Below are 53443 nucleotides of genomic sequence, written 5' to 3' on the forward strand. Positions count from 1 at the left end.
CCGCGCGATGGCCCGCAGCCTGCCATCCGCGATGGCGCCGGCGACGGTGGGCACGGACTCGATCATGAAGGTCACCTCGCCCGAGAGCAGCGCCTGCATGGCCGGCCCGCCGCCGCGATAGGCGACGTGCTCGACCTGCACGCCCGTGCCCTTGGCGAACCATTCCCCGGCGAGGTGCGGCATGGATCCCACCCCGGCCGAGCCGAAATTGTGCTTGCCCGGTTCCGCCTTCAGCCGTGCGACGAGCCCGGCGAGGTCTGTGATGCCCGACGAGGACGGCACCACCAGCACGAAGCCCGTGACGCCGAGCAGTGCGACCGGCGCGAAGTCCCGCTCCGGATCATAGGGCAGGTCGGCGAAGAGCGCCGGGTTGACCGCCTGGGTCGCGGCAACGCCGAGCAGCAGCGTCTGCCCGTCCGGCGGCAGGCGCCGGACGTATTCCGCCGCGGTGGCGCCGCCGGCCCCGGCGCGGTTCTCGACGACCACCGGCTGGCCGAGATGGGCCGCGAGCCGCGCCGCGATCAGCCGCGCCCCGATATCGGTCGACCCGCCCGGCGCGAAGGGGACGACGAGCGTGACCGCGCGCCCCTGCTGGGCCATCAGCGGCAGGGGCGCCAGGCCGAGCGCAGCGGCGGCAAGCATTTCGCGGCGATGGATCATCGGGCGTTCCTCCGGCTTCGTTTGCGCGAGCCTGCCATGACCCGGGCGCCGGGCGGAACGTGCCGTCGCGCGCCCGTGCCGGGTTGCCGCATCGTAACGCCGCGACTAAGCCTCCCCGCGAGCCAAGGGAGTTCCGCATGACCAGCCCCGCCGGCCCGCTTTCGGGTCTTCGCGTCCTCGACCTCACCCGCGTCCTCGCCGGCCCGACCTGCACGCAGATGCTGGGCGACCTCGGCGCCGAGGTGATCAAGATCGAGCGCCCCGAGGCCGGCGACGACACCCGCGGCTTCGCGCCCCCCTTCTGGCCCGAGACCAAGGAATCCGCCTACTTCATCGGCGTGAACCGCAACAAGAAGTCGGTCACGCTCGACATGGCGAAGCCCGAGGCGCAGGCCATCCTGCACCGCCTCCTCGAGACCACCGACATCCTGGTCGAGAACTTCAAGGTCGGCGCGCTGGCGAAGTACGGCCTGGGGTGGGAGCAGCTGAAGGCGAAGTACCCGCGGCTGATCTACTGCTCCATCACCGGTTTCGGGCAGACCGGCCCCTATGCGCCGCGCCCGGGCTATGACGCGCTGATCCAGGCGATGGGCGGCGTGATGTCCCTGACCGGCGAGCCGAACGGCAGTCCGCAGAAGGTCGGCGTCCCGGTCGCCGACCTGTTCGCCGGGCTCTATGGCTGCATCGGCATCCTCGCCGCGCTGAACCACCGCAACGCGACGGGGCAGGGGCAGCAGATCGATATCGGCATGCTCGACACGCATGTCGCCTGGCTCGCCAACCAGGGCATGAACTACCTCTCGACCGGCGAGAACCCGCCGCGGCTCGGCAACCAGCACCCGAACATCAGCCCGTATCAGGAATTCCCGACCAAGGACGGCTACATCATCCTCGCGGTCGGCAACGACCCGACCTTCGAGCGCTTCTGCAAGGCCTTCGGGCAGGAGCACCTGCTCGCCGACGAACGCTTCGCGACCAACCCCAGGCGCGTGGCCAACCGCGACCTGGTGACGCAGACCCTGACGCCGGTGATGAAGACCCGCACCACGACCGAATGGGTCGAGGCGCTCGAGGCCCAGAAGATCGGCTGCGGACCGATCAACACGCTGAAGGACGTCTTCGCCGACCCGCATGTGAATGCGCGCAACATGACCCTTGAGATGGATCATGGCAGCGGCGCCAAGGTGAAGGTGATTGCCAACCCGGTGAAACTCAGCGCGACGCCGCCCACCTATCGCTCGGCGCCCCCGGTGCTCGGCGAGCACACGGAGGAGGTCCTTTCCGGCCTGCTCGGCATGAGCGCGGAGGAGATCGCCGCGCTGCGGGCGAAGTCGATCCTGTAGCCGGCCCGCGCCGGCGGGACGGAGGAGGGATGATGCGCGAAGGCGCGGTGCGTTGGCTGTCGCCGGCCGGGTTCTTCACCATGCGCTGGTGGGAATGGGGGCCGGAGGACGGCGCGCCGGTGGTCTGCGTGCATGGCCTCACGCGCTCCGGGCGCGACTTCGACGCGCTGGCCCAAGGGCTCGCGGCGGCAGGCCGGCGGGTGATCTGCCCGGACCTTCCCGGCCGCGGCGCCTCGGACTGGCTGCCGGATGCGATGCTCTACCAGCCGCCGGTCTATGTCGCCGCGCTGTCGCACCTGCTGGCGCGGATCGACGGTCCGGTGGACTGGGTCGGCACCTCGCTCGGCGGCATTTGCGGCATGGCCATCGCGGCGACGCCGGGGCATCCGATCCGGCGGATGGTGCTGAACGACGTCGGCGCCTTCGTCCCGCAGGAGGCGATGGCCCGCATCCGCGACTACATGGGCAACGAGCCGCTGTTCGAGGACATCCCTGCGCTCGAGGCGCATCTGCGCACGGTGCACGCGCCCTTCGGGAACCTCAGCGATGCCGAATGGCGGCACCTCGCGGAGACCTCGGCGCGGCCCGGCGGCGATGGCGTGCTGTTGCACTACGACCCTGCCATCGCGACGCCGATCCGCGCGACCGAAGCCCAGGCGATCGACATGCGTGCGCTCTGGGCGCTGGTGAAGATCCCGGTGCTGCTGATCCGCGGCGCGGAGAGCGACCTGCTGCTGCCCGAGACGGCGGCCGAGATGGCCGCGCAGCCGCATGTGCGCCTTGCGGAGATCGCCGGGGCGGGTCACGCCCCGGCGCTGATGGATCCCGCCCAGGTCGCGCTGGTGCGGGACTTCCTGGGTCAGTAGCCGGGCCGGGGCACGAGCCCCATCATCACCTGGTCGAGCCCGCCATCGACCAGCAGTTCCGCACCGTTGACGTAGGCGGCGCGGGGGCTGGCGAGGAAGGTCACGGCATCCGCGATGTCCTTGGGCGTGCCGACGCGCCCGGCGGGCACCATCTCCGACCGCCGCTCGAGCACGCCGGGCGCTTGGTAGAAGGCTTCCGACAGCGGCGTGCGGATCAGCCCCGGGCTGACCACGTTGCTGCGGATCCGGTCCGGTCCCCATTCATAGGCGATCTGGCGCGAGAGCATCGCGACGCCGGCCTTGGAGGGGCTGTAGGCACCGGACCTCGGCTGCGGGTTGGTCGCGGCGATGGAGGCGATGTGCACCAGCGCGCCGCCGCCCCTGGCCAGCATCTGCGGCCGCACCGCCTGCGCGCAGGCGAGGTAGCCCGTCAGGTTCACAGCCATCAGCGCGTTCCACTGCGCGATCGGGATCTCCGACAGCGGGCCGGGGCGCAGGATGCCGGCATTGTTGACCAGGATGTCGGCATCGCCGAGGGCGGCGCGCGTCGCGGCCAGGGCGGCGGCGATGCTGGCCTCGTTCGTGGTGTCGCAGGCGGCCGCGGCGGCCTTGGCACCCTGGGCGCGCAGCCCGGCCGCGACGGCCTCCGCCGCCGCGCCGTCGAGGTCGAGGACGCCGACCGCGGCGCCGGCGCCGGCCAGTTCCGCCGCGATGGCGCTGCCGATGCCGCCCGCGGCCCCGGTGACGATCGCGACGCGCCCCGCAAGTCCAAGCCAGTCATTCGCCATGGATGGTTCCTCCCGCGCGGAGCCTCGCGCGGCACGGCCGCCGCGTCCACCGGGGCCGCATGCGGATGCATGCTGAATGTTTCCCTGCCGGACGGTATGCGGGCGTAGCGTGCACCGCCGCGGACCGCGCGCAGACCTCGGCCGCGGCACATGCCGGGTTCCCGACGAGCCTGGAGGCACGACCATGTTGTTCTGCGTTACCGCGAACTACACCCCGGCTGCCATCAACGCGCTGATGGCGAAGCCGGAGACGAACCGGTCCGAGGCGGTCCGGCGCGTCATCGAGGCCGCCGGCGGAAAGCTGGTGTCGTTCTACAGCACGGCTGCGGAAGGGCCCGGCGTCCTCGTCATCTTCGACGTTCCCGACGCGATGGCCGCGCCCGCGATCGGCGGCGTCGTCATGTCGACCGGGGCGCTGCAGAACTACCGCCTGACCCGGCTGATGACGCCCGAGGAGGTGGTTGGCGTCCGCCGCAAGGCGGCACAGCTCAAGGCGTCCTACGCGGCGCCGTCGTAACGGCGGGGCTTCCGGGGGGCGGCGCAGGCCGCCTCCCGTGCTCTCAGCCGCGCCCCAGACCGAGGCGCCGGCGCAGCTTCTGCCATGCCGACAGTGCGCCCGCCGTGGCCGGGGCGGTTGGCAGCGGCGGCAGGCGCGTGGCGGACGCGGGCGGCATCAGCGCCACGCGCCGTTCGCGCAGCGCCGCGACGCGGCGCCAGGCGCGGGCCTGCTCCTCGGTGCCCGGGGCGATGCGGCGGTAGGCGATCACCGCCTCGACCTCGGCGCGATGCAGGCGGATGAGGACGACCGCCGGATCCTCGGCACGGTCCGAGGCCCCGTGCCAGGGACGGCGCAGCGCCTCCTCCGGGACCCGGGCCTCAGCCACGGCGCAGGACCTCGGCCGCCTCCACCGCGAAGTAGGTCAGCACCCCGTTGGCGCCGGCGCGCTTGAAGCCCATGAGGCTCTCCATCATCGCCCGTTCGTGCTCGATCCAGCCGTTTTGCACGGCGGCCATGATCATCGCGTACTCGCCCGACACCTGATAGGCGAAGGTCGGCACCGCGAAGCGGTCCTTCACGCGCCGGACGATGTCGAGGTAGGGCATGCCCGGCTTGACCATGACCATGTCCGCACCCTCGGCGAGGTCGAGCGCCACTTCGCGCAGCGCCTCGTCCGAATTGGCCGGGTCCATCTGGTAGGTCTTCTTGTCGCCGCGCAGCGCCTTGCCCGACCCCAGCGCGTCGCGGAACGGCCCGTAGAAGGCCGAGGCGTACTTCGCCGCGTAGGACATGATGCGCGTGTCGATGAAGCCCTGTGCGTCGAGCGCCTGGCGGATCGCGCCGATGCGCCCGTCCATCATGTCCGACGGCGCGATGACGTCGATGCCGGCCTCGGCCTGGTTCAGCGCCTGGCGCACCAGGATCGCGACGCTGTCGTCGTTGTGGACGTAGTCGCCGGTCCGCGTCTCGCGGATCACGCCGTCATGGCCGTGGTCGGTATAGGGGTCGAGGGCGACGTCGCCCACCAGCCCGACCTCGGGGAAGTGCTTCTTCAGCTCCCGCGCCGCGCGGCAGATCAGGTTGTTGGGGTTCAGCGCCTCGGTGCCCTCGGCGTCCTTCGCCTCGGGCGGGGTCGCGGGGAAGATCGCGAGCGCGGGCACGCCGAGGCGTGCCGCCTTCTCGACATGCGGCGCGAGGCGGTCGACCGTCACGCGGGTCTGGCCCGGCATGGAGCCGACCGCGCGTTCCTCGTTGGTGCCCTCGATGACGAAGATCGGCCAGATCAGGTCGTCGACCGAGAGGGAATTCTCGGCGACCAGCCGCCGGGTCCATGCGTCGCGCCGGTTGCGGCGCATGCGCACCGTCGGGAATGCGCCGAGGGCGTCGGGGGCCTCGGCGGCGAAGGGCAGGCCCTGGCGGCGGTCGGCGTTCATTCCGCGGCGGCCTTCATCGCGGGGCCGGTCGCGGCCTTCAGCGCCTGGTCGAGGTCGGCGATGATGTCGTCGATGTGCTCGATGCCGATCGATAGGCGGATGTAGCCGGGCGTCACGCCGGAGGCCGCCTGTTCCTGCTCGTCGAGCTGGCTGTGCGTCGTGGTCGCCGGATGGATCGCGAGGCTGCGGGCGTCGCCGATGTTCGCCACGTGATAGAACATCTGCAGCGCCTCGATGAACTTCTGGCCGGCGTCCTTGCCGCCCTTCAGCTCGATGCCCATCAGGCTGCCATAGCCGCCCTTGAGCATGGCGTCGGCGCGACGCTTCCACTCGCCTTCCATCAGCGAGGGATGGATCACCTTCGCCACCGCCGGGTGCTGCGCGAGGAAGGCCGCGGCCTTCAGCGCGTTGGCGCAATGGCGTTCCATGCGCAGCGGCAGCGTCTCGAGACCCTGGATGGTCAGGAAGGCGTTCATCGGCGCCATCGGCGCGCCGAGGTCGCGCAGCAGGCAGGTCCGCATGCGGATGATGTAGGCGATCGGCCCGAGCGGCTTCACCGCCTGCGTCCACACCGCGCCGTGGTAGGACGGGTCAGGCTTGTTCAGCGTCGGGAAGCGCTCGCCATGGGCTTCCCAGTCGAAATTGCCGCCATCGACGACCATGCCGCCGATCGAGGTGCCGTGCCCGCCGATCCACTTCGTCGTGGAGTGCATGACGATCGCCGCACCATGCTGCAGCGGCTTGCAGATCACGGGCGCGGCCGTGTTGTCCATGATCAGCGGCACGCCGATCTTGCGCCCCAGCGCCGCGACTTCCGCGATCGGGAAGACGTGCAGCTTCGGGTTGGGCAGCGTCTCGGCGTACCAGCAGCGGGTGCGCGTATCGGTCGCCTTGACGAAGTTCTCGGGGTCGGCGGGATCGACGAAGCGCACCTCGACGCCGAACTGCTTCAGCGTGTTGGCAAAGAGGTTCCAGGTGCCGCCGTAGAGGTCGGTGGAGGACACGATGTTGTCCCCGGCCTCGCAGAGGTTCAGCACGCAGAAGGTCGTGGCCGCCTGGCCCGAGCCGAGCGCGAGGCCGGCCACGCCGCCCTCGAGCGCCGCGACGCGCTTTTCCAACACGTCCACGGTCGGGTTCATGATGCGGGTGTAGATGTTGCCCAGTTCGGCCAGCGCGAACAGGCGCGCGGCATGGCCGGTGTCCTGGAACTGGAAGGAGGTCGTCTGGTGGATCGGCACCGCGACCGATCCGGTGCTCGGATCCGCCCGCCAGCCGGCGTGCAGAGCGATGGTTTCGGGGTTGGTGAAGTTCGGTGCGGACATGGCACCCTCCCGTTCGGCGGCGTGTTCCCTGGCACCTCAAGTGCCACGGGAATGGGCAGGGCGAAAGTGAAATGCGGCGCTTGCGAAAAGCCGGGTGCCGAAAAAATGCGCTTGTCCGGGGGCGGGGCGCGGGAGCAATTCCTTCTCCATGCCTGCCGCCGCGCGATCCGCCCTGGACGGCGCGGCCCCGGGCTGCCAAGGACGGGCCCGAACTGAGACCCGGCTTGCCCCTCATGGACCTCACCATCGCTTCCGACCACGCCGGCCTGCCGCTCAAGGACGCGCTCAAGGCGGCGCTCCAGGCGGAAGGCCATGCCGTCCAGGATTTCGGGACGCACGGTCCCGAGTCGGTGGATTATCCCGACTACGCCCATGCCGCCTGTGCCCCGGTCGCGGCCGGCCAGGTACCCTTCGGCATCCTGGTCTGCGGCAGCGGCATCGGCATGGCCATCGCGGCCAACCGCAACCCCGGCATCCGCGCCGCCGTGCTGCACGACACGACCGAGGCGCGGCTGACCCGCGCCCACAACAATGCCAATGTCGCCTGCTTCGGCGCCCGCACCACCGGGATCGAGACCGCCCTCGATGCCCTGCGCGCCTTCCTCGCGACCCCCTATGAGGGCGGCCGGCACGACCGCCGCCTCGCCAAGCTGAACGCGGCCTGAGAAGAAGGACCGGCACGATGCGCCAGACCCCCGCCCCCCTTCGCGCCCCCGATGGACCCGCCGCCGGCGTCGCCCCGACCGAGGGCTTCTTCCGCGCCTCCCTCGCCGCGGCGGACCCCGACCTCGCCGCCGCGGTGGCCGAGGAACTGACCCGCCAGCAGGACGGCATCGAGCTGATCGCCTCCGAGAACATCGTCTCGAAGGCGGTGCTCGAGGCGCAGGGCTCGGTCCTGACCAACAAGTACGCCGAGGGATATCCGGGCCGCCGCTACTACGGCGGCTGCGAGGCGGTCGACATCGCCGAGCGCCTGGCGATCGAGCGCGCCTGCAAGCTGTTCGGCTGCGGCTTCGCCAACGTCCAGCCCCATTCCGGCGCGCAGGCGAACCAGGCGGTGTTCCTTGCGCTGCTGCAGCCGGGTGATGCCTTCATGGGCCTCGACCTAGCGGCCGGCGGGCACCTGACGCATGGCTCGCCGGCCAACCTGTCGGGCAAGTGGTTCAAGCCGGTGCCCTACACGGTGCGCCGCGAGGACCAGACCATCGACATGGAGGAGGTCGCCCGCATCGCGCGGGAGAACAAGCCGAAGCTGATCATCGCCGGCGGCTCGGCCTATGCCCGCCACTGGGATTTCGCCCGCTTCCGCGCCATCGCGGACGAGGTCGGTGCCTACTTCATGGTGGACATGGCGCATTTCGCGGGCCTCGTGGCCGGCGGCGCGCACCCGTCGCCGGTTCCCCACGCGCATGTCACGACGACGACCACGCACAAGACGCTGCGCGGCCCGCGCGGGGGCATGATCCTCACGAATGACGAGGCGATCGCGAAGAAGGTCAACTCCGCGGTCTTCCCCGGCCTGCAGGGCGGGCCGCTGATGCACGTCATCGCCGCCAAGGCGGTCGCCTTCGGGGAGGCGCTGTGCCCCGAGTTCAAGGCCTATGCCGCCCAGGTCGTCGCCAACGCCAAGGCGCTGGCCGAGGAACTGAAGGCCCAGGGCCTCGACCTCGTCACAGGGGGCACCGACAACCACCTCCTGCTGGTGGACCTGCGGCCGAAGCGCCTGAACGGCAAGGTGGCCGAGGCGGCGCTGAACCGTGCCCACCTGACCTGCAACAAGAACGCCATCCCCTTCGACCCCGAGAAGCCGATGGTGACCTCGGGAGTCCGCCTCGGCACCCCGGCGGCGACCACCCGCGGCTTCGGCACGGCCGAGTTCCGCGCCGTGGGCAAGCTGATTGGGGAGGTGCTGGACGGCGCGGCCGCGTCGAATGCCGAGGGCGGCGTCAACACGGCGGTCGAGACCGCGGTGAAGGCCAAGGTGCTGGAGCTCTGCCGGCGCTTCCCGGTCTACTGAGCCATCCCGACGGGGGCGTCGCAACCGCGACGCCACCCGTGGCGCATTCGCGGCGGTTCGGCCACAATATGTAGAGTCGACCGAAGGACGTTCCGCATGCGTTGCCCCTTCTGCGGTGTCGAGGACACGCAGGTGAAGGACAGCCGCCCCGCAGAAGATGGCGCGGCGATCCGGCGCCGGCGCGCCTGTGCCTCCTGCGGGGCGCGCTTCACCACCTTCGAACGCGTGCAACTGCGCGAGATCACGGTCCTCAAGACCGATGGCCGGCGCGTGCCCTTCGACCGCGAGAAGCTCGCCCGGTCGGTCCGCGTCGCGCTGCGCAAGCGCCCGGTGGACGAGGACCGGATCGAGCGGCTGGTGAATTCCATCCAGCGTCGGCTCGAGACCGAGGGCGAGACCGAGATCCCCTCGCGCAAGATCGGCGAGCTGCTGATGGAATCCCTGAAGGAGCTGGACCAGGTCGCCTATGTCCGCTTCGCCAGCGTGTATCGCAACTTCAGCGAGGCGAAGGATTTCCAGGCCTTCCTCGGGGAGCTCGGCGGCAAGGAGTAGCCCTGCGTGCCATTGCTGGCCCTGGCCATACTGCTGGGCCTGGTCTTCGGGCCGATGCTGTGGGTGCGCTGGGTGATGGCCCGGCATGCCGACGACCGGCCGGACCTGCCGGGCACCGGCGGCGAGCTGGCGCGGCATCTGCTGGACGAGGCCGGGCTGCACCACGTCGCGGTCGAACCCACCGATGAGGGCGACCACTACGACCCCGCCGCCCCGGCCGTGCGGCTGGGACCCGGCCATCTCGACGGGCGCAGCATCACCGCCGTCGCGGTCGCGGCGCATGAGGTCGCGCATGCCGTGCAGCACCGGGACGGCGCGCGGCTGTTCGGGCTGCGCCTGGCGCTGGCGCGCATCGTCGCACCGCTGCGCATGGGCGCGATCGTGCTGATGACCGTGCTGCCGCTGGGCGGCGTCGCGGCCGGGGCGGGGCATCTGGTGCTGCCGTCGATGGCGCTGGCGCTCGCGGTCTTCGCGCTGTCGATCGCGCTGCAACTGGTGACCCTGCCGCTGGAATTCGATGCCTCCTTCGGCCGCGCCCTGCCGGCATTGCGCGCGGGGGACTACCTGGCGGAACGGGACCTCGGGGCGGCCCGGCGGGTGCTGCAGGCCGCCGCCATGACCTATCTGGCGGGGGCGCTGCTGTCGCTGCTGCGGCTGGCGCGGGTGGTGCGGTAGGCGGCGCGGAGCCGCCATGTCCGATGATACCTTGTCCGGCCCCGCCCGCTGCGGGACAAGGGCGACCCCCATGTCCGACGACGTCGCCCATATGCGCGCCGCCTTGGCGCTGGCCCGCCGGGGCCTCGGCAATGCCTGGCCGAACCCGGCCGTGGGCTGCGTCCTGGTGCGCCATGGCGAGGTGGTGGGGCGCGGCTGGACCCAGCCCGGCGGCCGCCCGCATGCGGAGACCGAGGCGCTGCGCCGAGCCGGATCCAAGGCGCGCGGTGCGACCGCCTACGTCACGCTCGAACCCTGTTCCCATCACGGCCGCACCCCGCCCTGCTGCAATGCGCTCGCCGAGGCCGGCGTCGCCCGCGTGGTGATGGCCATGCGCGACCCCGATCCGCGGGTGAACGGGCGGGGCCTCGCCATGCTGCGCGACGCCGCCATCGTGGTGGAGGAAGGGCTGCTGGAGGCCGAGGCGCGGGCGCTCAACGCCGGCTTCTTCCGCCGCATCGAAGCCGGGCTGCCGGTGGTCACGCTGAAGCTCGCGAGCACGCTCGACGGCCGCATCGCGACCGCCACCGGCGAAAGCCGCTGGATCACCGGCCCCGAGGCACGGCGCGAGGTCCATGCCCTGCGCGCCCGCCACGACGCCATCCTGGTCGGATCCGGCACGGTGCTGGCGGACGACCCGGACCTGACCTGCCGCATCCCGGGGATGGAGCGCGTGCCGATGCTGCGCGTCGTCGCCGATGCCCGATTGCGCACGCCGGCGACGGCCCGGCTGGTCGCCTCGGCGACGGAAGCGCCGTCCTGCATCGTCACCGCGCCGGGCCATCCGCCGGCCGCACTCGCCCCCTTCATCGCCGCGGGCGTCGCCGTCCTGACCGTCCCTGGCGCGGCGGAGGGGGGGCTCGACCTCAAGGCGCTGCTCGCCGCCCTGGCGCGGCGGGGGGTGACGCGGGTGCTGGCCGAAGGGGGTGCCGGCCTCGCCGCCGGTCTGCTGCGGGCGGGGCTGGTCGACCGGCTCGCCTGGTTCCACGCCCCGGGAATCATGGGGTCGGAGGGCTGGCCGGCGGCCGAGGGCTTGCGCCTTGCCGCGCTCGCCGCCATGCCTCGCTTCCGGCGGGTGGCGGTCAGGCCCCTCGGGGCCGATGTCCTGACCGAGTTCGAACGCCTGGAGGTCACCTGATGTTCACCGGGATCGTCACCGCGCTCGGCACGGTGCGGGAAGTGCAGCCGATCGGCGGCGGGCACGATTTGCGGCTCGTGATCGGCACCTCCCCGGATTTCCTCGGCGGGCCGACGCCGGCGGTGCTCGGCGCCTCCATCGCCTGCTCGGGCGTCTGCCTGACGGTGGTCCATCTGGCGGCCGACGCCTTCTCGGTCGACTGCTCGGCCGAGACGGTGTCCAAGACCACGGTCGGGTCCTGGAAGGCGGGGTCGCGCATCAACCTCGAACGCGCGCTGAAGGTCGGCGACGAGCTTGGCGGCCACCTGGTCGCGGGGCATGTCGACGGGGTGGGGGAGGTGCTCTCGGCGACGCCGGAGAACGCCTCGGTCCGCTGGCGCTTCCGCGTGCCGGCCGCGATCGCCCCCTACATCGCGCCCAAGGGCTCGGTCGCGATCGACGGCGTCTCCCTGACGGTCAACGAGGTTGACGGAGAGGTCTTCGGGGTCAACATCATCCCCCACACCGCCTCGGTCACCACCTTCGGCACGCTGCAACCCGGCGACAAGGTGAACATCGAGGCCGACATGATGGCCCGCTACGTGGCGCGGCTGCGGGAGTACGCGCGATGAGCGCCATGACGGCGGCCGACACGGTCCGCACCAGTTTCCACGACTTCATCGCGCCGACCGAGGACCTCCTGGAGGAGGCGCGGCGCGGGCGGATGTTCATCCTCGTCGACGACGAGGACCGCGAGAACGAGGGCGACCTCGTCATCCCCGCGCAATTCGCCACGCCGGATGCGATCAACTTCATGGCGCGCTATGCGCGCGGGCTGATCTGCCTCGCCATGACGCGTCACCGCGTCGACCAGCTCGGCCTGCCGCTGATGGCGCAGTCGAACGGCACCCGCCACCAGACCGCCTTCACGGTCTCGATCGAGGCGCGCGACGGCGTCACCACCGGCATCTCGGCGGCCGACCGCGCGCGCACCGTGGCGGTCGCGATCAACCCGGAACTCGGGCGCGAGCACATCGTCACCCCCGGCCACGTCTTCCCGCTGGTCGCGCGCGACGGCGGCACGCTGGTCCGCGCCGGGCATACGGAAGCCGCGGTCGACTTCGCGCGCATGGCCGGGCTCAACCCCGCGGGCGTGATCTGCGAGATCATGAACGAGGACGGCACGATGGCCCGCATGCCGGACCTCGTCGCCTTCGCGCAGCATCACGGCCTCAAGCTCGGCACCATCGCCGACCTGATCGCGCATCGCCGCCGCACCGAGCGCCTGGTCCGCCGCGTCGAGGATTCGATCCTGCCCCAGGCGATCGGCGGCGAATGGCGTGCGGTCGTCTACGGCAGCACGGTGACCGAGGGCGAGCACCTCGCGCTGATCAAGGGCGACGTGAGCGGCGACGAGCCGGTGCTGGTGCGGATGCACGCCGCCTCGCTGATCAACGACCTCGTCGCCGGGCGCACGCTGGGCGACCTGCACGGCGCGATGCGCGCGATCGCGGAGGAAGGGCGCGGCGTCGTCGTGCTGCTGCGCGATTCCCGTCCCGACGGCCTGTCGGACCAGCTGCGCCGCGGGCGCGGCCGCACCGTCGCGCCGGAGCTGCGCGACTACGGCATCGGCGCGCAGATCCTCACGGATCTCGGCGTGCGTCGCATGATCCGCCTGTCGAACCATCCCCGGCCGATCGTCGGCCTCGAGGGCTACGGAATCGAGGATGTCGAGATCCGGCCCATTCCCACGGACACGACCCCTTGAGCACCATCGACGCCCCCGAGCGCGGCGCCGCGACCCTTACCGGGCCCGCGCCGCGCATCCTCGCCATCGCCGCGCCCTACTACCGCGACGTGGTGGACGGCATGCTGCGCGGCGCGCGGCGCGTCTTCGACGACGTGAAGGCGACCGTCGAGGTGGCCGAGGTCGCCGGCGGCTACGAACTGCCTGCCGCCCTCGCCATGGCGCTGAAGGTGCCGGGCCGCTGGGACGGCTTCCTGCTGCTCGGCTGCGTCGTGAAGGGCGAGACCGACCACTACACCTTCATCTGCGACGCCATCTGCCACGGCGTGATGGATGTCTCGACGCGCAGCGCGGCTTCGATCGGCTTCGGGCTGCTGACGGTGGACACGCTCGCGCAGGCCGAGGCGCGTTCGCGCGACGACAACATGAACAAGGGCGCCGAGGCGGCCCATGCCGTGCTGGGGCAGATCGCGCTGGCGCGCCGATGGGGCCTCGCGGGATGAGCCAGCACCACCGCCCGAAGCCGACCGGCCGCCCGCGTACCGGCGCGCGCGTCGCCGCCGTGCAGGCGCTGTTCCAGTCCGAGCACACCGGCGAGAGCGCCGAGACGGTCGCGCAGCAGTTCATCCGCCACCGCATCGGCGCCGGCGACGCCGTCGCGCAGGAGGCCTTCGAGGAAGGCCGCGTGCCGCTCGCGCATATCCCCCTCTTCGAGGCGATCCTGAAGGCGGCGGCGACGCGGTCCGAGGAGGCGGATGCCGAGATCCGCGCGCATCTGAAGCAGGACTGGACGCTCGAGCGCCTCGACCCCGTGCTGCGCGCCCTGCTGCGCGCCGCGGCGGCGGAGCTGATGAACGGCGCCGAGCCGCCGGCGCGCGTGGTGATCAACGAATACCTCGACGTTGCGCGCGGCTTCCTCGACGACGAGACGGCGCGCTTCGCCAATGGCGTGCTCGACGCCCTGGCCCATGCGCTGCGCCCGGCGGAGTTCGGGCCGGCGCGGTGAGCCTGCCCCCCGAGTTCGCGCTGATCGCGCGCCATTTCCGGCCGCTGGCGGGGGAGGGGGCGCTCGATCTCGCCGACGATGCGGCGGTGCTCGACATCCCCGCCGGCCGGCGCCTGGTGATCGCCGCCGATGCGATGGTCGAGGGCGTGCACTACCTGCCGGACGACCCGCCGGACTCGGTGGGGAAGAAGCTGCTGCGGGTGAACCTCTCGGACCTCGCGGCGATGGGCGCGACGCCGCTCGGCTACCTGATGACCACGACCTTCGCGCGCGGCATCGCCGATGACTGGATCGCGGGCTTCGTGCGCGGCCTCGCGGAGGACCAGCGGGCCTTCGGACTGAGCGTGCTCGGGGGCGACACGGCGGCGACGCCGGGGCCGACCTGCCTGTCGCTGACCATCCTCGGCACCATCGCGCCGGGGGCGGTGCTGACCCGGGCAGGGGTGCAGGTGGGGGACGAGATCTGGGTCTCGGGCACCATCGGGGACGGCGCGCTGGGGCTGCGGGTGCTGCAGGGGGGCCTGCCGGCGGACGAAGCGGGGCACCTCGCGCGCCGCTACCGGCTGCCGGAGCCGCGGCTTGCGCTCGGCCAGGCGATCGCGGGGCTCGCCCATGCCGGCATGGATGTGTCGGACGGGCTGGTGCAGGACCTCGGCCATCTGTGCCGCGCCGGCGGCTGCGGGGCGGAGATCGAGGCGGCGCTGGCGCCGCTCTCCCCGCCCGCACGGGCGCTCGTCGACTCCGATCCGGCCCTGCTGCCGGTCGTGCTGACCGGGGGGGACGACTACGAGCTGCTGTTTTCCGCCGCGCCGGGCGATGCGGCGGCCGTGCTGGCGCGGGCCGCGGCGGCTGGGACCCCGGTCACGCGCATTGGCCGCTTCGTGCCGGGCGCGCCGGAGGTCTCGGTGCGCGGGCCTGACGGCGCGCCGCTGGCGTTGTCACGCCGGGGCTGGAGCCACTTCTGAAGCGGGCCGGCGCCCGGCGATCGATCAGCGGGCGGCGGTGGCGGCGCGCTGGCCGGGCAGGCTGGTCGGGCTGGTGCCGGCGCGATCGAGGCCCGGGCGGCCGATGCTGCCGAACAGAGCCTGCAGCAGGGAGCGCTCGGTGCCCGGCACCGGCGTCTCGCGCGAGACCATCTGCACGTTGCGCCCGTCCTGCTGGCCCAGTTCGCGGATGCCGCTGACCACGCCCTGGCGGTTGAAGGAGATGGCGACGACGCGGCGGTCCTCGATCTCCAGGAACCGGCCCGGCTGAATGCGGGAGCGGGCGCTGATGTAGTACCAGTTGTCCTCGTCGAAGGTGCCGCGGGCGGTCGGCGAGCCGAGCAGCGCCTCGACATCCGTGCGGGTCTGCACGCCAGGGGTGATCTGGGCGAGCTTCTCCGGGTCGACGCGGTTTCCGCGCTCGACCGCGGCGGGGCCGATACGATCGTTGATCCAGTCGCAGCCGCCGAGGAGGCCGAAGAGGACGAGGGTCGCCGCGAGGCGCGCGTTGACCGAACGGGAAGGGCGGGCCATGTCGCGGGAACCGATAGACACCATGCCGCCCGCGGGTCAACCGTGATGGCGGCCGGAGCCACCAGGGAACCATGGGAATCCTCGGCATGTTTCGCCGCCGGCCGCATGAGCGGGCCGGGTTCGACCTCTACGGGGCGGCCGTCGGCGCGGCCCGGACTCCGGCGATCTTCCTCGCCCTTGGCGTGCCCGACACGGTCGAGGGCCGCTTCGACCTGGTCAGCCTGCATGTCGCCCTGCTGATCCGGCGTCTCCGCGCGGATGCCGATCCGCGCGGTCCCCTGCTGGCCCAGGCGGTGTTCGACGCGATGTTCGCCGACATGGACCTCAACCTGCGCGAGATGGGCGTCGGCGACCTCTCGGTCGGCAAGAAGGTCCGCGAGGCCTGGGAGGCCTTCCACGGCCGGGCCCTCGCCGTCGAGGCCGCCTTGGAGTCGCAGGAGCCCGGGGCGCTGCCCGCGGTGCTGGCGCGCAACATCTGGCGCGCCGAGCCGCCGGCAGGCGCGCCGGAGCGCCTCGCGGCGCTGGCCCGCGCCCAGGCCGCGCATCTCGCCGGCCAGGACATCGCGGAACTGGTGGCGGGCCGCGCCACCTTCCTGCCGGCGGAGGACCTTCTGCGTGACGCCTGAATTCTCCCGCATGGTGAACCTGGCCCGCCTGCCGCCCGAGGGCCGGGAGGAACGGCTCGAGGCGAAGCCCGCCGAATGCGCGGCGCTCGCCAGGCGCTTCGGCATCCTCGGCGTCAACCGCCTCGTGGCCCGGCTGCGGCTGCGGCCCGAGCCTGGCGGCCTCGCGACCGTCGACGGGCGGCTGGAGGCCGAGGTCGTGCAGGCCTGCGTGGTGACGCTCGATCCCGTGGTCCAGGCGATGGACGAGCCGGTGCGCCTGCGCATCCTCGCCCCCGGCGAGGCGCCCTCGGAGGACCCCGAGGCGCCGGACGAGATCGAGGCGGAGGGGGACTCGGTCGACCTGGGCGAGGCGATCGCCGAGCAGCTGGCGCTGGCGCTGGACCCCTATCCGCGGGTGCCGGGCGCGGCCCTGCCGGGAGAGGGCGAGGGGGAGGAACCGCCGCCCTCGGGGCCCTTCGCGGGCCTCGCCGCCTTGCGAAAGCGCGGCTGAGGGCGGATTTCCGCCGCCGCGCGCTTGCGCCCGCCGGGGGCGGGTGCTAATGGCCCGCCCTCCCGCTATCCTGCATGACTATTTGACGAAAGAGGCTCGGCGCCATGGCCGTTCCGAAGAAAAAGGTTTCGCCCTCCCGCCGCGGCATGCGCCGTAGCCATGAGGCCCTGACCGCGCCCTCCTACCAGGAGTGCTCGAACTGCGGTGAGCTGAAGCGCCCGCACCATGTCTGCTCCCACTGCGGCCACTACGACGGCCGTGAGGTGGTGGCGGCCGAGCGCGTGGGCCAGACCGTCCGCAGCTGACGCGCGGAGCCGATGCGCACGCGACGGACCCGCTGAACGTGGCGCCGGTGACCCCGCCCTTCGCGCTGGCGATCGACGCCATGGGCGGGGATTCGGCCCCTGACATCGTGCTGGACGGCCTCGAACTGGCCGCCGAGCGCCATCCCGATGCCCGCTTCCTGCTGGTCGGGGATGAGGCGCTGGTGGCCGGCGGGCTTGCGCGCCGCAAGCGTGCGGCGCGGGCCTGCAGCCTGCGCCATGCGCCGGAACGCATCTCGGGCGACCTGAAGCCGACCGCGGCGCTGCGCGTGCGTGGGTCGTCCATGCGCATGGCGATCGACGCCGTCGCGACCGGGGAAGCCGCGGGCATCGTGTCGGCCGGCAATACCGGTGCGCTGATGGCGCTGTCGAAGATCGTCATCAAGACCATGCCCGAGATCGACCGGCCGGCGCTCGCCGCGATCGGTCCTTCGGCGCGTGGCGACGTGGTGCTGCTCGACCTCGGCGCCAACGTGGTCTGCGATGCGCGCAACCTGGTCGAGTTCGCCGTGATGGGCGACGCCTTCGCGCGCGCCGTGCTCGGCCTGACCAATCCGTCGATCGGCCTGCTCAATGTCGGCTCCGAGGAGCTGAAGGGCGACGATCGTGTGCGCAGCGCGGCCGAGGTGCTGCGCGACTCGCATATCGGCCCGCAGTTCCGCGGCTTCGTCGAAGGCCACGACATCACCGCCGGCACGACCGACGTGATCGTCACCGACGGCTTCACCGGCAATGTCGCTCTCAAGACCGGCGAGGGCGCGCTGAAGCTGATGCGCGACCTGCTGCGCCAGGTCTTCACCAGTTCCGTGCCCGCGCGGCTCGGCTACCTCCTGGCGCGACCGGCGCTCGACCGGCTGCGCGAATGGATGGATCCGCGCCGCTACAACGGCGCGATCCTGATCGGCCTCAACGGCGTCGTCGTGAAGTCCCATGGCGGGACGGACGCGCTCGGCTTCGCCCATGCCGTCGACGTCGCCATGGACATGGTGACGCACGGCTTCAACGAGCGTATCCGTGACGGCCTCTCTCGCCTGTCCACCGCGGGCCCGCGCGTCGCCGCCGATCCCCGCTGAAAGCAAGAAGGCCCATATGGTCCTGCGTGCGACGATCGCCGGCTGCGGCGGCTACCTGCCCGAGCGGCGGCTCTCCAACGACGAACTCGCCGCGCAGTACGGAATCGAGACCTCCGACGCCTGGATCCGCGAACGGACCGGCATCTGCTTCCGCCACATCGCCGCGCCGGAGGAGACCGCCTCCGACATGGGCGCGGCCGCGGCGCGGGAAGCGCTCGCGCAGGCCGGGGTCGATGCGAGTGAGGTCGATGCGATCCTGGTCGCGACCTCGACGCCCGATTCCGCCTTCCCTGCGACCGCTGTGCGCATCCAGGCCAAGATCGGTGCGACCAAGGGCTTCGCCTTCGACATGGCGGCGGCCTGCACCGGCTTCGTCTATGGGCTGGGCGTGGCCGACTCGCTGATCCGGACGGGCCAGGCGCGCTGCGTGCTGGTGATCGGCACCGAGGTCTATTCCCGCATCCTCGACTGGACCGACCGCGGCACCTGCGTGCTGTTCGGCGACGGCGCCGGCGCCGTTCTGCTGCGCGCCGAGGAGAATGGCGGCACCACCGCCGATCGCGGCCTGCTGTCCTGCCACCTGCATTCGGATGGCCGCTTCGGCGACATCCTGCATATCGAGGGCGGCGCCGGTTCGACCGGCGGGCCGGGCCTGCTGCGCATGGCGGGCAAGGAAGTCTTCCGCCACGCGGTGACGAAGCTCGCCGCCGTGGTCGACGAGGCGCTGGGCGCCAACGGCCTGACGCATGCCGACATCCGCTGGCTGGTGCCGCACCAGGCCAATGCCCGCATCATCGACGCCATGGGCCGCAAGCTGAACCTGCCGTCGGAGCGGGTGGTGGTGACGGTCGACAAGCACGCCAACACCTCGGCCGCATCCATCCCGCTCGCGCTGAACGAAGCGCGGCGCGACGGGCGCATCGCCGATGGCGACCTGGTCGTCATGGAGGCGATCGGCGGCGGCCTGACCTGGGGTGCGGCACTCGCCCGCTTCTGATCGCGGTTGACGCCCGCCCCGGTTCCCGGTTTCCTTCGCAAGATCAAGGGGCTGCGGGACCGAATGAGCATGAACACCGTGACGCGCGCGCAGCTGGCCGAGGCCGTCTATGCCAATGTCGGCCTGTCGCGCAACGAAAGCGCCGCGCTGCTCGAGACCGTGCTGGAACGCATGTCCGCCGCGCTCGAGGCCGGGGAGGCCGTGAAGATCTCGGCCTTCGGCACTTTCCTGGTGCGCCAGAAGGGCCAGCGCATCGGGCGCAACCCCAAGACGGGCGTCGAAGTGCCGATCCTGCCGCGCAAGGTCCTGTCCTTCCGTCCGTCCCAGGTGCTGAAGGCACGGATCAACCACGAGCCGGTCGAGGCGGGCGAGGAATGAGCGAGGACCTCCCGCAGGACGAGGGCAAGGCGCGGCTGCGCAAGGCGCCGACCGCCTTCCGCACCATCAGCGAGGTGGCGGACGACCTGCACATCCCGCAGCACGTCCTGCGCTTCTGGGAGACCAAGTTCCCGCAGCTCAAGCCGCTGAAGCGCGGCGGTGGTCGCCGCTACTACCGCCCTGAGGACATCGCGCTGCTGCGGCGGATCTCGGACCTGCTCTACACCCAGGGCTACACGATCAAGGGCGTGCAGCGCCTGCTGCGCGACGGCACGGACGAAGGGCCGCAGGCTGGCGTGACGGGCGAGCTGCCGCTGGGCGATCCGCCACCGGCCGCCGAGGAGCAGGAGACGGCCGCGCTGCGCCAGGCGCTGGCGGACCTCGAACAGATTGCCCGGGAATTGCGCGCCCTGGCGGCCTGAGGGGCTTCAAAGGCGGCGCCGCGGGTGCTACACGGCGCGCCTCGGTCGGGCAGTAGCGCAGCCTGGTAGCGCATCAGTCTGGGGGACTGGGGGTCGTGGGTTCGAATCCCGCCTGCCCGACCATCCCATCCCCCATCCGGTCTTCTCAATCCTTCCAGAACGGCTTCGCGCATTCGCGCTGCACGTCGTAGGGCGTGAGGCCCGCGTCGCGCATCTCGCGCGAGGTCATCCGCGCCATGTCGTCGCGGTCCCGCAGGCGGGCGAGCCAGCGTTCGGCCATCGCGCGCCAGGTGCCGGGACGCGCCGGGGCCTGCAGGGGCAGGGCAGTCAGGTGCGCGCTCATGCCATCGCCTCCGCCGGCGCCATCTGCGCGATGCCCGCGCCGAAGGACCAGTCGACCGGGGTGTTCTCAAGCAGGACGACCATCACGTCCTCGGGCCGGATGCCGATGGCGCGCACGCGCCGCGCGATGGCGGCGTAGAGCGCGCGCTTCTTGTCCTCGGACCGGCCGCGCCGGAACGCCACCTGCACCACCGAGGCGCCCGGCCCGCGATCGACGCCGAAATAGGTGCGGTCGAGGATCAGGCGCCGCGGGGCGTGCTCGGCGATGACCTGGAAGCGGTCGTTGTGCGGGACGTCCACCGTCTCGACCAGCGAGTCGTGGACGGCGTCGGCGAAGGCGGCGATGCGCGCCTCCGGCCAGCCCTGCGGGATGTCGATGCGGACGAGGGGCATGGGTGTCCTCCTTGCTGCACCGGAATCTGCGGCGTCGAACGGTCGGCGATAATCAGCTATCCTGGACAAGGATTGCTGAACTGGAGTCCGTAATGGGCCAATCGGACGAGATGGCGGCCTTCCTGCGTATCGTCGATCGCGGCGGGTTCTCGGCCGCCGCGCGGGGATCGGCGCTGACCGCCTCGGCACTGTCGAAACTGGTGCAGCGGCTCGAGGCGCGGCTCGGCGTGCGGCTGCTGACGCGGACGACGCGGCGCATCGCCCTGACGCCGGAAGGGGAGACCTATGCCGCGCGCGCCCGCGACGTGCTTGCGCTGATCGAGGCCGCGGAGACCGAGGTCACCGCCGGGCGGGGCCGTCCGCGCGGGCATCTGCGCGTCAACACCAGCACCGCCTATGCGCGGCACCGTCTGATCCCGATCCTGCCCGCCTTCTTCGCCGCGTATCCGGACGTGACCGTCGACCTGACGGTCACCGACCGACGCGTCGACCTTGTTGCCGAAGGTGTGGACGTGCTGCTGCGCACCGGCGTGCTCGACGATCCGGGCCTGATCGCGCGCAAGGTCGCCACCGGGCGGCGGCTGATCTGCGCGGCGCCGTCCTACCTCGCGCGGCGCGGCATGCCTGTGCGGCCGGCGGACCTGCTGAACCACGACTGCATCGCGCTGCACGGGCAATCGCGCATGACCGCCTGGCCGTTCCGCGACGGGGAGGGCATCTCGATCCTGTCGGTGCGCGGCCCGGCCGCGACCGACAGCGCGGAGGCGCTGCAGGACATGGCGATCGCGGGGATGGGCATCATCCGCGTCAGCGAGTTCATGGTGCGCGACGCGATCGCTGCCGGGCAGTTGGTGACGCTGCTGGATGCCGAGCACGCATCCGAGGAAGTGCCGATCTGGGCCGTCACCGCGCCCGGTCGGCACCGGATGCCGCGCGTGCGGGCCTTCGTCGATTTCGTCGCCGCGCGGGCGGCGGCCTGAGGCGCTTCAGCCCCGCCGCACCGCCTGCGGCAGGAAGGCGCCGTTGTAGTAGGGCGTCACCGACAGGGGCTTGCGCGCCGCGTAGACATAGGCCGGGTGGTAGATCATGTGCATGATCGCCTCCTCGCCGATCGCGATCTCGGCCGCGCGGGCCAGCAGGCCGTTGCGCTTCGCCTCGTCCATCTCGGTCAGCGCCTGCGCGACCAGCGCATCGCCGCGCGGGCTCGAATGCCGCGTGCGGTTCGCGGTGCCTAGGCCCTGCGCCTGGTTGAAGGTGTGGATCAGCGCGCGGTACGCGTAGGAGACGTTGTCCGCGCCGTATTGCGCGGCGAAGACGCTGAATTGCTGGCGCGCCGCGGCGGGGAAGAAGGCCGCGTTGGGCAGGGTCGCGACCTCAGTCCGCACGCCGATGCGCGTCCAGAACTGCGCGATCGCCTGGGCGACCTTCTCGTCGTTCGGGTAGCGGTCGTTGGTGGCGTGCAGCGTGATCTGGAAGCCGTTCGGATAGCCGGCCTCGGCCAGCAGGCGCCGTGCGCGCTCGGGGTCGTAGGGCGTCACGCCGAGCGCGGCGGAGGTGCCCGGCGTGCCGTCCGGCAGCAGGTTGGAGGCGACGGTCGCCGCCCCTTCCATCACCCGCTCGACGATCGCCTGGCGGTTGATGGCGAGCGACAGCGCCTGGCGCACCCGGACATCCTTGAGCGGGTTGCGCGTCATGGGCTGGCCAGCGGCGTCGCGCAGATGCGGCGTCACGTCGCGGTCCATGTCCATCGAGATGTACATCACGCGCATGCCCGCGATCTGCGTGACGTTGAGGTTCGCGTCGCGCCGCAGGCGCGAGATGTCCTGCACCGCGACCTCGTCGATCGCCTGCACGTCGCCGGCGAGCAGCGCCGCGAGGCGGCTCGCATCCGAGGCGATGACGCGGAAATTCGCCTCGGCGAAGGCGGGGGCCGCGCCGAACCAGTGCGGGTTGCGGCGCATCGCGACGAATTCGCCGAAGCGGTAGTCGGCCAGGGTGTAGGGCCCGGAGAAGATCTTCACGGCCTGGCTGTTGAAGTCGGCGGTGCGCAGGTTGGGGCCGAGGGCCTTCGAGATGACCGCCACCTCGGTCATGTCCTCGACCATGAAGGGGTAGGGGGAGGCGGTGTGCAGCAGGATGGTGCGCGCATCCGTCACCTCGGCCCGCGTGATGGCGCGGACGAAGATGTGGTAGGCGCCGGCCGAACCCTCGATGGTCGGGACGCGGGCGACGGAATAGGCGACGTCCTCGGCGGTGATCGGGCTGCCGTCGCTGAACTTGGCGTCGGCGCGGACCTTGAATTCCCAGGCCTTGCCGTCGTTCACCGGCCGCCAGGATTCGGCCACGCCCGGTTCGGGCTTGCCGTCGGGCGTCATGCCGACCAGGCGCGCATGCAGGGCGCGCAGCAGGTTCTGCTCGCCCGAAAGCCGGAAATGCGGGTCCATCGAGGTAGGGCTGAGTTTCAGCCCGGCCCGTAGCGAGTCCGCCTGGGCCCCCGCGATCCGGGGCAGCGCGAGCGCGGCGGCCGTGGCCCCGGCCGCGCGCAGGAATTCCGAGCGCTTCATCCTCGACGCCTCCTCCCTATTCTTGCCGGCCATCCTCGGTCAGGGCGGCCGGCGGGAGCAAGCGCGGCGGATCAGCCCCGCGTATCGGCCCCGTAGTAGAGCGCGACGGTGTGGGTCGCCTCGGCGAACATCAGCCAGCGTTCGGCCATCAGCCCGACCATGGCGAGCGCCGCGGCGGCGAAGGCGCAGATCCCCGCCACCACGCCGCCGGTCACCAGGGCGAGCGCCAGCAGCACCGCCGGTGCGGCGAAGCCCGCGAGGCTCGCGATGGTGCGCAGCCGGGCCGCATGGACGCGGGCGATGCGGAAGGCCATCTCGCGCAGCAGGTAGTTCGTCTCGGTGTGCGGCGGGTCGAGCACGCGCACCTTGCCGATGGCCCCGAGGCCGGTTGCCGTTTCCATCGTCGAGACAGGCCGGGCGCCGTCGACGCTCGCCCAATAGACCCGCTTCAGCAGGAAGGCCGCCGCGCCGAGCACCGCCGCGATCGCCGCCGGCGCCGCCGCCTGGCCCCAGAAGCCCGCCAGCATCGCGAGCAGCGCCGCGCCGGAGAAGGCGGCGAACAGCAGGTAGCCCGGCGTGACCAGCGGGTGGTGCCACTGCCGGATGGTCGGCAGCGAGGCGTAGATCATGCCGGTGCAATAGACGGTGATCGCCGCGCCAAGGGCCGAGAGCAGCCCCATCGCCGTGGCGAGCGCCGTGTGGTCGCCGATGACCGAGAGGAACAGCAGCCCCGCCGGCCCGAAGGTCACGACCGCCGCGACGCCCTCGCGCGACAGCCAGGAGGACCGCCACTGGCTCAGCGCCCGCCAGGCGCGCTCTGGCCGGCCGAGATGCGCCATCGACGACAAGAGCCCGAACATGATCAGCACGAGTGCGAGGCCGACGGCCGCCGCGCCGAAGCCGGGGCTGGCGGGCACCCAGCCGAGCGGGCGCAGCAGCCCGGTCCAGAACAGCAGCCCGTAGCCAGCGCCGGACGCCACGGTGAAAAAGACGATGGACGGCGCGGGATTCATCGGGACAGCACCTTGTCGACCCAGCGCAGCAGCGGGTTCGTGATCTGCGAGGGCAGGGGGCCGGCGTCCTTCGGCGGGCCGGCATCGGCCTTGGGCGCGCGGCGCGGCGGCAGGTAGCGGTTGACGGGCTTGTAACCGAGCTCGGGCATCAGCTCGATGCCGCCGCGCTCGGCCACCAGCTTCGACACTGCGCTGTCCGGATCGCCGAGGTCGCCGAAATGCCGCGCATTGGCCGGGCAGGTGGAAACGCAGGCGGGGACGCGGCGCTCTTCCGGGATGTGCTCGTTGTAGATGCGGTCGACGCAGAGCGTGCACTTCTTCATCACGCCCTGGTCGTCGTCGAATTCGCGCGCGCCATAGGGGCAGGCCCAGGCGCAGAGCTGGCAGCCGATGCACATGTCGGTGTTGACCAGCACGATGCCGTCCTCGGCGCGCTTGTAGGACGCGCCGGTGGGGCAGACGGTGACGCAGGCCGGCGTCTCGCAATGCAGGCAGGAGCGGGGGAAGTGGACGGTGCGGCCGTCCTCGCCATCTCCGGCCTCGTAAGAATGGACGCGGTTGAACCAGACGCCTTCCTGGCCGGCAGAATAGGGATGCCGGTCGGGCAGCGGGGCCATGTGGCCGCTGGTGTTCCATTCCTTGCAGTTGGTCGCGCAGGCCTGGCAGCCGACGCAGGTGTCGAGGTCGATGACGAGGCCGAGCTTCTTGGCCCCCGGCTTGCTCTCGGGCAGGGACGTCACGGCTGCTTCTCCCCGGCAGCGTCGCGCGAGGAGCGCGCACTGGAATCATAGCGCAGGATGTCGGGCGGATCCGGCATGTCGGGCGGCGGATCGAGCATGGTGGGGAAGGGATCGGTGACGCCTTCCTCGCCAGGCGCGCACTTCGTCACCTTCACCCGCAGATCGTACCAGGCGGCCTGGCCGGTGATGGGGTCGGCATTCGCGAGCCGCGGGCCGGTCTGCGCCGGCAGCCATTCGCTGATCACGTGGTTCAGCAGGAAGCCGCGCTGCGCCTCGGCCGCATCCGGCGACAACATCCAGGCCCCGGCGCGCTTGCCGATCGCGTTCCAGGTCCAGACCGTGTCGCGGTTCACGCCTTCCATCAGCGACAGCTGCGCCTTCACGCGGCCGGCGCGGCTTTCCACCCACACCCAGTCGTCCTGGGCGAGGCCCTCGGCCGTCGCACGCTCGCGCGACATGTACAGCTTGTTCGACCCGTGGATCTGCCGCAGCCAGGCGTTCATCGATCCCCAGGAATGGTACATCGCCATCGGCCGCTGCGTGACGGCGGACAGCGGGAAGGGATCGGTGTCGTGCTGCTGCTGCTCGAGCGGCGCGTACCAGAAGGGCAGCGGGTCGCAATAGGTGCGCACGCGCTCGCGCAGGTGCTCCGGCGGCTGCTTCGCACCGTGGCCCTGCGCGGCGAGGCGGAACTTCTGCAGCGGCTCCGACCAGATCTGCAGCACGATCTGGTTGGACTGGCCCTGCATGCCCATCGCCTTGGAATTGGCGAGATACGTCGCGTTGGCGTGCTTGAAGTAGGATTCTTCCGGCGCGAGGTGGTGGCGCCAGAAGCAGCCATTCTCGATGTAGCGCTGCAGCTGGTCCTTGTTCGGCTCGCCGACGCCCTTCTTCGACCCGTCCTCCCCGCGCCAGCCGGCGAGCGGGCCCACGCCCGGCATGCGCTGGTGGTTCGTCAGGTAGTCCGGATAATCCTTGAACTTCGGCGACCCGTCCTCCTTCACGAAGGCGGGCAGGCCGAGCCGCGCGCCGAGCTCGATCAGCACTTCCTGGAAGGGCCGCACGTCGCGGTCGGGCTTGATCACCGGCTGGCGGATGGCATCGCCCGGCCCGTGCGAGGACCCGATCGGACGGTCGAGGATGCTGATCGCGTCCCAGCGTTCCAGATACGTCGTGTCCGGCAGGATCAGGTCGGCGTAGGGGACCGTCTCGCTGAAATAGGCGTCGGAGTAGATGACGTGCGGGATGACGTAGTCGCCGTTCTTGTCCTGCGCCGTCAGGCAGCGGATGCTCTCCATCGGGTTCATGGCGCTGTTCCAGGCCATGTTCGCCATGAACATGAAGAGCGTGTCGATCTTGTAGGGATCACCCTTCTCGGCATTGCCGATGACGGTGTGCATCATCCCGTGCAGGCCGAGCGGCGCTTCCCAGGAGAAGGAATGGTCGATCCGCAGCGGCGTGCCGTCATCCTCCACGAGCAGGTCGTCCGGCCCATGGGTGAAGGACAGGATATTGCCCGCGAGCGGCGTGTTGGGCTTCGCCCCCTTGCCGGCGGGGCCGGGCCCCGGCGGGATGGGCCGCGGGAAGGGCGACTTGTAGCGCCAGGAACCGGGCGTATCGACCGCGCCGAGCAGCATCTGCAGGATGTGCAGCGCGCGGCAGGTGTGGAAGCCGTTGGAATGCGCGCTGATGCCGCGCATCGCGTGGAAGGCGACCGGCCGGCCGACCATCGTGTCGTGCTTGCGGCCCCAGACATCGGTCCAGGGGATGTCGAGGGTCAGCGGCTGGTTGAAGGCGATGTCGGCCACTTCCGCCGCGAGGCGCCGGATGCGGTCGGCGCCGATGCCGCACCGCTCGGCCACCGCCTCGGGCGCATATTCCGCGCCGAGGTAGCGTTCCGCCATGAGGTGGAAGACCGGCTGCGCCTTGCGGCCGTCGGGCAGGGAGAACTCGCCGACCAGCACGGGCGACAGGTCCGCCGTTTCGGCCGCGATCGCGCCGCGGGCGCGGTCCCAGGCGAGCGGCTTGCCGTCGGCGTCGCGCGCGAAGAGCCCGTCATCCGCCCCGCCCGGATTGCGCACCACGAGCCAGGGCGCGTTGGTGTAGCGGACCAGGAACTCGCCATCGACGCGGTCGGTGCGCAGCAATTCGTGGATCAGCGCCATCACGAACAGCCCGTCCGTGCCCGGGCGGATGCCGACCCATTCATCGGCCACGGCGGAATAGCCGGTGCGGACCGGGTTCACGGAGACGACCTTCGAGCCCCGCTTCTTCAGCGCCGCGAGCCCGGTCTTGATCGGGTTGGAATCATGGTCCTCGGCGACGCCGAAGATCATCAGGTACTTCGCGTGCTCCCAGTCGGGCTCGCCGAATTCCCAGAAGGACCCGCCGATGGTGTAGAGCCCGCCGGCCGCCATGTTCACCGAGCAGAAGCCGCCATGCGCGGCGAAGTTCGGCGTGCCGAACTGCGCGGCCCAGAAGCCGGTGAGCGACTGAGACTGGTCGCGGCCGGTGAAGAAGGCGAGCTTCTTCGGATCCGTCTCCCGCACATGCTTCAGCCAGCCGGTGGCGATATCCATCGCCTCGTCCCAGGAGATCTCGGCGAACTCGCCCGATCCGCGCGGCCCGACGCGCTTCAGCGGCGCCTGGAGCCGCGCCGGGGAATACTGCGTCATGATCCCGGCGCTGCCCTTGCCGCAGAGCACGCCCTTGTTCACCGGATGGTCCGGATTGCCCTCGATGTAGCGGACGCGGCCGTCCTTGAGGTGCACGCGGATGCCGCAGCGGCAGGCGCACATGTAGCAGGTGGTGGTCTTCACCTCGTCGCCGATCGGCGCCGAGTAGATGATCCTGTCCGTGGCGGCGCCGTCGTCCGGCATATTCTTTCCCGTCCCTCGCGTTCCGGAGACGAAGTAGCGCACGCCGCCCGGCCTTCGCAAAGGGGGGCGGGCCACCATATCCCGGCCATGCCCCGGAGTTCCGCCGCATGGCCGCCCGCCTGCCCGCGATCCTGTCCTCCCTGCTGCTAGGGGCCTGTTCGACGTTGGGCATCCGCAGCGGCACCGAGGAACCGCGCTTCGAGACGGTCGAGCGGATCGGTGCCGTCGAGATCCGCCGCTACGCCCCGCGCATCGCCGCCGAGACCGAGGTGCCGGGCGCGGAGGACGCCGCGCGGAACGAGGGCTTCCGCCGCCTGGCCGGATATATCTTCGGCGGCAATGCACGGCGCGACCGGATCGCCATGACCGCCCCCGTCGCCCAAGCCCCGGGCGAGCGCATCGCCATGACCGCCCCGGTCGCGCAATCCGGCGATGCGGGCGGCTGGCGCATCCGCTTCTTCATGCCCGCGCGCCATACGCTCGAGACTTTGCCGGTGCCCGACGACCCGCGCGTGACCCTTGCGGTCGTTCCGGAGGAGATCGTGGCGGTGCTGCGCTTCTCCGGCCTGCCGCGCTCGGAGGCCGTGGCGCAGAACGCGGCCGCGCTGACCACGGCGCTCGAGGCCTCGGCCTGGGTGCCGGCGGGGCCGGTGCAGGCCTGGTTCTACGACCCACCCTGGACCGTGCCCGCGCTGCGGCGGAACGAGGTCGCGGTCCCCGTCGCGCGTCGTTGACCGGCGCGCCTGCGGCACGACGTTGACGGGCGCGCCTCTGGCGGCGGCTAATCCACGCGGCGGGCGGAGAAGGCCAGCGTCATCTCGTCCGTCCGCGCCTGATAGGTCACGCCGCGGCGCATCGCCCAGGTGTTCACCTGGAAATAGAGCGGGATCAGCGCCGTCTCGTCGCGGATGGCCCGGCGCGTGGCGTCCTGCGTCAGGCGCTCGCGCTCGGCATTGTCCATCGTCGTCCGCGCGCGCTGGATGATCGCGTCGATCCCGGCATTGCTGAACCGCCCGCGATTCGCCGTGCCGAGGCCGAGCGTCGTGTCCCAGGAATGCACCTGGGTCTCGAGCATGCCGAGCACCTCCGGGTTGGGCGAGAAGCCGGCGAGGTTCACGGAATAGCGCAGCTGCGCCGCCTCGGTCAGCCAGACGCCGCGCGGCTTGACCTCGACGGTCGCCTGCAGGCCGGCGCGGGTCCACATCTGGGCGATGGCCTGGACGACCTGCTCGTCGTTCACGTAGCGGTCGTTGGGGCCGTTCACCTGCACGGCGAAGCCCCGCGGGAAGCCGGCCTCCGCCAGGAGCCGCTGCGCGCCCTCGAGGTCGAAGCGCGGCGGCGCCAGGTCCGGCGAGGTGCCGAAATAGCCCTGCGGCCCGAGGTCGCCCGCCGCCACCGCCTGGCCCTGCAGGACACGGCTGACCAGGGCGTCGCGGTTGATGGCGATGGACAGCGCCCGGCGCACGCGGGCGTCGCGCAGCGGGTTGCGCAGCGGCGCGCCTTCGGGCGCGCGGACATGCGGGCTGTCCTCGCGCCCCGAATCCAGCGTGAGGAAGATCAGCCGGTTCGACGGGCTTTCCGCCGTGGCGAAGCGGGCATCGGCCTTGAAGCGGGTGAACTGGTCGGGTGGGACGATCTCGATCAGGTCCACGTCGCCGGCCTGCAGCGCCGCGACGCGAGCGCCGGCATTGGCGATGGGGCGGAACTCGACGGTCGCGAAGGTGGGCGGCGGGCCGGCGAAGGCGTCGTTGCGCGCATAGCGCACCGGCTGGCCCGGCTGCCAGGACACCAGGCGATAGGGCCCGCTGCCGATCATCGCCGAGCCGTCGTTGAAGGCGGCCGTCGTCACGCCCTCCCGCTTCGGCACGATCATCACCAGGGCGAGCTGGTTCAGCAGCAGCGGAAAGGGCCCGTTGGTGCGCAGCCGGACCGTGTGCGGGCCGACCGATTCCACCGCCGCGACGGGCCGCGTGGCGTAGCGGAAGGAGGACGGGCTGTTCGGCACGTCGCCCGCGCGGGCGATGGTGAAGGCGATGTCCTCGACCGTCACCGGCCGCCCGTCGGAGAAGCGGGCGTTGGGATCGAGCTCCAGTTCCCAGGTGGTGTCGTCCACCACGCGCCAGGACCGCGCGATGGCCGGCCGCAGCACCTGCCGGTCGTCCTGTTCCGCCAGCGGCTGGAACACATGCCGCGCGAAGGCGATGTTGGTGATCAGGCTGGCATAATGCGGGTCGAGGCTGGTCGGCCCGGCCTCCACGGCGATGCGCAGTTCGGGGCGGTCCTGCGCCGCGGCGGGCAGCGCGAGGGCGGTGAAGGCGGCGAGCAGCAGGCGCTTCATGCGGCGTCCCTCCTGGGGAACAGCGGGCAGAGGTCGAGGGACGCGGTCTCCGGCCGCGGCATCCAGCCGCCCGGCACTCGCGCAAAGAGCGGCGTCGCAAAGGCTGCGCGCACCGCGACGTCGGCCGGCCAGGCGTCGCGCCAGCGGTCGCCCTGCGCCATGGCGACCAGCAGCGCGGCCGGCCGCGCACCCGCGCGTTCCAGCAGCGCGACGCCGGCCAGCGCCGAGGACCCGGTCGAGATCACGTCGTCCACCAGCAGCACGCGCCGCCCGCCCAGCCGGTGCATCACGCGCGGATCGAGCCAGAGCCGCCGCTCCCCTGGCGCCGTGGAGGACGAGGCGGGCACGGACAGCCCTTCCTCATACCAGCGCTTGCGCGACCATCCGGGCGCGACCCAGTTCGTATGACCGAGGCCCTCGGCCACCAGCGGCGCGAAGACCTGGCCGAGCGTCGGCATCCCGACGACGACCTCGGCGCCGAGGTCGCGCGCGGCATCCGCCATCCAGCCGCCGATCCGCTTCGCCACCGCGATCGCCGCCTGGTTGGCGATGAAGCCGGCGACCGCGACCTCGCCATAGTCTCGCAGCGGCAGGGTCAGCCGGGACCCGTCCGGCATCGGCGCGGGATAGCGATCGGTGAAGGGACCCTCGGCGCCGCCGGGCGCATCGAAGGACTGCCAGAACTCCATGGTGCGGCCCGTGGTGGAAACGCCGCCAAGGTGGCAAATTCGCCGCAGCGCAGCAACGGAGCGCCCAGATGCCCACCCCCGAGGACCTCGCCTCGCTCGCGGCCGACATGACCGCATGGCGCCGCGACTTCCACCGCCATCCCGAACTCGGCTTCGAGGAACGGCGCACCGCCGGCATCGTCGCGGCCCTGCTGAAGGACTGGGGCATCGCGGTCGAGGAAGGCATCGGGGAGACCGGCGTGGTCGGCACCCTGACCGGCACGCGGGGGCCGGGCGGCAACCGCGCCGTCGCGCTGCGCGCCGACATGGACGCGCTGGCGATGCCCGAGGCGACAGGCGCCGCCTATGCCAGCACCGTGCCGGGGAAGATGCATGCCTGCGGGCATGACGGGCACACCGCGATGCTGCTGGGCGCGGCACGCTGGCTCGCCTCGAATCGCGACCGCTTCGGCGGCACCGTGCATTTCGTCTTCCAGCCGGCCGAGGAATCCCTCGGCGGCGCGCGGCGCATGGTGAAGGATGGGCTGTTCGAACGTTTCCCCGCCGATGCGGTGTACGGCATGCACAACCTGCCGGGCCTGCCGGTCGGCACGGTGGCGGTGCCGAAGGGGGCGGTGCTGGCGAGTTCGGACACCTGGGAGGTGACCTTCCGCGGCGCCGGCGTGCATGGCGCGCGGCCGCATCTCGGCACCGATGCGCCGCTGGCCGCCGCGCAGTTCATCGCCGCCCTGCCGATGATCGTCGCGCGTGAGATCGACCCGCTGCAGGCCGCGGTGCTGTCGGTTGGCCACATGGCCGCCGGCGCGCGCAACGCGCCGAACGTGATCCCGGCCGAGGTCTTCCTCTGCGGCACCGCGCGCGCCTTCTCCGAGGAGGTGCGCTCACACCTCGAGGCCCGCATGGCCGCCGTCGCGCGCGGCGTCGCCGCGACCTGCCGCGTCGAGGCCGAGCCGCGCTACATCCGCCGCATCTCCCCCACCATCAACCGCGCCGAACAGGCTGCCGTAGCGGTCAAGGCCGCACGCGCCGCGGTGGGTGGCGCGCGCACCATGGACGACCACCCGCCGCTGACGCCCGGGGAGGATTTCTCCGAGTTCCTCGCCGTCCGCCCCGGCGCCTATGTCTGGCTCGGCACCGGCGATCCGGCGCATCCCGAGGGCTTCCACCACAACCCGCATTTCGACTTCAACGACGCCGCCCTGCCGCATGGCGCGGCGTTCTGGTGCGCCCTGGTGGAACAGGAACTCGGATGACCCGCCGCGTCTGCCTGATCGACACCGACCCGGGGACCGACGACGCCGTCGCGCTGTGGCTCGCGCTCGCCGCGCCGGCGCTCGACCTGCGGCTGGTGACGGTGGCGGGCGGCAATGTTGGGCTGGGCCACACCCTGCGCAACGCGCGCGCCATCGTCGGGCTGACCGGGCGCGACGTGCCGGTGGTCGCGGGGGCGGAGGGGCCGCTGCTCGGCGCCTTCCGGTCGGAGACGCAGGTGCATGGCGCGGATGGCTTGGCCGGCGTCGCGCTGCCGGAGGGGCCGCCCGCGGCGCCGGGCATCGCCGCGGATGCGATCCGTGCGCTGCTGCGCGCGGAGGCGCGCGTGACGCTCATCGGCATCGGGCCGGCGACGAATCTTGCGCTCGCGCTCGCGACCGAACCCGCGCTGGCGGCGAAGGTCGAGGAAATCGTGCTGATGACCGGCGCCTGGGCGGAGGGCAACATCACGCCGTCGGCCGAGTTCAACGCCTGGTCGGACCCGGAATCACTCGCGATGCTGCTCGACAGCGGGCGGCCGGTGACGCTCGCGACGCTGGAACTGACCGGCCAGGCGCTGGTGACGCCGGACCGCATCGCGGCGCTGCGCGCGGCGGGCGGCGGGCGCTGCCTGGACGCCGCGGCGCGCATCATGGGCGGCGTGCCGCCGTCGCGCCGCTTCGGCCATCGCGGGCATCCGCTGCACGACCCCTGCGCCGTCGCCTGGCTGCTGGCGCCGCACCTGTTCACGACGCGCGAGGTGCATGTGCATGTCGAATGCGCGGGCGTCGCGCGCGGGCGGACGGTGGTCGACCGCTGGGACCGCAGCGGGCAGGCGCCGAATGCGCGGCTGCTCGAGACGCTGGATGCCGACGGGTTCTTCGCGCTGCTGACGGAACGCCTCGCCGCCTTGCCGTGACGTCGCGCGGCTTCATTCTTCCTTAAGCCGCGTCTCTTCAAATGGTTGCGAGGGCCCGAACCGGAGGGCGCGGCAGCCGGGAGCGCCGCGGGACGCCGGGGAAGGATCGCTCTGCGGCTGGCAGGATGCCTGGCCTCCACCCCCACCGCGCGCCGCGCATGCGCGTGGTCTCGGAGTCCCCCTGGAAATGACGAAGAAGCTTTCGGCGCGCCTGGTTGCGGTGCTGGCGGACAAGCGTGGCGTGACGGCGATGGAATACGGGCTGATCGCGGCCTTCATCGCGGTGGCCATCATCGGCGGGCTGACGCTGCTCGGCGGCAACCTGAACTCGATGCTGAACGGCATCGCGGCGAACTTCGCGGCGCCGGCGTGAGGCGCGCGCGGGCGGCGGTCCGGCGCCGCCGCCCGCTGCCCGCGGTCGGCTAAACCCTTCCTTCACGTGGGCCCCGCGATGATCCCGGCGATGGTCCCGTCCCGTCCTCCGCACCGATCCGAACGCCGCGCCACGCGGCGGCTTCCGCAGGCCTAGAGCGGTGCGCGTCCTGCTCGTCCTCGTCGTGGTGGTGGGCCTGGGCGGCCTCGGGCTGCTGGCGGTCGTCGCGCTCGCGCCGCCGCCTGCCCCGCCGGCCGCGGTCGCGGCGGCGCCGCCCGCGCGGGCGAGCATCCTGGTCGCCGCCCGGTCGGTGCAGGCCGGCACGCTGCTGAAGCCCGAGGATCTCTCCGCGCGTGACATGCCGGTCGAGGACATTCCCGCCGGTGCGCTGCGTGACACCCCCGATGCGCGCATCGACATCACCGGCGCGATGGTCCGCCGGACGCTCTCGGCGGCCGAGCCGCTGCGCCTCGACGGCCTGCTGCGGCCGGGGGAGAACGGCTTCCTGGCCGCCGTGCTGGCGCCGGGGATGCGCGCGGTGACCGTCGGCGTCGATGCGGTGACCGGCACGGCCGGCCTGATCTGGCCCGGCGACCGCGTCGACGTGATCCTGACCCAGGCCTTCGACGAGAACGACATCGCCCCCGCCCGCCGCGTCGCGGGGGAAGCGGTGCTGACCGCCGCGCGCGTCATCGCCGTGGACCGCCACCTGGTGCAGGGCATGCAGCCCGGCGCGATCGGCGACACGCTGCGCGAGGCGAACCGCACCGTGACCATCGAGGTGACGCCGGAGCAGGCAACGCGCGTCGCGGTGGCGACCCGGCTCGGGCGGCTGTCGCTCGCGCTGCGCGCCGCAGGATCGCCGGCCGAGGAGCGACTCGATCAACGGCCGGTCTGGGGCGGGGATGTCAGCGGCGCCTTCACGCCGGTCGGCGCGCCGGCCGCCGCCACGGCCAGCGGGGCGCGCATCCGCGTCTTCGGCGGCCCCGGCCGGGTCGAGGAGATCCAGTTCCGATGAGGGCGCGCGCGACCCTGCTCGCGGCGTTGGCCGTGCTGCTGCCGGGGGCGGCCTGGGCGCAGGCGCCGGCTGCCGACCCAACCGCCTCCCTGCCCGTGGTCCAGTCGCCGCCTGGCCTGCGCGTCGAGCGCATGTCGCTCGAGGCCGGGACGGGCCGCGTGCTGGTGCTCTCGGCCCCGGCGGCGAGCCTTTTCGCGGCCGATCCGCGCATCGCGGAAATGCGCCCGGCGAGCCCCACCAGCGTCTTCGTCTTCGGCGTCGCGCCGGGGCGTACCACGCTCGCCGCGATGGATGCGTCGGGCGCGCCGCTGGTGCAGTGGGAAGTGACGGTGCGGCCCTCCGCCTTCCTGATGTCGGACGTTCAATCCGCGCTGCGCCGTGCCTTTCCGCGGAACCGGAGCCTGCGGGTCGAAGCCGGGCCGGGTGGCATCGTCGTCACCGGCCAGGTCAGCGCACCGGTGGATGCCGAACGCGCGCAGACGCTGATCCGCTCGCGGCTCGAGAACGATCGCGTGCCGATCGACAACCGCATCTCCGTCACCGGCGTGACGCAGGTGAACCTGCGCGTGCGCGTGGCGGAAGTCTCGCGCGAGGTCACGCGCCAACTGGGCGTGAACTGGCAGGCGCTCGGGACCATCGGGCGCATCGGGACGCTGATCGGGTCGCCCACCAGCGCGGCGCTGGAGACGCTGAACTTCGCCTTCGACCGCACCGCGCCGTCGGACCGCATCGGCCTCGGCTTCCGCACCGGCAATGCGGAGCTGCGCGACATCAACGCGGTGATCGATGCGCTGGCCCAGGACCGGCTGGTGACGATCCTCGCCGAGCCGAACCTGACGGCGACCTCGGGCGAGACGGCGTCCTTCCTCGCGGGTGGGGAATTCCCGATCCCGGTCAGCCAGCGCGAGAACCAGGTCACCATCGAGTTCAAGCAGTTCGGCGTGGGGCTCGCCTTCGTGCCGACGGTGCTCTCGGACGGGCGCATCTCCTTCCGCATCCGCTCGGAGGTCAGCGAGCTGTCCGATGCGGGCGCGGTGCGGCTGCTGTCGGGCAACAACAACACCATCACCGTGCCGTCGCTGACGGTGCGGCGGGCAGAGACGACGGTGGAACTCGGCTCCGGCCAGGCCTTCGCGATCGCCGGGCTGCTGCAGGATGCCTCGCGCAACACGGGACGCGCGTTGCCCTTCGCGGGGGAGATCCCGGTGCTCGGCGCCCTGTTCCGCTCCGACCGCTACCAGCGCAACGAGACGGAGCTCGTCATCATCATCACGCCATACCTGGTCCGGCCGGCGGAGAATCCGCGCGCCGTCGCCGCGCCGACCGACGGCTTCGTGCCGCCCAACGATGTCGAGCGCATCCTGCTGATGCGCCAGACCGGGCGGCCGCAGGCCGCGCGCACCGCGCCGGCGCCGGCCTCCCGCGGGCTCGCCGGCAATCCCGGCTTCGTCCTGGATTGAGGGGAGGGGGCATGCGGCGCGCTGCGGTCCTGCTGCTGATCCTGGGCGGCTGCGAGCAGATCGATCCCTTCACGCGCGACGGCGTCTGGCGCCCGCGCGGAGCCAACGAGGCGAATCTCCGCCTGCATGTCGCCGATCCCGCGATGCTCGACCGCGGACGGGAGGATCCGAACGCGGACGGGGCGACCACCGCCGCCGCGGTCGCGCGGTATCGCGCCGATCGCATCCGTCCGTTGCCGGCCGCGGGCGTCGCCAATATCCAGCCGACGGGTGGCGCGGGCGCCACCAGCCCCGGCACCGGCGCGGGCGCGGTCAATGGCGGGCGTTGACGGCGCCGACCGGCTCGCCCCGGGGCAGGCGCAGGCCAGCACGGCCGACCGCGCGCCGCTGGTCGCCTTCGTCACCGACGCAGCCTCGGACGCGATCCTGCGCGAGACGCTGCTCGCCGAGCTCGGGGAGGGGGCCGAGGTGCGGCGGGGGGATGTCCTGGCGGCGACGAAGTCGCTCAAGCGCAGCGCGACGCCGCTCGCCTTGGTGGTCGACGTCTCGGGCGTGGAGCAGCCGCTCTCGGCGCTCGAGGAACTCGCGCTGGTGGTCGAGCCGGATGTGCGCGTCCTCGTCGTCGGGGAACGGCAGGATGCCGCCTTCTACCGACAGCTGACGCGCGGGCTCGGCGTGCTGGAATACCTGTTCAAGCCGCTGACGCAGGAGATGGTCGCGCGGCATCTGCTGCCCTATCTGCGCCACGGCACGACGCCGCGCGACATGCACCTGCGCGGGGGGCGCGTCATCACCGTGACGGGCGTGCGCGGCGGGGTCGGCGCGACGACGCTGGCCGCGAACCTCGCCTGGCACCTGGGGGAGGAAGCGCGGCGGCACACCGTGCTGTTCGACGCCGACCTCCATGGCGGGGCGGCGGCGCTGCTGCTGGGTGCGCGCACCACCAACGGCCTGCGCGCCGCGCTCGAGCATCCGGACCGGGTGGACGAGCTTTTCGTCGAGCGCACGGCGCAGCCGGCGGGCGAGCGGCTGCATGTCCTCGCGGCGGAGGAGAAGCCCGCCGATTCCGTGCAGGCCCAGCCCGGCGCCGCGGCGCGGCTGATCGCCATGCTGCGGCGCCGCTACAACTTCGTGGTCGTCGACCTGCCCGCGCGCAGCGCGCCCGGCGCGCGGGAGATCCTCGACATGGCGCATCAGCGCGTGCTGGTCACCGATGCGAGCCTCGCCGGCGCGCGCGAATTGCTGCGCTACGCGGCGATCCCGAACGCGCCGACCCAGTCGCGCCGCGCGGTCACGGTGCTGAACCGCGCCGGACAGCCCGGCATGCTGAACGAGCAGCAGGTCAAGGATGCGCTGGGGGAGGCGCCGGACCTCGTCATCCCCTGGCTGCCCAAGGTGGTGCCTGCCGCGGCAGACCTGGGGGAAGCCGCCTGCGCGGGCCGCGGGCCGTTCCGCCAGAAGTTGCTGCGCCTGGCGCAGGAAGTCGCCTCGATCCGCGCCGAGGGCGAGGAGGGCGTGAAGAAGGGGCTCTTCGCGCGATGGTTCCGCTAGACGTCCCCGCGCCGGCCTTCGGGCGGCTGATCCGCCGCGATCCGGCGGCGTCCAACCTGCCCGCGGTGATCGAGCCGCCGGAGCCGGAGGAACTGCCCGCCGCGCCGTCGGCCGCGCTGACGCCGCAGCAGCGCCAGAAGCAGGAATTGCGGGCGCTCTGCCTCGCGCGTATCGACCCCGCCTCGGTCGCCGCCCTGCCGCAGGAGGCGCTGTTCGCCGAGGTCGAGCGGATGATCGCCGAGATCGCCGATGGCCAGCGCATCGGCCTGTCGGCGCGCGAACAGCGCGAGGTGGCGGCGGAACTGGTCGACGACATGCTGGGCCTCGGCCCGCTCGCCCCACTGCTCGAGGACGAGACCGTCACCGACATCATGGTCAACGGCCCCTTCCGTGTCTTCGTGGAACAGAAGGGGCGGCTCGGCATGTCGAACGTCCGTTTCCGTGACAACGCGCACCTCGCGGGCATCGCGCAGCGCATCGCCGCGCAGGTCGGGCGGCGGATCGATGAGAGCAGTCCGATGGTCGATGCGCGCCTGCCCGACGGCAGCCGCGTGAACATCATCTTTCCGCCGCTGTCGCTGCTCGGGCCGTGCCTGTCGATCCGCAAGTTCGCCAAGCGGAAGATCGATTTCGGGCAGATGGTCCGCAACGGGTCGATCGCGCCGGCGATGGCGCGGATCCTCGAGATCGCGGCGCGCGCGCGGCTCAACGTCATCGTCTCGGGCGGCACGGGCTCGGGCAAGACGACGATGCTGAACGCGCTGTCGCGCCTGATCGATTCGTCCGAACGCATCGTCACCTGCGAGGACGCGGCCGAACTGCAGCTGCAGCAGCCGCATGTCATCCCGCTCGAGACGCGCCCGGCGAACCTCGAGGGGCGCGGGGAGGTGACGCAGCGCGACCTGGTGAAGAACGCGCTGCGCATGCGGCCCGACCGCATCATCCTCGGCGAATGCCGCGGCGCCGAAGCCTTCGACATGCTGCAGGCGATGAACACCGGCCATGACGGGTCGATGTCCACCATCCACGCGAACAACACGCGCGACGCCGTCACCCGCATCGAGAACATGGTGCTGATGGGCCAGACCGCGCTGCCCGCGCGCGCCATCCGCCAGCAGATCGTCTCGGCCGTCGACATCATCGTGCAGATCGAGCGCATGCGCGACGGCGTCCGCCGCGTCACCCAGATCACCGAGGTCTGCGGGCTGGAGGGTGAGGTCGTCGTCCTCAACGACATCTTCCAGTGGGAATACCTGGGCGAGGAACCGGGCGGGCGGCTGCGCGGGCTCTATCGCGTCAGCCGGGCGCGGCCGGGCTTCGCGCCGCGCCTCGCCTATTTCGGGCTGGAGCGGGCCTGGCACACCGCGCTCGACGAGGTGCCGGAATGAATGGCGCCGCGGCCCTGCTGCTCGCGCTGCTGCTCGGCATCGGCCTCGCGCTGTGGGGGCTGCACAGCACGGGCAGCCGGGGGCGCGGACGGCGGCTGGCCGCGCGCTTCGCGGCGCATTCGCTGCCCCATGCGCGCGTGCGGATGCAAAGCCGCCTGGCGCAGAAGGCCCCGCGCGCCACCTGGCTGCGCATCCCCGAACCGCTCGAGGCGCGGCTCGCCGCCATCTTCGGCTGGGATCTCGAGCGGCTGGACCAGTATCCCGCCGCGCCGGCGCTGCTGGTGCTGCCCTGTGCCGTGCCAGGGCTGGTCGCCGGCGCCTATGCCTCCTCGATGCTGGGCGGCTTCGGCTGGGCGATCGCCTTTCCGGTCTGGATCCTTCTGGCGCGCATGGTGTTCGGTGCAATGCACCGGCGGCGGGCGGATGCGCTCTACCGGCAATTGCCGGATGCGCTCGGGATGGTGGTGCGCGCCGTGCGCGCCGGCATCCCGGTGGTCGAGGCGCTGCGCACCGTCTCGCGCGAAGTGCCGGAGCCGACCGGGGGGGAATTCCGGCGCCTGTCGGACCAGCTCGCGATCGGCATCCCGATGGAGGAAGCGCTGCGGCGGCTCGCCCGGCGCTCGGGCCTGCCGGAATACCGCTTCTTCGCCGTCTCGCTGACCTTGCAGAACAGCGCCGGCGGCAACCTGACCGAGACGCTCGACAACCTCGCCGACGTGGTGCGCAAGCGCGTGGCGACGCGGCTGCGCGGGCACGCGCTGGCGAGCCAGGCGCGGGCCAGCGCCTATGTGCTCTCGGCGGTGCCGCTGCTGGCGGCCTCGGCGCTGCTGCTGATCAACCCGGGCTATGTGCTGATCCTGTTCCGCGACGCGCGCGGGAACATGGTGCTGCTGGCGGCCATCGCCTCGCTCGCGGTCGGGCTGGGCAGCATGAAGGCCATCATCCGCAGGAGCCTCACGTGAACCGCGTGCTGCTGCTCCAGGCCGGGGTCGCGGTGCTCGCCTGCGCGGCGCTCGGGCTCGCGCTGCTGCTGCCGCGGATGCGGCGGGCGGAACGGCTGCAGGGGCGGATTGACACGCTGCGCGGCATCGGCGCGCGGCCGCAGCCGGAACGGGCGCCCTGGCCGCAGCGCCTGGCGCGTGGGGTGGGCCAGGCCGTGCTGGGATCGGGCCTCGTGAAGGGGGAGACGCTGACGGAGCTGCAGCGCACCGTGGTCGCGGCGGGCTTCCGCGGGCCGCGGGCGGTGGCGGTGTTCATCGGCGCCAAGGTCATGCTGATGGGCGGGCTGCCGGTCGTCGCGCTGCTGCTCACGGCCGGGCAGAACCCGGTGCTGCGGAACTTCCTCGTCGCCGGGGCGGCGGTGGCGGGGCTCGTCATGCCGGAGGTGGTGCTGCGGCGGATGCGCGCCGCGCACGCCGCGCAGGTGGAACGCGGCCTCGCGGATGCGCTCGACCTGATGGTGATCTGCGCCGAGGCGGGGCTGCCACTCGAAGCCGCGGTGGAGCGGGTCGCGACCGAGATGCAGGACGCCAACTGCGCCGTCTCGGCCGAATTCGCCAATGTCGCGACCGAACTGCGCATCCTGTCCGACCGGCGGGAGGCGCTGCAGAACATGGGTGACCGCACCGGCCTCGACAGCCTGCGCCGCCTCGGCGGGACGCTGGCGCAGACGCTGCAATACGGCACGCCGCTGTCCCAGGCGCTGCGGACCCTGGCGACCGAGCTGCGCCACGAGACCCTGATGCGCTTCGAGGCGCGGGCCGCGCGGCTGCCGGCGCTGCTCACCCTGCCGACCATCGCCTTCATCCTCCCCTGCATCTTCCTGATCGTCGGCGGGCCCGCGGTGCTGCGGGTCCTCGATCTCGCCGCGCGACCCTGAGCCGAAGGAATTGGCCCCATGCGCAGGATGCTCGCCCTCCTTCTCGCCGGCCTGCTGGCGGCCTGCGGAGCCGCCACCTCGGACCCGCAGGCGCTGGGCGGCGTCGCGCACCCGGCCGACGCGCCGGCGCGGCTGCACCAGGCGGAAATGCTGGCCAATGCCGGGCGATGGCGCGAGGCGGCCGACGCCTATTCGGACGCGATCCGCATGGACGGGACGCTGCGGGCCGCCTGGCTCGGCCTCGGCCGGGCACGGCTGCGCGGCGGCGACCTCGAGGGCGGGGAACGCGGCTTCCGCGACGCCATCGCCGCCCTGCCACGCGACCCCGGCGCGCAGTCGGGCCTCGGCGTCGCGCTCGACCTGCAGGGGCGGCACGCGGAAGCGCAGGCGGCCTATCGCGCCGCACTCGCGCTCGATCCGTCGCATGTCGGGGCGCGCACCAACCTCGCCCTGTCGCTCACGCTGTCGGGCCATGGCGCGGAGGCGGTGCAGATGATCGAGACCGTCGCCCGCGCCCCCGAGGCGACGCCGCGCCAGCGGCACAACCTCGCACTCGCCTACGCCGCGTCCGGAGATGCGCCGCGCGCGGCCGAACTCCTCGCGCCCGAACTCGGGGAGGAGAGCCGGGAGGCGGTCACGGCCTGGCGCGCCGCCCTCGGCGGGTCATGAGGCGCCGTCGCGGCGCGATCCTGATCGAGTTCGCCCTGACGGGGCCGCTGCTCTTCGCCCTGATGATGACGGTGATGGAAGGCGCCTGGCAGGCGCTGACGGCCGCGACGCTCGACATCGGGGCGCGGGAGGCGAGCCGCTTCGGCGCGACCGGTGCCGCCGCGCCCGACTGGCTGCCGCCCCCTGCGCCCGCGACGCGCGAGGATGCGGTACGGCGCGTCGTGCTGTTCTTCGGGCCCTATGTGCTGCGGGCCGACCGGCTCAGCGTCGCGATTGCATCCTACGGCACCGCGGGCGCCCTCGCGACGCCGGATGCGGGGCGCGCCGGGGCCGGCGCGGCGGGGGAGACGGTGCTCTATGAGCTCTCCTACCGGCAGCCCTTCCTCACGCCCTTCCCGGCGTTGCTGCTCGGCCAGCCTGAGATCGACCACCGGACACGGATGATCGTGCGCAATGAGCCCTTTCCGGCCTCGTGACCGACGCCGCGGCTCGGTCGCGATCGAGTTCGTGCTCGTCGCGCCGGTGATCGCGATGCTCGGACTCGCCGTGCTCGACGTGGTGGATTTCCTGCGGGTCACGCTGCGTCTCGAACGCACGGCGGGGGAGGTCGCCAACATCGTCGCGCAGTACGAGATGCTGACGGAATCCGACGTCGCCGCGCTGTTCGACCTCGCCGCGCGCATCGCCGCGCCGCATCGCGTGACCCAGGCGGATGGCGCGGTGATCCTCTCGGGGCTGGCGAACCAGGGCTCGGGGACCGTCGTGCTGTGGCAGCGGCGGGCCGGGGCGGGCGGCTATGCCAGCGCCTTCGGCAACGAGGGCGGGCCGGCGACGATCCCGCCACGCTCGGCCGACCTGGTGCTGACGAGCGGGCAGGGGGCCATCGTCGCCGAGGTCTTCCTCGCGCGCGAACCCTGGATCCTCGCCGGGCGCTTCCTGCCCTCGGATCCCTTCACGCGGCTGCAGAGCTTCGCGCTGCAGCGGCCGCGCATGGTCTCGATCCTGCGGATGACCACGTCGTGAGGCGCCTGCGGGCCCTGCTGGCCGGCAGGCGCGGCGCGGTCGCCATGCTGGCCGGCCTCGCGGCGCTGCCGCTGCTGGTCATGGCGGGGGCGGCGATCGACCTGACGCGGCTCTACATCCTGCATTCGCGCCTGGTCACCGCGACCGACGCCGCGGCCCTGGCAGGCGCCCGCGCCATCAACGACGCGGACCGCGACACCCAGATCCAGCGCTGGTTCTGGGCCAACTTCACCCGCACCACGCCCGGGCGCACCGCCGGCTTCATGGGATCGGAGGTGACCGCCTTCACCATCTCGGTCGAGGATTCCAACCGCGTGGTGCGCGTTCGCGCGCGTGCGGCCATCCCCACCACGGTGCTGCGGCTGATCGGCCAGGACACGCTGGTCGCGCAGGCCGACCAGGCGGCGCGACGGCAGGACCGCGGGATGGAACTCGCCCTTGTGCTCGACGTCACGGGGTCCATGGCGGGGGCTGCGATGACCGCGCTGCGCGACGCCGCGACGGACATGATCAACATCCTCTATGGACCGAACGAGACGGTGCCGAACCTCTGGGTCTCGGTCGTCCCCTATACCGCCACGGTCAATATCGGGCGGTCGCGGACGGGCTGGCTGGCGGCGGGCAGCCTCGATCCCACCGCCTATGGCAGTACGGTCTGGCGTGGCTGCGTCCAGGCCCGCCACCAGAACGGGGAGGACGAGACCGACACGCCGCCCTCCCTCGCGCCCTTCCGGCCGCATCTGTGGCGGTCGACCGTCGGGCGCTACTCGCCCAACCTCGGCGACAACGAGTGGACCAACACCACCATCACCGAGCCCAACCCCGAGAACCCGCCGAGCGACGCCGCGCAGAACAACCTCGGCAACAATGCGAAGGGGCCGAACCTCGGTTGCGGGCGGGCGATCCTGCCCCTGACCCAGCCCCGCAGCACCATCCTGACGGAGATCACGAACCTGCGCGCGACCCATCGCGGCGGCACCATGGCCAATCTCGGCCTGCAGATGGGTTGGGCGAACCTCTCGCCGCGCTGGCAGGGTCTGTGGGGCAATGCGGCGCTGCCGCTCGCCTACAACACGCCGTTCATGGACAAGGTCCTGGTCCTCATGACCGACGGCAACAACGAATGGTACGACTGGCCCGAGGGCGCGCCCGGTTCCTGCCGGGCCACCGGCTCCAGCCCGCCCTGCCGCAGCAGCTACGTGAACGACGGGGATGCCGACATGACCGCCTATGGGCGGCTGAAGGAGAACCGGCTCGGCCTCTCCAACCCGACCAATACCAATGCGCGGACCGAGATCGATGCGCGCATGAGCCGCCTGTGCACCCGGATCAAGCAAGCGGGGATCACGGTCTACACAATCACCTTCAACGTCACCTCCTCGACCACGCAGACCCTCTACCGGAATTGCGCCTCCCGCCCCGAGGCCTACTTCAACAGCCCCGACACCACGGCGCTGCGGGCCGCCTTCCGGGAGATCGCCGGGCAGCTGGCCAATCTGCGCCTCGTGCGGTGAATCTTGCCCGGCGGCCGCGAAGCCTGTAGGCGGCGGGCATTCCGTCACGGGAGGATCACATGAACCGCAGGCAGGCCCTGGCGATCGCCGCCGCATCCCTTGCCGCGCCGCGCGTCGCGCGCGCGCAGGACAACTGGCCGACCCGACCCGTCACCCTGCTGGTGCCCTTCGCGGCCGGCGGGTCGAACGACGTGGTGGCGCGCCTGGTCGCCCCGGCGCTCGAGCAGAAGTTCGGCCAGCCCTTCATCATCGACAACCGTCCGGGCGGCGGCGGGTCGCTCGGCATGGGCATGGTCGTGCGCGCGCGTCCGGACGGGCAGACTCTGCTCGTCTCCTCGGCGTCGAACCACGTCTTCCACCCGCTGGTCTCGGGCGACCTCGGCTACGATGCGCGGGAATCGCTGGTCGGCGTCTCGATGCTGACGGACGTGCCGACGGTGCTCGCGGCCAATCCGCGCGTCGGCGTGTCGAACGTGCAGGAACTGATCGCCAAGGTGCGCGCGACGCGGGGCGGGATGTCCTTCGGCTCCTCCGGCGTCGGCACCTCGAACCACCTGGCGGGCGAGCTGTTCCGCATGCGCACGGGGCTCGACCTGACCCACGTGCCCTATCGCGGCGGCGGGCCGGCCCTGACGGACCTGGTGGCCGGCACCATCCCCATCGCCTTCATGAACCTGCCGACCGTGGCCCCGGCCGCGGGGGACGGGCGGGTGAAGATCCTTGCCGTCTGCACGGCCGAGCGCGTGTCCATCCGGCCGGACCTGCCGACGGTGATGGAACAGGGCGTGCCCGACTTCGCGGTGCGGTCCTGGACCGGCCTGTTCGCGCCCAAGGGCACGCCGGAGGCGATCGTCACCCGCCTCGGCGCCGCGGTGCGGGAGGCGCTGGCCTCCCCGCAGGTGAACGGGCGCCTGATCGCCATCGCGAGCGAGCCGATCGTGATGACCCCGCAGGAGACCGACGCCTTCGTCCGCCAGGAATACGACCGCTGGACCCCGGTGGTGCGCGCGGCCAACATCTCGGCCAACGGCTGACGATGACCCCCGAGGCACGGCGGGACCTGGCGGGCCTACTCGCCACGGCGCGCCGGGAGGGTCGGCAGATCCCGCCGCCCCACGACCTGCCGGAGGATGCCGAGGAAGGCTACGCCGTCGCCGAGGAGGTCGCGGCGCTGCTCGGCTGGGAGCGCCGCGGCTGGAAGGTCGCGGCCACGACGCCCGAGATGCAGCGCCGCCTGCGTGCCACCGAGCCCACCCGGGGGCCGATCTACGCCCGCTTCGTGACGGACTCGCCCGCGGTGGTCCCGCACGCGCCGCTGCTGGACCCGATCGTCGAATGCGAGGTGCTGCTGCGGCTCGACCGCCCGCTGCCGCCGCGCGAGGCGCCCTGGACGGCGCAGGAGGTCGAGGCGGCGATCGGTGCCGCGCTCGGCGGCATCGAGGTCGCGGAATGCCGCTTCCCGATGGATGCGCTGCCGGCGATGTCGGCGATCCTCGCCGATGGTGCGGGGAACGGGCACTATGTCGTCGGCCCGGAGATCCCGGGCTGGCGGGAAGCGGACCTCGCCGCGATGCCGGTGGCGCTCGAGGTGGACGGCGTCCGCCGGCGCATCGGATGCGGCGCCGACGCCATGGGCCATCCCTTCCGCGTGCTGCTCTGGCTCGCCGAGGCGCTGCGCCGGCGCGGCGAGGGCCTTGCGGCGGGCGACTTGGTGAGCACCGGCACCTGCACCGGCATGCTGCGCCCCGCTCGCGGCCAGCGCATGCGTGCGCGCTTCGGGGATGACTGCAAGGTCGACCTCGCCTTCGCCTGACCCCGCATTGACGGCGCCAGGCGCCTGACGCAGCGTCCCGCCAACGACCGGAGGGCCGCGCGATGAAGCTTCCTGGCCATGGGCGCTACGCCCACAGCGCCATCCCGCAACGACCGACCTATGAATGGCCGAACGGGACGCGGCTCGCAGTCGTGGTCTGCAACAACATCGAGGCCTTCGCCTATCGCGCCGGCCTCGGGTCCGACAGCACCGGCGCGGCCGCACCGCAGGGCCAGCGCAACTACGCCTGGCGCGACTACGGCAACCGCGTCGGGCTGTGGAACATGCTCGAGATGCTCGACGAGCTCGACATCCCCTGCGCGCACAACGTCAACGGCGCGGTGCTCGATGCGTGTCCCGAAATCGCCCCGGCGCTGAAGGCCCGCGGCGACGAGTTCATCGGACATGGCCGCACCAATGCCGAGCGCCAGGACGGGATGTGGGAGGAGGACGAGCGGCGCCTGATCGCCGAGAGCCGCGACGCCATCATCCGCCATGCCGGGGCGGCGCCGCAGGGCTGGCTCGGGCCCTACATCGCGCAATCGGCGGTGACGCTCGACCTGCTGAAGGAGGAAGGCTTCTCCTACGTCATGGACTGGCCGGCGGACGACCAGCCCTTCTGGATGACGACGCGCGCGGGGCCGATGCTCTCGGTGCCCTACTCCATCGAGCTGAACGACAGCCCGGCGCTGGTCTTCCGCCAGCATTCGGGGCGGGAATTCGCCCAGATGATCATCGACCAGTTCGACGAGATGCTGGAACAGTCCCGCCGGCGCCCGCTGGTCTGCTCGGTCGTGCTGCATCCCTTCATCGTCGGCCAGCCCTTCCGCCTGCGGCCGTTGCGCGACGCGCTGCGGCACATCCTGTCGCATCGGGACCGGCTGTGGCTGGCGCGGCCGGGCGAGGTCGCGCACTACGTCGCCTCCCTGCCGCGCGGCATCGTGCCGGGGTCGGAGGCGCTGCCGTGAGCGACGAGGAAGCCGGCCGCGCCCGCGACTTCATCGGCTATGGCCGCACCCCGCCCGATCCGCGCTGGCCGGGCGGGGCGCATGTCGTCTGCAACTTCGTCATCAACTACGAGGAAGGCGGCGAGGCGAGCGTCCCGGACGGCGACCCGAACAGCGAGAACGCGCTGACCGAGGGCAGCACCGCGCCGGTGAAGGGGCGCGACCTCGCCGCGGAATCCATGTTCGCCTATGGCAGCCGCGCGGGCTTCTGGCGGCTGCACCGCATCTTCACCGCGCGGGGGCTGCCCTGCACGGTCTTCGCCGTGGCGCGCGCCCTGCAGCGCAACCCGGAGGCCTGCGCCGCCATGCGGGAGGCCGGCTGGGACGTCGCCGGCCACGGCCTGCGCTGGGAGATGCACAACGCCTTCGACAAGGCGACCGAGCGCGAGCGCATCGCCCAGGCCACCGCGATCATCACGCGCTGCATCGGGGAGCGCCCCGCCGGCTGGTACACGCGCTACGCGCCCTCGCTGAACACGCGCCGCCTGCTGATCGAGGCCGGCTACGAGTACGACAGCGACGCCTATGACGACGAACTGCCCTATTGGGTGAAATGCGCCGGGCGGGATGCGCTGGTGGTGCCCTATTCGCTGGTCCACAACGACGTGCGTTTCCCGCGCATGGGGATGTCCTCGGGCAGCGAGTATTTCGACTACATGCGCGACGCCATCGAATGCGTGCTGCGGGAGGATCCGCCGCGCATGCTCTCCTTCGGGCTGCACAACCGCATCATCGCCCATCCGGGCCGCGCGATGGGCCTCGCGAGGCTGCTCGACTGGATCGGTAACCATCCGCGCGTCGCGGTGATGCGCCGCGTCGACATCGCGCGCCATTGGCGCAAGGAACATCCCGCCCCATGACCCGCGACCTGCCGACCTGGCGTTCCCTGCTTTATGTGCCGGCGAGCGCGGAGAAGTTCGTCGCGAAGGCGCATGAGCGCGGCGCGGATGCGGTGATCCTGGACCTCGAGGACGGCGTCGCGCCGGATGCGAAGGATGCCGCGCGGGCGGGGCTGCCGGCATCCGTCGCGAGCGTGCGGCGGAACGGCGCGGCCGTGCTGGTGCGCATCAACCGGCCGCTGCGCATGACGGTGCGTGACATCGCCGCGGCGGTCGCGGCTGGGGCGGATGCCCTGGTCTGCACCAAGATCATGGGCGCGGACCATGTGCGGATGCTGTCGGAACTGACGGCCGAGTCCGAGGCCGAGGCCGGCCGCCCGGTCGGGTCCGTGCGCTTCGTCGCGCTGATCGAGGATGCGGCGGCGCTGGCCCATGCCCAGGCGATCGCGGCGGCCGATCCGCGCGTGGTGGCCCTCGGCGTCGGCGGGGAGGACCTCGCGACGGATCTCGGCGCGGAGCCGACGCCGGATGCGCTCGACCTGCCGAAGCGGCTCGGCGTCATCGCGGCGCGCGCGGCGGGCGTGCTGCCGCTGGGCTTCATCGGCACCGTGGCGGGGCTGAAGGACCTCGACGGCTATCGCGCCATGCTGCGCCGGTCGCGCGCCATCGGCTTCGCGTGTGCGTCCTGTGTTCATCCCTCCCAGGTGCCGATCATCAACGAGGAATACGGCGCGCGGCCCGAGGAGGTGGACCGCGCGAAGCGCCTGGTCGCGGCCTTCGAGGCGGCGCTCGCCGAAGGCAAGGGCGCCGCCGCCTTCGAAGGCGAGATGATCGACAAGCCGATCGTCGAGCGCGCCCGCCGCCTGATCGCCCGCGCCGGCTAGACGACGGCGGTCATGCCGCCGTCCACGTACAGCAGGTGCCCGTGGACGAAGTCCGAGGCCGGCGCGGCGAGGAACACCGTCGCGCCGACCAGTTCCTCGACCTTGCCCCAGCGCCCCGCCGGCACGCGCTTGCACAGCCAGTCGGTGAAGGTGGGGTCCTGCACCAGGGCGCTGGTCAGTTCCGTGTCGTAGTAGCCGGGGGCCACGCCGTTCACGTTGACCCCGTGCTTCGCCCATTCCGCGCAGAGCGTGCGCGTCAGCATCCGCAGCGCGCCCTTGCTCGACGCATAAGGCGCGATGGTCGGGCGGCCGAGCTCGCTTTGCACCGAGCAGATGGTGATGATCTTGCCGCGCCCGCGATGGACCATGCGCTTGCCCGCGGCCTGGCAGCAGAACCAGACGCCGTCGACATTCACCGACATCACCTTGCGCCAGGTCTCCGGCGGCATGTCGACCGACGGCGCGCGCAGATTGATCCCCGCATTGGCGACCAGGATGTGCAGCGGGCCGTGCGCCTGCTCGATGCCGGCGATGCCGGCCTCGACGGCGTCGGGATCGGTCACGTCGAAGGCGGCGATCTCGGTCTTGAGGCCATGGCTCGCGAGGGTGCGCTGCGCATTGGCGAGCCGGCCCGTGTCGCGGCCGTTCAGCACCACCTTCGCGCCCGCCTCGGCCAGCCCCTTGGCGAGGGCGTAGCCGATCCCCTGGCTCGATCCGGTCACCAGGGCGAGCCGCCCGGTCAGGTCGAACAGCGCATGCGACATTCCCGCTTCCTCCTGTAGGATCGCCGGAAGGCTAGGGGGGAGCGACGCGGATGGACAAGCCTGGGCTGCTGGTGGTGGGCGTGCTGCCCGACTGGGACCTCGAGGCGCTGGCGCAGCGCTTCACGCTGCACCTGCTATACGGGGCCCCCGACCGCGCCGCCTTCCTCGCGCAGCACGGGCCTTCGATCCGCGCCATCGCGACCAAGGGCGAGCTCGGCGCCGATGCGGCGATGATGGATGCCTGCCCGCAGGCGAAGATCATCGCCTGCTACGGCGTGGGCGTGGATGCGATCGACCTCGCCGCCGCCCGCTCCCGCGGCGTCGCTGTGACCAACACCCCCGGCGTGCTGACCGAGGAAGTGGCCGACATGGCCTTCGCGCTGCTGCTCGCGACCGCGCGCGCCATCCCGGAAGGCGATGCCTATGTCCGGACCGGCGCCTGGCTGCAGCAGGGGCCGATGCGGCTGACGACGCGCGTCTGGGGGAAGCGGCTCGGCATCGTGGGACTGGGGCGGATCGGGCAGGCCATCGCGCGGCGCGCGGAAGGCTTCGGCATGGCCATCGCCTATTCGGGGCGCAGCAAGAAGGACGTGCCCTACGCCTATCACCCGAGCCCGGCCGCGCTCGCGCCGCATGTCGACATCCTGGTCGTCTCGGCCGCCGGCGGCGCGGCGACGATGGGCCTGGTGGACCGCGCGGCGATCGAGGCGCTGCCGCAGGGGACGATCTTTGTGAGCGTCTCGCGCGGGACGGTGGTGGACGAGGCGGCGCTGGTCGATGCGCTGAAATCGGGACGCATCGCGGCCGCCGGGCTCGATGTGTTCATGAACGAGCCGGCGATCGACCCCGTCTTCGCGACCTTTCCGAACGTGGTGCTCTCGCCGCACCAGGCCTCGGGCACGGTCGAGACGCGCAAGGACATGGGTGCCTTGATGCGCAGGAACCTCGAGGCGCATTTCGACGGGCGCCCCTTGCCGACGCCCGTCGGATAGCGGTTCAGGCGTGGGTGCCGCGGATCGGGTAGTTCATCTCCTGGATCCGCTTCGCCCCGCGCGCGATGGCGGCGAGGTCGGGTCGCGCGAAGGGCGCGTTCGATATGTCCACGATCTGGACCCTGCCGTCGGGGTTGATGAGGAACAGCCCCGGCTCCGCGAAGGGCCGGTCGGTTTCCTGCGGCGAACGCGGATCCGAGACATAGAGCCCGAGCGCCTGCATCTGCGCGACGCCCAGCCCGTAGCCAACCGGGAAGCGCCAGCCGAACTGGGCGACGTCGGCCGCCGCCTTCTCCTCCGAATCGGCGGAGACGGCCATCACCTGCACACCGGCCTCGGCGAAGGTGTCGATGAGGCCGTCGAGCGTGGTGAGGTAGGGCTTGCACAGCGGGCAATGCTTGCCGCGATAGACGACGAGCAAGCGCCAGCCCTCCATCGCGCCGGGCGCGACTTCGCCACCACCGAGGCGCGGCACGCTGATTGCGGGGAAGGCCGCCCCCGCGGCGATCTTGTTGGCCATGGTCATGGTGGCTTCCGTGTCAGGCGCCGAAGCAGGGTGCGCGGCGGGCCATGCCGCCATGGAGGTCGAGCATCCGTTCGCGCCAGGCGCACAGCGTGTCGTCGAGTTCCAGCACCCGCAGCGGGCTGACGCTGCGGGCCCACATGAAGCCGCCGAAGACGATGAAGTCGGCGTAGTCCGGCGCCGCGCCGCCGAGGAAGTCGCGCCCCTTCAGCGCCTGGCGCAGCGGCTGCAGCGTCGCGCGGAAGGCCGGCAGGCGCGCCTCGCGGTCGGCCGTCACTTCCGCGAGCGGCATGCCGAAGCGCTTCTCGCGGCTTTCGATGAAATAGGCGCGCTCCTCGCCGAGCAGGGGCGGGATGTCCGAGACGATCAGCCGGACGAGCCCCGCCTGCAGCACGGTGTCGTTCCATGCCGCGACGAAAAGATAGGGCGCCGGCGCGCCGTGCAGCAGCGACGGCGCCTCCGGATACGCCTCGTCGAGATACTGCGCGATGGCCCAGGAATCCGGGACCGTACGCTCGCCATCGACCAGCACGGGCACCTTGTCGTGGCCGGCGAAGGCGAGGCGATCGGTCTCGGTGAATCGCCAGGGCACGCTCTCGAAGTCGAGGCCCTTGTGGGCCAGCGCCATGCGCGCGCGCCAGCAGAAGGGCGAGAAGACCCGCGCCGGATCGCTGCCGCAGAGCTCGAAAAGCTGCCGCGCCATCAGCGGGCCCCCACCGTCGCGGCGGTCTGGCCGAACAGCAGCGCGACGGAGGCGGCGCTGACGGTCGGCGCGCTGTTCACCTCCTTCGCACGGGCATAGGCGCGCTCGGTCGCCGGGCGGGCGCGGATCGCCTCGAACCAGCGCTTCAGATGGGGGAAGTCCTCGAGCTTCTGGCCCTGGCGCTCATGCGGGACGATCCAGGGATAGGTCGCCATGTCGGCGATCGTGTAGTCCTCCCCGGCCATGAAGGCGCGGTCCGCGAGGCGCTTGTTCAGCACGCCGTAGAGCCGGTTGGTCTCGTTGACGTACCGGTTGATCGCGTAGGGGATCTTCTCCGGCGCGTACTGGGAGAAGTGGTGGTTCTGCCCCGCCATCGGGCCGAGCCCGCCCATCTGCCAGAACAGCCATTGCAGCACCTCGGCGCGCGCATGGACCTGCGCGGCTGCGGGGATGAAGCGGCCGATCTTGTCGGCGAGGTAGAGCAGGATCGCCCCGCTCTCGAACAGGGCGACCGGGGCGGACCCGTCGGCCGGCGCGTGGTCGACGATCGCGGGAATGCGGTTGTTCGGCGCGATGGCGAGGAAGTCCGGCTTGAACTGGTCGCCGGTCGAGATGTTCACCGGGATGATGCGGTAGGGCAGCCCCGCTTCCTCGAGGAACATCGTCACCTTGTGGCCGTTCGGCGTGGTCCAGTAGTGCAGGTCGATCACGGGGCGGTCTCCGCAGCGGGGGGATCGAGAAGGGTCAGGGCCTGGCGCACGGCGCCGCGCAGCAACGCGGGCTCGGGCCGCGCGCGCGCCAGGACGCGCAGCCCCATCACGGTGGTCAGGAACAGGCGGGCGAGGTCGCGGGGCCGCGCGCGGCGCGCGATCGTCCCGTCCTGCTGGCCGCGTTCCACGCAGCGGTGGAAGAAGGCCTCGAGCTCCCCGAGGCGCTCGGCGACGACGGCGCCGACCTCCTCGTCATGCGGCGCGACCTCGAGCGCGGTGTTCACCAGCATGCAGCCGCGGCGATCGATCAGGGATCGCTCGGCGCTTTCCTCGAGAAAGGCCTCGATGGCGCGGCGCGGCGGATTGGCCGCCTCGTGCCGCGCGATGCGCTCGCGCATGTTGGCATCGAGGTAGCGGTCGAGGCAGCGGGTGAAGAGCGCCCGCTTGTCGCCGAAGGCGTTGTAGAGGCTCGCCGCGCCGAGCCCCATGCAGGTGCCGAGGTCGCGCACCGAGGTCGCGGCGTAGCCGTGTTCCCAGAAGCGGATGGTCGCGGCCTCGAGGGCGGCGTCCTCGTCGAAGGTGCGCGGGCGGGACACGGAGCGGCTCCATGCATTCTGTATCGTGCGATACAGAATTTATGGAGCGATCGCTCCAATAGCAAGCCCCTATTCGGCGGCCTGCTTCGCCGCGGCTTCCCGCACCACGCCGAGGCCGCGCAGGCGGGCGAGTTCCGCCGCGCCGAGCACGGGGGCGAGGATCTCGTCATTGTGCTCGCCGATGCGCGGCGCCGGGCGCGCCAGCACGCCGGGCGTGCCCGACAGCCGCGGCACCAGCCCGTGCATCGGCAGCCAGCCGCCGGGCATGTCGGCGTCGGGCACCTCGATCAGCGCCTCGCGCTCGATCGCGTAGGGATCCTTCTCGAGCATGGCGGTGTCCATGATCGGGCCGATCGTCACGCCGGCCTTGTCGAAATGCGCGAGGTTCTCCTCGAGCGTCCGCTCGCCGATCCAGCCGCCGATGATGGCGTCGAGTTCCTGCCAGTGCTGCAGCCGTGCCGGATTGTTGGCGAAGCGCGGGTCGGCGATCATGTCCTCCCGCCCGATGGAGCGGAACAGCTTCTCCGTCATGCCCTGGGTCGAGGCCGAGAGGCACACCCAGCCGCCATCCTTGGTGCGGTAGGCGTTGCGCGGGGAAGTGTTGGTCGAGCGGCTGCCGGTGCGCGGCTTGCGCTTCTGGGTAATGCGCCAGTTCGCGACCTGCGGTTCGAGCACGCTGAACAGCGGCTCGAAGAGCGAGACGTCGAGCACCTGGCCGC

General features: G+C 72.0%; 62 protein-coding genes and 1 tRNA gene (2 of these 63 cut by a window edge). 43 read left to right on the forward strand and 20 right to left on the reverse strand.

Annotation, left to right across the window (positions count from 1 at the left end; translation table 11 throughout):
• Positions 1 to 660, reverse strand: the 5' portion of a protein-coding gene (locus GWK15_RS10480; protein WP_168041226.1) for a tripartite tricarboxylate transporter substrate-binding protein. It extends 312 nt beyond the left edge of the window; 660 of the gene's 972 nt are visible here — the first part of the coding sequence; it begins with the start codon at positions 658 to 660; its stop codon lies beyond the left edge, outside the window.
• Between the two features lie 137 nt (positions 661 to 797).
• On the opposite strand from GWK15_RS10480, the gene GWK15_RS10485 reads away from it, so the two are divergent.
• Positions 798 to 2003: a CaiB/BaiF CoA transferase family protein gene (locus tag GWK15_RS10485; RefSeq protein ID WP_168041227.1), complete on the forward strand. Its 1206-nt coding sequence runs from the start codon at positions 798 to 800 to the stop codon at positions 2001 to 2003.
• A gap of 29 nt (positions 2004 to 2032) precedes the next feature.
• Positions 2033 to 2869: an alpha/beta fold hydrolase gene (locus tag GWK15_RS10490; RefSeq protein WP_338147230.1), complete on the forward strand. Its 837-nt coding sequence runs from the start codon at positions 2033 to 2035 to the stop codon at positions 2867 to 2869.
• Here the strand turns inward: GWK15_RS10490 and GWK15_RS10495 are convergent.
• Entirely contained in the window at positions 2863 to 3657 is a 795-nt protein-coding gene (locus GWK15_RS10495) for an SDR family NAD(P)-dependent oxidoreductase (protein ID WP_168041228.1), read from the reverse strand. The two genes, GWK15_RS10490 and GWK15_RS10495, sit on opposite strands and share 7 nt — an antisense overlap.
• Positions 3658 to 3841: 184 nt before the next feature.
• Here GWK15_RS10495 and GWK15_RS10500 point away from each other — a divergent pair, with 184 nt between their 5' ends.
• On the forward strand, positions 3842 to 4174 hold the full coding sequence (locus tag GWK15_RS10500) for a GYD domain-containing protein (protein WP_168041229.1): 333 nt from the start codon (positions 3842 to 3844) through the stop codon (positions 4172 to 4174).
• A gap of 43 nt (positions 4175 to 4217) precedes the next feature.
• Here the strand turns inward: GWK15_RS10500 and GWK15_RS10505 are convergent, their stop codons facing one another.
• Genes GWK15_RS10505 through GWK15_RS10515 form a run of 3 tightly spaced genes read right to left on the reverse strand, consistent with a single transcriptional unit; the run spans position 4218 to position 6911 of the window.
• Positions 4218 to 4541, reverse strand: a complete 324-nt coding sequence (locus tag GWK15_RS10505; RefSeq protein WP_168041230.1) for a hypothetical protein — start codon at positions 4539 to 4541, stop codon at positions 4218 to 4220.
• The gene (gene hemB, locus GWK15_RS10510) at positions 4534 to 5589 is read right to left on the reverse strand and encodes a porphobilinogen synthase (RefSeq protein ID WP_168041231.1); all 1056 of its coding nucleotides are present in this window, start codon (positions 5587 to 5589) and stop codon (positions 4534 to 4536) included. Before hemB ends, GWK15_RS10505 begins: the two co-directional genes overlap by 8 nt.
• Positions 5586 to 6911: an O-acetylhomoserine aminocarboxypropyltransferase/cysteine synthase family protein gene (locus tag GWK15_RS10515; protein ID WP_168041232.1), complete on the reverse strand. Its 1326-nt coding sequence runs from the start codon at positions 6909 to 6911 to the stop codon at positions 5586 to 5588. Before GWK15_RS10515 ends, hemB begins: the two co-directional genes overlap by 4 nt.
• 233 nt (positions 6912 to 7144) lie before the next feature.
• Between GWK15_RS10515 and rpiB the strand changes: the two genes are divergently transcribed.
• The 10 genes from rpiB (at position 7145) to thiL (ending at position 15029) form a co-directional block, all read left to right on the forward strand.
• Positions 7145 to 7576, forward strand: a complete 432-nt coding sequence (gene rpiB / locus GWK15_RS10520; RefSeq protein ID WP_168041233.1) for a ribose 5-phosphate isomerase B — start codon at positions 7145 to 7147, stop codon at positions 7574 to 7576.
• Positions 7577 to 7593: 17 nt separating this feature from the next.
• Positions 7594 to 8928 (forward strand): serine hydroxymethyltransferase, encoded by a 1335-nt coding sequence (gene glyA / locus GWK15_RS10525; RefSeq protein ID WP_168041234.1) that lies wholly within the window; start codon positions 7594 to 7596, stop codon positions 8926 to 8928.
• 96 nt (positions 8929 to 9024) lie between these two features.
• A complete protein-coding gene (gene nrdR / locus GWK15_RS10530; RefSeq protein WP_168041235.1) occupies positions 9025 to 9480 on the forward strand; it encodes a transcriptional regulator NrdR in 456 nt (151 codons plus the stop codon).
• A 6-nt stretch (positions 9481 to 9486) separates the two neighbouring features.
• Positions 9487 to 10155 (forward strand): zinc metallopeptidase, encoded by a 669-nt coding sequence (locus GWK15_RS10535; protein ID WP_209442111.1) that lies wholly within the window; start codon positions 9487 to 9489, stop codon positions 10153 to 10155.
• 70 nt (positions 10156 to 10225) lie between these two features.
• On the forward strand, positions 10226 to 11332 hold the full coding sequence (ribD, locus tag GWK15_RS10540; protein WP_168041236.1) for a bifunctional diaminohydroxyphosphoribosylaminopyrimidine deaminase/5-amino-6-(5-phosphoribosylamino)uracil reductase RibD: 1107 nt from the start codon (positions 10226 to 10228) through the stop codon (positions 11330 to 11332).
• On the forward strand, positions 11332 to 11943 hold the full coding sequence (locus GWK15_RS10545) for a riboflavin synthase (protein ID WP_168041237.1): 612 nt from the start codon (positions 11332 to 11334) through the stop codon (positions 11941 to 11943). Before ribD ends, GWK15_RS10545 begins: the two co-directional genes overlap by 1 nt.
• On the forward strand, positions 11940 to 13079 hold the full coding sequence (gene ribB / locus GWK15_RS10550; RefSeq protein ID WP_408891886.1) for a 3,4-dihydroxy-2-butanone-4-phosphate synthase: 1140 nt from the start codon (positions 11940 to 11942) through the stop codon (positions 13077 to 13079). The genes GWK15_RS10545 and ribB overlap by 4 nt, the downstream gene beginning before the upstream one ends.
• A complete protein-coding gene (locus GWK15_RS10555; RefSeq protein WP_168041238.1) occupies positions 13076 to 13561 on the forward strand; it encodes a 6,7-dimethyl-8-ribityllumazine synthase in 486 nt (161 codons plus the stop codon). The genes ribB and GWK15_RS10555 overlap by 4 nt, the downstream gene beginning before the upstream one ends.
• Positions 13558 to 14064: a transcription antitermination factor NusB gene (gene nusB / locus GWK15_RS10560; protein ID WP_168041239.1), complete on the forward strand. Its 507-nt coding sequence runs from the start codon at positions 13558 to 13560 to the stop codon at positions 14062 to 14064. Before GWK15_RS10555 ends, nusB begins: the two co-directional genes overlap by 4 nt.
• Complete coding sequence (thiL, locus tag GWK15_RS10565) at positions 14061 to 15029, forward strand: thiamine-phosphate kinase (protein ID WP_168041240.1); 969 nt, start codon at positions 14061 to 14063, stop codon at positions 15027 to 15029. The genes nusB and thiL overlap by 4 nt, the downstream gene beginning before the upstream one ends.
• A gap of 24 nt (positions 15030 to 15053) precedes the next feature.
• Here the strand turns inward: thiL and GWK15_RS10570 are convergent, their stop codons facing one another.
• Positions 15054 to 15581: an outer membrane protein assembly factor BamE gene (locus GWK15_RS10570; RefSeq protein ID WP_168041241.1), complete on the reverse strand. Its 528-nt coding sequence runs from the start codon at positions 15579 to 15581 to the stop codon at positions 15054 to 15056.
• 86 nt (positions 15582 to 15667) lie between these two features.
• Between GWK15_RS10570 and GWK15_RS10575 the strand changes: the two genes are divergently transcribed.
• The 8 genes from GWK15_RS10575 (at position 15668) to GWK15_RS10610 (ending at position 20013) form a co-directional block, all read left to right on the forward strand.
• A complete protein-coding gene (locus GWK15_RS10575; protein ID WP_245211518.1) occupies positions 15668 to 16207 on the forward strand; it encodes a ubiquinol-cytochrome C chaperone family protein in 540 nt (179 codons plus the stop codon).
• On the forward strand, positions 16197 to 16697 hold the full coding sequence (locus tag GWK15_RS10580; RefSeq protein ID WP_338147231.1) for a YceD family protein: 501 nt from the start codon (positions 16197 to 16199) through the stop codon (positions 16695 to 16697). The genes GWK15_RS10575 and GWK15_RS10580 overlap by 11 nt, the downstream gene beginning before the upstream one ends.
• A gap of 104 nt (positions 16698 to 16801) precedes the next feature.
• Positions 16802 to 17002 (forward strand): 50S ribosomal protein L32, encoded by a 201-nt coding sequence (rpmF, locus tag GWK15_RS10585; protein ID WP_168041243.1) that lies wholly within the window; start codon positions 16802 to 16804, stop codon positions 17000 to 17002.
• Positions 17003 to 17034: 32 nt separating this feature from the next.
• Positions 17035 to 18093 (forward strand): phosphate acyltransferase PlsX, encoded by a 1059-nt coding sequence (gene plsX / locus GWK15_RS10590; RefSeq protein WP_272870030.1) that lies wholly within the window; start codon positions 17035 to 17037, stop codon positions 18091 to 18093.
• Positions 18094 to 18109: 16 nt separating this feature from the next.
• A complete protein-coding gene (locus GWK15_RS10595) occupies positions 18110 to 19090 on the forward strand; it encodes a beta-ketoacyl-ACP synthase III (RefSeq protein WP_168041244.1) in 981 nt (326 codons plus the stop codon).
• A gap of 69 nt (positions 19091 to 19159) precedes the next feature.
• The gene (locus tag GWK15_RS10600) at positions 19160 to 19468 is read left to right on the forward strand and encodes an integration host factor subunit alpha (RefSeq protein ID WP_209442159.1); all 309 of its coding nucleotides are present in this window, start codon (positions 19160 to 19162) and stop codon (positions 19466 to 19468) included.
• On the forward strand, positions 19465 to 19890 hold the full coding sequence (locus tag GWK15_RS10605) for a MerR family transcriptional regulator (protein ID WP_168041246.1): 426 nt from the start codon (positions 19465 to 19467) through the stop codon (positions 19888 to 19890). Before GWK15_RS10600 ends, GWK15_RS10605 begins: the two co-directional genes overlap by 4 nt.
• Before the next feature lie 46 nt (positions 19891 to 19936).
• Positions 19937 to 20013 (forward strand) — tRNA-Pro (locus GWK15_RS10610).
• Between the two features lie 22 nt (positions 20014 to 20035).
• Here the strand turns inward: GWK15_RS10610 and GWK15_RS10615 are convergent.
• Positions 20036 to 20233 (reverse strand): DUF1127 domain-containing protein, encoded by a 198-nt coding sequence (locus tag GWK15_RS10615; RefSeq protein ID WP_168041247.1) that lies wholly within the window; start codon positions 20231 to 20233, stop codon positions 20036 to 20038.
• On the reverse strand, positions 20230 to 20625 hold the full coding sequence (locus tag GWK15_RS10620; RefSeq protein WP_168041248.1) for a tautomerase family protein: 396 nt from the start codon (positions 20623 to 20625) through the stop codon (positions 20230 to 20232). The genes GWK15_RS10615 and GWK15_RS10620 overlap by 4 nt, the downstream gene beginning before the upstream one ends.
• 92 nt (positions 20626 to 20717) lie before the next feature.
• On the opposite strand from GWK15_RS10620, the gene GWK15_RS10625 reads away from it, so the two are divergent.
• Positions 20718 to 21605, forward strand: a complete 888-nt coding sequence (locus GWK15_RS10625; protein ID WP_168041249.1) for a LysR family transcriptional regulator — start codon at positions 20718 to 20720, stop codon at positions 21603 to 21605.
• Between the two features lie 6 nt (positions 21606 to 21611).
• On the opposite strand, the gene GWK15_RS10630 is transcribed toward GWK15_RS10625, so the two are convergent.
• From GWK15_RS10630 to GWK15_RS10645, 4 genes are all read right to left on the reverse strand, one after another.
• Positions 21612 to 23189, reverse strand: coding sequence for an ABC transporter substrate-binding protein (locus GWK15_RS10630; protein ID WP_168041250.1), 1578 nt, complete (start codon positions 23187 to 23189; stop codon positions 21612 to 21614).
• A 71-nt stretch (positions 23190 to 23260) separates the two neighbouring features.
• Entirely contained in the window at positions 23261 to 24202 is a 942-nt protein-coding gene (locus GWK15_RS10635) for a dimethyl sulfoxide reductase anchor subunit family protein (RefSeq protein WP_168041251.1), read from the reverse strand.
• Positions 24199 to 24942, reverse strand: coding sequence for a 4Fe-4S dicluster domain-containing protein (locus GWK15_RS10640; RefSeq protein ID WP_168041252.1), 744 nt, complete (start codon positions 24940 to 24942; stop codon positions 24199 to 24201). The genes GWK15_RS10635 and GWK15_RS10640 overlap by 4 nt, the downstream gene beginning before the upstream one ends.
• Positions 24939 to 27821 carry a molybdopterin oxidoreductase family protein gene (locus GWK15_RS10645; RefSeq protein ID WP_168041253.1) on the reverse strand — a complete coding sequence of 961 codons (2883 nt, stop codon included), beginning with the start codon at positions 27819 to 27821 and terminating at the stop codon, positions 24939 to 24941. Before GWK15_RS10645 ends, GWK15_RS10640 begins: the two co-directional genes overlap by 4 nt.
• A 107-nt stretch (positions 27822 to 27928) precedes the next feature.
• On the opposite strand from GWK15_RS10645, the gene GWK15_RS10650 reads away from it, so the two are divergent.
• A complete protein-coding gene (locus tag GWK15_RS10650) occupies positions 27929 to 28555 on the forward strand; it encodes an SOUL family heme-binding protein (protein ID WP_168041254.1) in 627 nt (208 codons plus the stop codon).
• A gap of 47 nt (positions 28556 to 28602) precedes the next feature.
• Here GWK15_RS10650 and GWK15_RS10655 read toward each other — a convergent pair whose 3' ends face one another.
• Positions 28603 to 30159 carry an ABC transporter substrate-binding protein gene (locus tag GWK15_RS10655; RefSeq protein ID WP_168041255.1) on the reverse strand — a complete coding sequence of 519 codons (1557 nt, stop codon included), beginning with the start codon at positions 30157 to 30159 and terminating at the stop codon, positions 28603 to 28605.
• Entirely contained in the window at positions 30156 to 30848 is a 693-nt protein-coding gene (locus GWK15_RS10660) for a phosphoribosyltransferase (RefSeq protein ID WP_168041256.1), read from the reverse strand. The genes GWK15_RS10655 and GWK15_RS10660 overlap by 4 nt, the downstream gene beginning before the upstream one ends.
• A gap of 68 nt (positions 30849 to 30916) precedes the next feature.
• On the opposite strand from GWK15_RS10660, the gene GWK15_RS10665 reads away from it, so the two are divergent.
• From GWK15_RS10665 to GWK15_RS10755, 19 genes are all read left to right on the forward strand, one after another.
• A complete protein-coding gene (locus tag GWK15_RS10665; protein WP_245211519.1) occupies positions 30917 to 32101 on the forward strand; it encodes an amidohydrolase in 1185 nt (394 codons plus the stop codon).
• Positions 32098 to 33018, forward strand: coding sequence for a nucleoside hydrolase (locus GWK15_RS10670; RefSeq protein ID WP_168041257.1), 921 nt, complete (start codon positions 32098 to 32100; stop codon positions 33016 to 33018). Before GWK15_RS10665 ends, GWK15_RS10670 begins: the two co-directional genes overlap by 4 nt.
• Before the next feature lie 187 nt (positions 33019 to 33205).
• A complete protein-coding gene (locus tag GWK15_RS10675; RefSeq protein WP_168041258.1) occupies positions 33206 to 33391 on the forward strand; it encodes a Flp family type IVb pilin in 186 nt (61 codons plus the stop codon).
• Between the two features lie 160 nt (positions 33392 to 33551).
• Positions 33552 to 34409: a Flp pilus assembly protein CpaB gene (gene cpaB / locus GWK15_RS10680; protein WP_168041259.1), complete on the forward strand. Its 858-nt coding sequence runs from the start codon at positions 33552 to 33554 to the stop codon at positions 34407 to 34409.
• Complete coding sequence (locus GWK15_RS10685) at positions 34406 to 35869, forward strand: type II and III secretion system protein family protein (protein ID WP_168041260.1); 1464 nt, start codon at positions 34406 to 34408, stop codon at positions 35867 to 35869. Before cpaB ends, GWK15_RS10685 begins: the two co-directional genes overlap by 4 nt.
• Before the next feature lie 11 nt (positions 35870 to 35880).
• The gene (locus GWK15_RS10690) at positions 35881 to 36198 is read left to right on the forward strand and encodes a hypothetical protein (RefSeq protein ID WP_168041261.1); all 318 of its coding nucleotides are present in this window, start codon (positions 35881 to 35883) and stop codon (positions 36196 to 36198) included.
• A complete protein-coding gene (locus tag GWK15_RS10695; protein WP_168041262.1) occupies positions 36185 to 37420 on the forward strand; it encodes an AAA family ATPase in 1236 nt (411 codons plus the stop codon). The genes GWK15_RS10690 and GWK15_RS10695 overlap by 14 nt, the downstream gene beginning before the upstream one ends.
• Positions 37408 to 38808, forward strand: a complete 1401-nt coding sequence (locus GWK15_RS10700) for a CpaF family protein (RefSeq protein WP_168041263.1) — start codon at positions 37408 to 37410, stop codon at positions 38806 to 38808. The genes GWK15_RS10695 and GWK15_RS10700 overlap by 13 nt, the downstream gene beginning before the upstream one ends.
• Positions 38805 to 39770 (forward strand): type II secretion system F family protein, encoded by a 966-nt coding sequence (locus tag GWK15_RS10705; protein WP_168041264.1) that lies wholly within the window; start codon positions 38805 to 38807, stop codon positions 39768 to 39770. The genes GWK15_RS10700 and GWK15_RS10705 overlap by 4 nt, the downstream gene beginning before the upstream one ends.
• Entirely contained in the window at positions 39767 to 40687 is a 921-nt protein-coding gene (locus GWK15_RS26565) for a type II secretion system F family protein (RefSeq protein ID WP_168041265.1), read from the forward strand. Before GWK15_RS10705 ends, GWK15_RS26565 begins: the two co-directional genes overlap by 4 nt.
• An 18-nt stretch (positions 40688 to 40705) precedes the next feature.
• A complete protein-coding gene (locus GWK15_RS10715; RefSeq protein WP_168041266.1) occupies positions 40706 to 41356 on the forward strand; it encodes a tetratricopeptide repeat protein in 651 nt (216 codons plus the stop codon).
• A complete protein-coding gene (locus GWK15_RS10720) occupies positions 41353 to 41832 on the forward strand; it encodes a TadE/TadG family type IV pilus assembly protein (protein WP_168041267.1) in 480 nt (159 codons plus the stop codon). Before GWK15_RS10715 ends, GWK15_RS10720 begins: the two co-directional genes overlap by 4 nt.
• The gene (locus GWK15_RS10725; RefSeq protein WP_168041268.1) at positions 41810 to 42379 is read left to right on the forward strand and encodes a TadE/TadG family type IV pilus assembly protein; all 570 of its coding nucleotides are present in this window, start codon (positions 41810 to 41812) and stop codon (positions 42377 to 42379) included. The genes GWK15_RS10720 and GWK15_RS10725 overlap by 23 nt, the downstream gene beginning before the upstream one ends.
• Entirely contained in the window at positions 42376 to 43893 is a 1518-nt protein-coding gene (locus GWK15_RS10730) for a pilus assembly protein TadG-related protein (protein WP_168041269.1), read from the forward strand. Before GWK15_RS10725 ends, GWK15_RS10730 begins: the two co-directional genes overlap by 4 nt.
• A 59-nt stretch (positions 43894 to 43952) precedes the next feature.
• On the forward strand, positions 43953 to 44927 hold the full coding sequence (locus tag GWK15_RS10735; protein ID WP_168041270.1) for a Bug family tripartite tricarboxylate transporter substrate binding protein: 975 nt from the start codon (positions 43953 to 43955) through the stop codon (positions 44925 to 44927).
• Between the two features lie 2 nt (positions 44928 to 44929).
• On the forward strand, positions 44930 to 45706 hold the full coding sequence (locus tag GWK15_RS10740; RefSeq protein ID WP_168041271.1) for a 2-keto-4-pentenoate hydratase: 777 nt from the start codon (positions 44930 to 44932) through the stop codon (positions 45704 to 45706).
• 62 nt (positions 45707 to 45768) lie between these two features.
• On the forward strand, positions 45769 to 46674 hold the full coding sequence (locus tag GWK15_RS10745; RefSeq protein ID WP_168041272.1) for a polysaccharide deacetylase family protein: 906 nt from the start codon (positions 45769 to 45771) through the stop codon (positions 46672 to 46674).
• The gene (locus GWK15_RS10750; protein ID WP_168041273.1) at positions 46671 to 47573 is read left to right on the forward strand and encodes a polysaccharide deacetylase family protein; all 903 of its coding nucleotides are present in this window, start codon (positions 46671 to 46673) and stop codon (positions 47571 to 47573) included. Before GWK15_RS10745 ends, GWK15_RS10750 begins: the two co-directional genes overlap by 4 nt.
• Entirely contained in the window at positions 47570 to 48436 is an 867-nt protein-coding gene (locus GWK15_RS10755; RefSeq protein WP_168041274.1) for an HpcH/HpaI aldolase/citrate lyase family protein, read from the forward strand. Before GWK15_RS10750 ends, GWK15_RS10755 begins: the two co-directional genes overlap by 4 nt.
• Here GWK15_RS10755 and GWK15_RS10760 read toward each other — a convergent pair.
• Positions 48433 to 49200 (reverse strand): SDR family oxidoreductase, encoded by a 768-nt coding sequence (locus tag GWK15_RS10760; protein WP_168041275.1) that lies wholly within the window; start codon positions 49198 to 49200, stop codon positions 48433 to 48435. The two genes, GWK15_RS10755 and GWK15_RS10760, sit on opposite strands and share 4 nt — an antisense overlap.
• 50 nt (positions 49201 to 49250) lie before the next feature.
• Here GWK15_RS10760 and GWK15_RS10765 point away from each other — a divergent pair, with 50 nt between their 5' ends.
• Positions 49251 to 50192: a 2-hydroxyacid dehydrogenase gene (locus GWK15_RS10765; RefSeq protein ID WP_168041276.1), complete on the forward strand. Its 942-nt coding sequence runs from the start codon at positions 49251 to 49253 to the stop codon at positions 50190 to 50192.
• A 4-nt stretch (positions 50193 to 50196) separates the two neighbouring features.
• Here the strand turns inward: GWK15_RS10765 and GWK15_RS10770 are convergent, their stop codons facing one another.
• From GWK15_RS10770 to GWK15_RS10790, 5 genes are all read right to left on the reverse strand, one after another.
• Complete coding sequence (locus GWK15_RS10770) at positions 50197 to 50718, reverse strand: peroxiredoxin-like family protein (protein WP_209442112.1); 522 nt, start codon at positions 50716 to 50718, stop codon at positions 50197 to 50199.
• Positions 50719 to 50731: 13 nt separating this feature from the next.
• The gene (locus GWK15_RS10775; RefSeq protein WP_168041277.1) at positions 50732 to 51418 is read right to left on the reverse strand and encodes a glutathione S-transferase family protein; all 687 of its coding nucleotides are present in this window, start codon (positions 51416 to 51418) and stop codon (positions 50732 to 50734) included.
• On the reverse strand, positions 51418 to 52128 hold the full coding sequence (locus GWK15_RS10780; protein WP_168041278.1) for a glutathione binding-like protein: 711 nt from the start codon (positions 52126 to 52128) through the stop codon (positions 51418 to 51420). Before GWK15_RS10780 ends, GWK15_RS10775 begins: the two co-directional genes overlap by 1 nt.
• The gene (locus GWK15_RS10785) at positions 52125 to 52724 is read right to left on the reverse strand and encodes a TetR family transcriptional regulator C-terminal domain-containing protein (RefSeq protein WP_168041279.1); all 600 of its coding nucleotides are present in this window, start codon (positions 52722 to 52724) and stop codon (positions 52125 to 52127) included. Before GWK15_RS10785 ends, GWK15_RS10780 begins: the two co-directional genes overlap by 4 nt.
• A 69-nt stretch (positions 52725 to 52793) precedes the next feature.
• Positions 52794 to 53443, reverse strand: the 3' portion of a protein-coding gene (locus tag GWK15_RS10790) for a CaiB/BaiF CoA transferase family protein (RefSeq protein ID WP_168041280.1). The gene runs 598 nt beyond the window's last position; only the last 650 of its 1248 coding nucleotides appear in the window; the start codon falls outside the window, past its right edge — the gene reads right to left on this strand; its stop codon occupies positions 52794 to 52796.

It is taken from the genome of Neoroseomonas oryzicola, assembly GCF_012163135.1.
Lineage (GTDB): Bacteria > Pseudomonadota > Alphaproteobacteria > Acetobacterales > Acetobacteraceae > Neoroseomonas > Neoroseomonas oryzicola.

Bases quoted from the DNA above. Each gene is read 5' to 3' on its own strand.
- ribB (WP_408891886.1), top strand. From the start codon at position 11,940: ATGAGCGCCATGACGGCGGCCGACACGGTCCGCACCAGTTTCCACGAC.
- GWK15_RS10675 (WP_168041258.1), top strand. From the start codon at position 33,206: ATGACGAAGAAGCTTTCGGCGCGCCTGGTTGCGGTGCTGGCGGACAAG.
- GWK15_RS10600 (WP_209442159.1), top strand. From the start codon at position 19,160: ATGAACACCGTGACGCGCGCGCAGCTGGCCGAGGCCGTCTATGCCAAT.
- nrdR (WP_168041235.1), top strand. From the start codon at position 9,025: ATGCGTTGCCCCTTCTGCGGTGTCGAGGACACGCAGGTGAAGGACAGC.
- GWK15_RS10615 (WP_168041247.1), bottom strand. From the start codon at position 20,233: ATGAGCGCGCACCTGACTGCCCTGCCCCTGCAGGCCCCGGCGCGTCCC.
- ribD (WP_168041236.1), top strand. From the start codon at position 10,226: ATGTCCGACGACGTCGCCCATATGCGCGCCGCCTTGGCGCTGGCCCGC.
- hemB (WP_168041231.1), bottom strand. From the start codon at position 5,589: ATGAACGCCGACCGCCGCCAGGGCCTGCCCTTCGCCGCCGAGGCCCCC.
- GWK15_RS10625 (WP_168041249.1), top strand. From the start codon at position 20,718: ATGGGCCAATCGGACGAGATGGCGGCCTTCCTGCGTATCGTCGATCGC.
- GWK15_RS10715 (WP_168041266.1), top strand. From the start codon at position 40,706: ATGCGCAGGATGCTCGCCCTCCTTCTCGCCGGCCTGCTGGCGGCCTGC.
- GWK15_RS10775 (WP_168041277.1), bottom strand. From the start codon at position 51,418: ATGGCGCGGCAGCTTTTCGAGCTCTGCGGCAGCGATCCGGCGCGGGTC.
- GWK15_RS10760 (WP_168041275.1), bottom strand. From the start codon at position 49,200: ATGTCGCATGCGCTGTTCGACCTGACCGGGCGGCTCGCCCTGGTGACC.
- GWK15_RS10650 (WP_168041254.1), top strand. From the start codon at position 27,929: ATGGCCGCCCGCCTGCCCGCGATCCTGTCCTCCCTGCTGCTAGGGGCC.
- nusB (WP_168041239.1), top strand. From the start codon at position 13,558: ATGAGCCAGCACCACCGCCCGAAGCCGACCGGCCGCCCGCGTACCGGC.
- GWK15_RS10685 (WP_168041260.1), top strand. From the start codon at position 34,406: ATGAGGGCGCGCGCGACCCTGCTCGCGGCGTTGGCCGTGCTGCTGCCG.
- GWK15_RS10570 (WP_168041241.1), bottom strand. From the start codon at position 15,581: ATGGCCCGCCCTTCCCGTTCGGTCAACGCGCGCCTCGCGGCGACCCTC.
- GWK15_RS10545 (WP_168041237.1), top strand. From the start codon at position 11,332: ATGTTCACCGGGATCGTCACCGCGCTCGGCACGGTGCGGGAAGTGCAG.
- GWK15_RS10725 (WP_168041268.1), top strand. From the start codon at position 41,810: ATGAGCCCTTTCCGGCCTCGTGACCGACGCCGCGGCTCGGTCGCGATC.
- GWK15_RS10745 (WP_168041272.1), top strand. From the start codon at position 45,769: ATGAAGCTTCCTGGCCATGGGCGCTACGCCCACAGCGCCATCCCGCAA.
- GWK15_RS10720 (WP_168041267.1), top strand. From the start codon at position 41,353: ATGAGGCGCCGTCGCGGCGCGATCCTGATCGAGTTCGCCCTGACGGGG.
- GWK15_RS10500 (WP_168041229.1), top strand. From the start codon at position 3,842: ATGTTGTTCTGCGTTACCGCGAACTACACCCCGGCTGCCATCAACGCG.
- GWK15_RS10645 (WP_168041253.1), bottom strand. From the start codon at position 27,821: ATGCCGGACGACGGCGCCGCCACGGACAGGATCATCTACTCGGCGCCG.
- GWK15_RS10705 (WP_168041264.1), top strand. From the start codon at position 38,805: ATGAATGGCGCCGCGGCCCTGCTGCTCGCGCTGCTGCTCGGCATCGGC.
- GWK15_RS10700 (WP_168041263.1), top strand. From the start codon at position 37,408: ATGGTTCCGCTAGACGTCCCCGCGCCGGCCTTCGGGCGGCTGATCCGC.
- GWK15_RS10690 (WP_168041261.1), top strand. From the start codon at position 35,881: ATGCGGCGCGCTGCGGTCCTGCTGCTGATCCTGGGCGGCTGCGAGCAG.
- GWK15_RS10575 (WP_245211518.1), top strand. From the start codon at position 15,668: ATGTTTCGCCGCCGGCCGCATGAGCGGGCCGGGTTCGACCTCTACGGG.
- GWK15_RS10665 (WP_245211519.1), top strand. From the start codon at position 30,917: ATGCCCACCCCCGAGGACCTCGCCTCGCTCGCGGCCGACATGACCGCA.
- rpiB (WP_168041233.1), top strand. From the start codon at position 7,145: ATGGACCTCACCATCGCTTCCGACCACGCCGGCCTGCCGCTCAAGGAC.
- GWK15_RS10605 (WP_168041246.1), top strand. From the start codon at position 19,465: ATGAGCGAGGACCTCCCGCAGGACGAGGGCAAGGCGCGGCTGCGCAAG.
- GWK15_RS10630 (WP_168041250.1), bottom strand. From the start codon at position 23,189: ATGAAGCGCTCGGAATTCCTGCGCGCGGCCGGGGCCACGGCCGCCGCG.
- GWK15_RS10635 (WP_168041251.1), bottom strand. From the start codon at position 24,202: ATGAATCCCGCGCCGTCCATCGTCTTTTTCACCGTGGCGTCCGGCGCT.
- GWK15_RS10755 (WP_168041274.1), top strand. From the start codon at position 47,570: ATGACCCGCGACCTGCCGACCTGGCGTTCCCTGCTTTATGTGCCGGCG.
- rpmF (WP_168041243.1), top strand. From the start codon at position 16,802: ATGGCCGTTCCGAAGAAAAAGGTTTCGCCCTCCCGCCGCGGCATGCGC.
- glyA (WP_168041234.1), top strand. From the start codon at position 7,594: ATGCGCCAGACCCCCGCCCCCCTTCGCGCCCCCGATGGACCCGCCGCC.
- GWK15_RS10765 (WP_168041276.1), top strand. From the start codon at position 49,251: ATGGACAAGCCTGGGCTGCTGGTGGTGGGCGTGCTGCCCGACTGGGAC.
- GWK15_RS10495 (WP_168041228.1), bottom strand. From the start codon at position 3,657: ATGGCGAATGACTGGCTTGGACTTGCGGGGCGCGTCGCGATCGTCACC.
- GWK15_RS10620 (WP_168041248.1), bottom strand. From the start codon at position 20,625: ATGCCCCTCGTCCGCATCGACATCCCGCAGGGCTGGCCGGAGGCGCGC.
- GWK15_RS10740 (WP_168041271.1), top strand. From the start codon at position 44,930: ATGACCCCCGAGGCACGGCGGGACCTGGCGGGCCTACTCGCCACGGCG.
- GWK15_RS10770 (WP_209442112.1), bottom strand. From the start codon at position 50,718: ATGACCATGGCCAACAAGATCGCCGCGGGGGCGGCCTTCCCCGCAATC.
- GWK15_RS10485 (WP_168041227.1), top strand. From the start codon at position 798: ATGACCAGCCCCGCCGGCCCGCTTTCGGGTCTTCGCGTCCTCGACCTC.
- GWK15_RS10735 (WP_168041270.1), top strand. From the start codon at position 43,953: ATGAACCGCAGGCAGGCCCTGGCGATCGCCGCCGCATCCCTTGCCGCG.
- GWK15_RS10595 (WP_168041244.1), top strand. From the start codon at position 18,110: ATGGTCCTGCGTGCGACGATCGCCGGCTGCGGCGGCTACCTGCCCGAG.
- GWK15_RS10515 (WP_168041232.1), bottom strand. From the start codon at position 6,911: ATGTCCGCACCGAACTTCACCAACCCCGAAACCATCGCTCTGCACGCC.
- GWK15_RS10695 (WP_168041262.1), top strand. From the start codon at position 36,185: ATGGCGGGCGTTGACGGCGCCGACCGGCTCGCCCCGGGGCAGGCGCAG.
- GWK15_RS10490 (WP_338147230.1), top strand. From the start codon at position 2,033: ATGATGCGCGAAGGCGCGGTGCGTTGGCTGTCGCCGGCCGGGTTCTTC.
- GWK15_RS10660 (WP_168041256.1), bottom strand. From the start codon at position 30,848: ATGGAGTTCTGGCAGTCCTTCGATGCGCCCGGCGGCGCCGAGGGTCCC.
- GWK15_RS10670 (WP_168041257.1), top strand. From the start codon at position 32,098: ATGACCCGCCGCGTCTGCCTGATCGACACCGACCCGGGGACCGACGAC.
- GWK15_RS10655 (WP_168041255.1), bottom strand. From the start codon at position 30,159: ATGAAGCGCCTGCTGCTCGCCGCCTTCACCGCCCTCGCGCTGCCCGCC.